At 63.7% G+C, this 56,289-nt stretch carries 56 protein-coding genes (1 of these 56 only partly in view); 24 read left to right on the top strand and 32 right to left on the bottom strand.

Annotated elements, in window-relative coordinates:
- A partial coding sequence (locus LB577_RS14040; RefSeq protein WP_224687135.1) for an integrase core domain-containing protein occupies nt 1-651 on the top strand: 651 nt, incomplete at its 5' end.
- 109 nt (nt 652-760) lie between these two features.
- Here LB577_RS14040 and groL read toward each other — a convergent pair.
- Nucleotides 761-2,374 carry a chaperonin GroEL gene (groL, locus tag LB577_RS14045; protein WP_224687136.1) on the bottom strand — a complete coding sequence of 538 codons (1,614 nt, stop codon included), beginning with the start codon at nt 2,372-2,374 and terminating at the stop codon, nt 761-763.
- Nucleotides 2,375-2,442: 68 nt separating this feature from the next.
- Complete coding sequence (gene groES, locus LB577_RS14050; RefSeq protein WP_023766174.1) at nt 2,443-2,802, bottom strand: co-chaperone GroES; 360 nt, start codon at nt 2,800-2,802, stop codon at nt 2,443-2,445.
- Between the two features lie 246 nt (nt 2,803-3,048).
- On the opposite strand from groES, the gene LB577_RS14055 reads away from it, so the two are divergent.
- Entirely contained in the window at nt 3,049-3,282 is a 234-nt protein-coding gene (locus tag LB577_RS14055; protein ID WP_013894241.1) for a hypothetical protein, read from the top strand.
- A gap of 66 nt (nt 3,283-3,348) precedes the next feature.
- Entirely contained in the window at nt 3,349-3,615 is a 267-nt protein-coding gene (locus LB577_RS14060) for a DUF1488 domain-containing protein (protein ID WP_023778943.1), read from the top strand.
- Nucleotides 3,616-3,791: 176 nt separating this feature from the next.
- Here LB577_RS14060 and LB577_RS14065 read toward each other — a convergent pair whose 3' ends face one another.
- The 3 genes from LB577_RS14065 to LB577_RS14075 form a co-directional block, all read right to left on the bottom strand.
- The gene (locus LB577_RS14065; RefSeq protein WP_023766176.1) at nt 3,792-3,983 is read right to left on the bottom strand and encodes a hypothetical protein; all 192 of its coding nucleotides are present in this window, start codon (nt 3,981-3,983) and stop codon (nt 3,792-3,794) included.
- A gap of 39 nt (nt 3,984-4,022) precedes the next feature.
- Nucleotides 4,023-4,229 carry a hypothetical protein gene (locus tag LB577_RS14070; RefSeq protein ID WP_224687137.1) on the bottom strand — a complete coding sequence of 69 codons (207 nt, stop codon included), beginning with the start codon at nt 4,227-4,229 and terminating at the stop codon, nt 4,023-4,025.
- Between the two features lie 151 nt (nt 4,230-4,380).
- Nucleotides 4,381-5,451 carry a diguanylate cyclase domain-containing protein gene (locus LB577_RS14075; protein WP_224687138.1) on the bottom strand — a complete coding sequence of 357 codons (1,071 nt, stop codon included), beginning with the start codon at nt 5,449-5,451 and terminating at the stop codon, nt 4,381-4,383.
- A gap of 561 nt (nt 5,452-6,012) precedes the next feature.
- Between LB577_RS14075 and LB577_RS14080 the strand changes: the two genes are divergently transcribed.
- The 5 genes from LB577_RS14080 to LB577_RS14100 all read left to right on the top strand — a co-directional run bounded on the left by LB577_RS14080 (nt 6,013) and on the right by LB577_RS14100 (nt 12,470).
- Nucleotides 6,013-7,056: a LacI family DNA-binding transcriptional regulator gene (locus tag LB577_RS14080; RefSeq protein ID WP_224687139.1), complete on the top strand. Its 1,044-nt coding sequence runs from the start codon at nt 6,013-6,015 to the stop codon at nt 7,054-7,056.
- A gap of 62 nt (nt 7,057-7,118) precedes the next feature.
- Nucleotides 7,119-8,366, top strand: coding sequence for an ABC transporter substrate-binding protein (locus tag LB577_RS14085; protein WP_013894235.1), 1,248 nt, complete (start codon nt 7,119-7,121; stop codon nt 8,364-8,366).
- A gap of 312 nt (nt 8,367-8,678) precedes the next feature.
- Nucleotides 8,679-9,608, top strand: coding sequence for a carbohydrate ABC transporter permease (locus LB577_RS14090; RefSeq protein ID WP_224687140.1), 930 nt, complete (start codon nt 8,679-8,681; stop codon nt 9,606-9,608).
- Entirely contained in the window at nt 9,608-10,465 is an 858-nt protein-coding gene (locus tag LB577_RS14095) for a carbohydrate ABC transporter permease (RefSeq protein ID WP_224687141.1), read from the top strand. The genes LB577_RS14090 and LB577_RS14095 overlap by 1 nt, the downstream gene beginning before the upstream one ends.
- 22 nt (nt 10,466-10,487) lie before the next feature.
- Nucleotides 10,488-12,470 (top strand): glycoside hydrolase family 127 protein, encoded by a 1,983-nt coding sequence (locus LB577_RS14100; RefSeq protein WP_224687142.1) that lies wholly within the window; start codon nt 10,488-10,490, stop codon nt 12,468-12,470.
- Between the two features lie 92 nt (nt 12,471-12,562).
- On the opposite strand, the gene LB577_RS14105 is transcribed toward LB577_RS14100, so the two are convergent.
- The 7 genes from LB577_RS14105 to LB577_RS14135 all read right to left on the bottom strand — a co-directional run bounded on the left by LB577_RS14105 (nt 12,563) and on the right by LB577_RS14135 (nt 15,810).
- The gene (locus tag LB577_RS14105; protein ID WP_023766183.1) at nt 12,563-12,967 is read right to left on the bottom strand and encodes a DUF1801 domain-containing protein; all 405 of its coding nucleotides are present in this window, start codon (nt 12,965-12,967) and stop codon (nt 12,563-12,565) included.
- A gap of 93 nt (nt 12,968-13,060) precedes the next feature.
- Complete coding sequence (locus LB577_RS14110) at nt 13,061-13,492, bottom strand: DUF1801 domain-containing protein (protein WP_224687143.1); 432 nt, start codon at nt 13,490-13,492, stop codon at nt 13,061-13,063.
- A gap of 11 nt (nt 13,493-13,503) precedes the next feature.
- Nucleotides 13,504-13,725: a hypothetical protein gene (locus tag LB577_RS14115; protein ID WP_224687144.1), complete on the bottom strand. Its 222-nt coding sequence runs from the start codon at nt 13,723-13,725 to the stop codon at nt 13,504-13,506.
- Between the two features lie 37 nt (nt 13,726-13,762).
- Nucleotides 13,763-14,155: a VOC family protein gene (locus LB577_RS14120; protein WP_013894228.1), complete on the bottom strand. Its 393-nt coding sequence runs from the start codon at nt 14,153-14,155 to the stop codon at nt 13,763-13,765.
- Nucleotides 14,156-14,232: 77 nt separating this feature from the next.
- Nucleotides 14,233-14,664 carry an SRPBCC domain-containing protein gene (locus tag LB577_RS14125; RefSeq protein ID WP_224687145.1) on the bottom strand — a complete coding sequence of 144 codons (432 nt, stop codon included), beginning with the start codon at nt 14,662-14,664 and terminating at the stop codon, nt 14,233-14,235.
- Entirely contained in the window at nt 14,661-14,984 is a 324-nt protein-coding gene (locus LB577_RS14130; protein WP_013894226.1) for an ArsR/SmtB family transcription factor, read from the bottom strand. Before LB577_RS14130 ends, LB577_RS14125 begins: the two co-directional genes overlap by 4 nt.
- Nucleotides 14,985-15,042: 58 nt before the next feature.
- Nucleotides 15,043-15,810 carry a gamma-glutamylcyclotransferase gene (locus tag LB577_RS14135; protein WP_224687146.1) on the bottom strand — a complete coding sequence of 256 codons (768 nt, stop codon included), beginning with the start codon at nt 15,808-15,810 and terminating at the stop codon, nt 15,043-15,045.
- 196 nt (nt 15,811-16,006) lie between these two features.
- On the opposite strand from LB577_RS14135, the gene LB577_RS14140 reads away from it, so the two are divergent.
- The 3 genes from LB577_RS14140 (at nt 16,007) to LB577_RS14150 (ending at nt 20,645) form a co-directional block, all read left to right on the top strand.
- The gene (locus LB577_RS14140; RefSeq protein ID WP_224687147.1) at nt 16,007-16,699 is read left to right on the top strand and encodes a DUF2270 domain-containing protein; all 693 of its coding nucleotides are present in this window, start codon (nt 16,007-16,009) and stop codon (nt 16,697-16,699) included.
- Nucleotides 16,700-16,860: 161 nt separating this feature from the next.
- The gene (locus LB577_RS14145) at nt 16,861-18,126 is read left to right on the top strand and encodes a DUF763 domain-containing protein (RefSeq protein ID WP_224687148.1); all 1,266 of its coding nucleotides are present in this window, start codon (nt 16,861-16,863) and stop codon (nt 18,124-18,126) included.
- Between the two features lie 311 nt (nt 18,127-18,437).
- Nucleotides 18,438-20,645: a cation:proton antiporter gene (locus LB577_RS14150; protein WP_224687259.1), complete on the top strand. Its 2,208-nt coding sequence runs from the start codon at nt 18,438-18,440 to the stop codon at nt 20,643-20,645.
- Nucleotides 20,646-20,669: 24 nt separating this feature from the next.
- Here the strand turns inward: LB577_RS14150 and LB577_RS14155 are convergent, their stop codons facing one another.
- On the bottom strand, nt 20,670-20,813 hold the full coding sequence (locus tag LB577_RS14155) for a hypothetical protein (RefSeq protein WP_013894220.1): 144 nt from the start codon (nt 20,811-20,813) through the stop codon (nt 20,670-20,672).
- A 359-nt stretch (nt 20,814-21,172) separates the two neighbouring features.
- Between LB577_RS14155 and LB577_RS14160 the strand changes: the two genes are divergently transcribed.
- Nucleotides 21,173-22,123: a helix-turn-helix domain-containing protein gene (locus LB577_RS14160; protein ID WP_224687149.1), complete on the top strand. Its 951-nt coding sequence runs from the start codon at nt 21,173-21,175 to the stop codon at nt 22,121-22,123.
- 192 nt (nt 22,124-22,315) lie between these two features.
- Here LB577_RS14160 and LB577_RS14165 read toward each other — a convergent pair whose 3' ends face one another.
- The gene (locus tag LB577_RS14165; protein ID WP_224687150.1) at nt 22,316-22,735 is read right to left on the bottom strand and encodes a DOPA 4,5-dioxygenase family protein; all 420 of its coding nucleotides are present in this window, start codon (nt 22,733-22,735) and stop codon (nt 22,316-22,318) included.
- 435 nt (nt 22,736-23,170) lie between these two features.
- Complete coding sequence (locus LB577_RS14170) at nt 23,171-26,506, bottom strand: AAA family ATPase (protein ID WP_224687151.1); 3,336 nt, start codon at nt 26,504-26,506, stop codon at nt 23,171-23,173.
- A 452-nt stretch (nt 26,507-26,958) separates the two neighbouring features.
- Here LB577_RS14170 and LB577_RS14175 point away from each other — a divergent pair, with 452 nt between their 5' ends.
- Together LB577_RS14175 and LB577_RS14180 are read left to right on the top strand one after the other, a co-directional pair.
- On the top strand, nt 26,959-27,549 hold the full coding sequence (locus LB577_RS14175) for an ankyrin repeat domain-containing protein (RefSeq protein WP_224687152.1): 591 nt from the start codon (nt 26,959-26,961) through the stop codon (nt 27,547-27,549).
- A gap of 6 nt (nt 27,550-27,555) precedes the next feature.
- Entirely contained in the window at nt 27,556-28,065 is a 510-nt protein-coding gene (locus tag LB577_RS14180; protein WP_411969266.1) for a YHS domain-containing (seleno)protein, read from the top strand.
- Between the two features lie 12 nt (nt 28,066-28,077).
- On the opposite strand, the gene LB577_RS14185 is transcribed toward LB577_RS14180, so the two are convergent.
- The 5 genes from LB577_RS14185 to LB577_RS14205 all read right to left on the bottom strand — a co-directional run bounded on the left by LB577_RS14185 (nt 28,078) and on the right by LB577_RS14205 (nt 34,583).
- The gene (locus tag LB577_RS14185; RefSeq protein ID WP_224687154.1) at nt 28,078-30,255 is read right to left on the bottom strand and encodes an adenylate/guanylate cyclase domain-containing protein; all 2,178 of its coding nucleotides are present in this window, start codon (nt 30,253-30,255) and stop codon (nt 28,078-28,080) included.
- Nucleotides 30,256-30,566: 311 nt separating this feature from the next.
- Nucleotides 30,567-30,812, bottom strand: coding sequence for a MoaD/ThiS family protein (locus tag LB577_RS14190; RefSeq protein WP_224687155.1), 246 nt, complete (start codon nt 30,810-30,812; stop codon nt 30,567-30,569).
- Nucleotides 30,813-30,979: 167 nt separating this feature from the next.
- On the bottom strand, nt 30,980-33,244 hold the full coding sequence (locus LB577_RS14195) for a xanthine dehydrogenase family protein molybdopterin-binding subunit (protein WP_224687156.1): 2,265 nt from the start codon (nt 33,242-33,244) through the stop codon (nt 30,980-30,982).
- Nucleotides 33,241-33,723 (bottom strand): (2Fe-2S)-binding protein, encoded by a 483-nt coding sequence (locus LB577_RS14200; RefSeq protein WP_013894213.1) that lies wholly within the window; start codon nt 33,721-33,723, stop codon nt 33,241-33,243. Before LB577_RS14200 ends, LB577_RS14195 begins: the two co-directional genes overlap by 4 nt.
- Nucleotides 33,723-34,583, bottom strand: coding sequence for an FAD binding domain-containing protein (locus LB577_RS14205; protein WP_224687157.1), 861 nt, complete (start codon nt 34,581-34,583; stop codon nt 33,723-33,725). Before LB577_RS14205 ends, LB577_RS14200 begins: the two co-directional genes overlap by 1 nt.
- Nucleotides 34,584-34,831: 248 nt before the next feature.
- On the opposite strand from LB577_RS14205, the gene LB577_RS14210 reads away from it, so the two are divergent.
- Both LB577_RS14210 and LB577_RS14215 read left to right on the top strand, forming a co-directional pair.
- Nucleotides 34,832-35,275 carry an SRPBCC family protein gene (locus LB577_RS14210; RefSeq protein ID WP_224687158.1) on the top strand — a complete coding sequence of 148 codons (444 nt, stop codon included), beginning with the start codon at nt 34,832-34,834 and terminating at the stop codon, nt 35,273-35,275.
- Between the two features lie 172 nt (nt 35,276-35,447).
- Nucleotides 35,448-36,596, top strand: a complete 1,149-nt coding sequence (locus LB577_RS14215) for an amidohydrolase (protein ID WP_224687159.1) — start codon at nt 35,448-35,450, stop codon at nt 36,594-36,596.
- A 32-nt stretch (nt 36,597-36,628) separates the two neighbouring features.
- Here the strand turns inward: LB577_RS14215 and LB577_RS14220 are convergent, their stop codons facing one another.
- The gene (locus LB577_RS14220; protein WP_224687160.1) at nt 36,629-37,708 is read right to left on the bottom strand and encodes a LacI family DNA-binding transcriptional regulator; all 1,080 of its coding nucleotides are present in this window, start codon (nt 37,706-37,708) and stop codon (nt 36,629-36,631) included.
- Nucleotides 37,709-37,931: 223 nt separating this feature from the next.
- Between LB577_RS14220 and LB577_RS14225 the strand changes: the two genes are divergently transcribed.
- From LB577_RS14225 to LB577_RS14240, 3 genes are all read left to right on the top strand, one after another.
- Complete coding sequence (locus LB577_RS14225) at nt 37,932-38,774, top strand: ABC transporter substrate-binding protein (RefSeq protein ID WP_031257791.1); 843 nt, start codon at nt 37,932-37,934, stop codon at nt 38,772-38,774.
- Between the two features lie 95 nt (nt 38,775-38,869).
- Complete coding sequence (locus LB577_RS33275) at nt 38,870-40,411, top strand: amino acid ABC transporter permease/ATP-binding protein (RefSeq protein WP_283257933.1); 1,542 nt, start codon at nt 38,870-38,872, stop codon at nt 40,409-40,411.
- Between the two features lie 50 nt (nt 40,412-40,461).
- Nucleotides 40,462-41,586 (top strand): NAD(P)/FAD-dependent oxidoreductase, encoded by a 1,125-nt coding sequence (locus LB577_RS14240; RefSeq protein ID WP_224687161.1) that lies wholly within the window; start codon nt 40,462-40,464, stop codon nt 41,584-41,586.
- A gap of 24 nt (nt 41,587-41,610) precedes the next feature.
- On the opposite strand, the gene LB577_RS14245 is transcribed toward LB577_RS14240, so the two are convergent.
- From LB577_RS14245 to LB577_RS14290, 10 genes are all read right to left on the bottom strand, one after another.
- The gene (locus LB577_RS14245) at nt 41,611-42,591 is read right to left on the bottom strand and encodes a branched-chain amino acid ABC transporter permease (protein WP_224687162.1); all 981 of its coding nucleotides are present in this window, start codon (nt 42,589-42,591) and stop codon (nt 41,611-41,613) included.
- A 5-nt stretch (nt 42,592-42,596) separates the two neighbouring features.
- Nucleotides 42,597-43,493 (bottom strand): branched-chain amino acid ABC transporter permease, encoded by an 897-nt coding sequence (locus LB577_RS14250; RefSeq protein WP_224687163.1) that lies wholly within the window; start codon nt 43,491-43,493, stop codon nt 42,597-42,599.
- A gap of 2 nt (nt 43,494-43,495) precedes the next feature.
- Nucleotides 43,496-44,206 (bottom strand): ABC transporter ATP-binding protein, encoded by a 711-nt coding sequence (locus tag LB577_RS14255; RefSeq protein ID WP_023778969.1) that lies wholly within the window; start codon nt 44,204-44,206, stop codon nt 43,496-43,498.
- Complete coding sequence (locus tag LB577_RS14260; protein WP_031250233.1) at nt 44,199-44,936, bottom strand: ABC transporter ATP-binding protein; 738 nt, start codon at nt 44,934-44,936, stop codon at nt 44,199-44,201. The genes LB577_RS14255 and LB577_RS14260 overlap by 8 nt, the downstream gene beginning before the upstream one ends.
- Nucleotides 44,937-45,014: 78 nt before the next feature.
- A complete protein-coding gene (locus LB577_RS14265; protein ID WP_013894202.1) occupies nt 45,015-46,241 on the bottom strand; it encodes an amino acid ABC transporter substrate-binding protein in 1,227 nt (408 codons plus the stop codon).
- A gap of 55 nt (nt 46,242-46,296) precedes the next feature.
- Complete coding sequence (locus tag LB577_RS14270; protein ID WP_023778972.1) at nt 46,297-46,686, bottom strand: nuclear transport factor 2 family protein; 390 nt, start codon at nt 46,684-46,686, stop codon at nt 46,297-46,299.
- 17 nt (nt 46,687-46,703) lie between these two features.
- A complete protein-coding gene (locus LB577_RS14275) occupies nt 46,704-47,498 on the bottom strand; it encodes a MoaF C-terminal domain-containing protein (protein ID WP_224687164.1) in 795 nt (264 codons plus the stop codon).
- Nucleotides 47,499-47,511: 13 nt separating this feature from the next.
- On the bottom strand, nt 47,512-48,300 hold the full coding sequence (locus tag LB577_RS14280; protein WP_224687165.1) for an SDR family NAD(P)-dependent oxidoreductase: 789 nt from the start codon (nt 48,298-48,300) through the stop codon (nt 47,512-47,514).
- Between the two features lie 176 nt (nt 48,301-48,476).
- Entirely contained in the window at nt 48,477-49,058 is a 582-nt protein-coding gene (locus tag LB577_RS14285; protein ID WP_224687166.1) for a YceI family protein, read from the bottom strand.
- A gap of 41 nt (nt 49,059-49,099) precedes the next feature.
- Complete coding sequence (locus LB577_RS14290) at nt 49,100-49,993, bottom strand: hypothetical protein (RefSeq protein WP_224687167.1); 894 nt, start codon at nt 49,991-49,993, stop codon at nt 49,100-49,102.
- 312 nt (nt 49,994-50,305) lie between these two features.
- On the opposite strand from LB577_RS14290, the gene LB577_RS14295 reads away from it, so the two are divergent.
- The 4 genes from LB577_RS14295 (at nt 50,306) to LB577_RS14310 (ending at nt 54,985) form a co-directional block, all read left to right on the top strand.
- Entirely contained in the window at nt 50,306-51,808 is a 1,503-nt protein-coding gene (locus LB577_RS14295) for an aldehyde dehydrogenase family protein (RefSeq protein ID WP_224687168.1), read from the top strand.
- Between the two features lies 1 nt (nt 51,809).
- Nucleotides 51,810-53,396, top strand: coding sequence for a GMC family oxidoreductase (locus tag LB577_RS14300; RefSeq protein ID WP_224687169.1), 1,587 nt, complete (start codon nt 51,810-51,812; stop codon nt 53,394-53,396).
- Nucleotides 53,397-53,642: 246 nt separating this feature from the next.
- The gene (locus LB577_RS14305; protein WP_224687170.1) at nt 53,643-53,783 is read left to right on the top strand and encodes a hypothetical protein; all 141 of its coding nucleotides are present in this window, start codon (nt 53,643-53,645) and stop codon (nt 53,781-53,783) included.
- Nucleotides 53,774-54,985 (top strand): alpha-D-ribose 1-methylphosphonate 5-triphosphate diphosphatase, encoded by a 1,212-nt coding sequence (locus LB577_RS14310; RefSeq protein WP_023778978.1) that lies wholly within the window; start codon nt 53,774-53,776, stop codon nt 54,983-54,985. The genes LB577_RS14305 and LB577_RS14310 overlap by 10 nt, the downstream gene beginning before the upstream one ends.
- Before the next feature lie 123 nt (nt 54,986-55,108).
- Here LB577_RS14310 and LB577_RS14315 read toward each other — a convergent pair whose 3' ends face one another.
- The gene (locus LB577_RS14315) at nt 55,109-55,309 is read right to left on the bottom strand and encodes a hypothetical protein (protein ID WP_224687171.1); all 201 of its coding nucleotides are present in this window, start codon (nt 55,307-55,309) and stop codon (nt 55,109-55,111) included.
- 291 nt (nt 55,310-55,600) lie between these two features.
- On the opposite strand from LB577_RS14315, the gene LB577_RS14320 reads away from it, so the two are divergent.
- Nucleotides 55,601-56,289, top strand: the 5' portion of a protein-coding gene (locus LB577_RS14320; RefSeq protein ID WP_224687172.1) for an amidase. 1,336 nt of this gene lie beyond the right edge of the window; 689 of the gene's 2,025 nt are visible here — the first part of the coding sequence; it begins with the start codon at nt 55,601-55,603; its stop codon lies beyond the right edge, outside the window.

Below are 56,289 nucleotides of genomic sequence, written 5' to 3' on the forward strand. Positions count from 1 at the left end.
GCAACGGGCTCGACGGCCGATGCCGAGGCCTGGCCGGTGTTCGAGCGGTTGTTTGAGGAGCATGGGCTGCCGGATCGCTTCAGAAGCGACAATGGCCCGCCGTTCGCGTCGGCCGGCGTCGCCGGGCTGACGCCACTTGCCGCGCGCTTCGTCAAACTTGGCATCGTGCTGGAGCGGATCGCGCCCGGCAAGCCGCAGCAGAACGGCCGCCATGAGCGCTTTCATCTGACCATGCTGCCGCTGGCCAAGCACCCGCAAGCCGACAGAACAGCTCAGGGTCGAGCCTTCGAGGCCTTTCGGCGCAGCTACAATGAGGAGCGACCGCATGAGGCGCTGGCCATGGACACTCCAGCCCAGCATTACCGTCGCTCACAGCGCCTCATGCCAAGAACGCCACCCGAGCCCGATTATCCGGCCGAGGCCGCGGTCCGCCACGTGCGCCACAATGGCGAGATCCGATGGAATGGCGGCTTCATCTATGTCTCGCAAACGCTGGCCGGTGAAGCGGTCGCGGCCACCGAAACCGAGGATGGCCAATGGGCGCTTTCCTTCTATGCCCATCCCCTCGGCATCATCGACACGAGGCGCATGAAGCTCGTCCGCCGCAGCGCCGCGCCAACCAAACCGCTTGGCGCTGCGGCGGACGAATAGAGGGGAGAAGTGTTACCTATGTATCCGGTTCAAAGTGTTACCTATCTATCGGCTGGACAGATGTTGTCGCCGCTTTCGCCAATCGTTGGCGTCGCAGGCCGTCTGAATCCTAGTAGCCGCCGCCCGCCGGTGCCGCATCCTTCGGCGGAACGTCGGTGATCATCGCCTCGGCGGTGATCAGCAGGGCCGCGATCGAGCCGGCGTCCTGCAGTGCGGTGCGTACGACCTTCGCCGGGTCGACGATGCCGGCCTTGATCATGTCCACATAGGTCTCGTTCTGGGCGTCGAAGCCCTGATTGTGGTCCTTGCTGTCGGCGAGCTTGCCGACCACGATCGAGCCTTCGACGCCGGAATTCTCGGCGATCTGGCGGATCGGCGCTTCGAGCGCCCGCAGAACGATCGAGATGCCGGCGGTGACATCGGCATTGGCGCCGTTCAGGCCTGATAGCGCCGATTTGGCGCGCAGCAGAGCCACGCCGCCGCCGGGCACGATGCCTTCCTCGACCGCCGCGCGCGTTGCGTTCAGCGCGTCGTCGATGCGATCCTTCTTTTCCTTCACTTCCGACTCGGTGACGCCGCCGACGCGGATGACGGCAACGCCGCCTGACAGCTTGGCCAGCCGCTCCTGCAGCTTTTCCTTGTCGTAGTCGGACGTCGTCTCCTCGATCTGGCCCTTGATCTGGGCAACGCGCGCCTGGATGGTCGCCTTGGTGCCGGCGCCGTCGACGATCGTGGTGGTGTCCTTCTCGATCAGCACGCGCTTGGCGCGGCCGAGCATCTCGATGGTGACGTTTTCAAGCTTGATGCCGAGATCCTCGGAGATCATCTGGCCTGCCGTCAGCACCGCTATGTCTTCCAGCATCGCCTTGCGGCGGTCGCCGAAGCCCGGCGCCTTGACCGCCGCGACCTTGAGGCCGCCACGCAGCTTGTTGACGACCAGCGTGGCCAGCGCCTCGCCTTCGACGTCCTCGGCGATGATAAGCAACGGCCGGCCGCTCTGCACCACGGCTTCGAGGATCGGCAGCATCGCCTGCAGATTGCCGAGCTTCTTCTCGTGGATGAGCACATAGGGCTCTTCCAGCTCGACACGCATCTTGTCGGCATTGGTGACGAAATAGGGTGAGAGATAGCCGCGATCGAACTGCATGCCCTCGACGACGTCGAGCTCGGTTTCGGCGGTCTTGGCTTCCTCGACGGTGATGACGCCGTCATTGCCGACCTTGTCCATCGCCTTGGCGATCATGGCGCCGACGCTGGCATCGCCATTGGCGGCGATGGTGCCGACCTGGGCGATCTCGGCCGACGACTTGACCTTCTTGGCCTTGGCCTTGATTTCCACGACGACAGCGGCGACGGCCTGGTCGATGCCGCGCTTCAAGTCCATCGGGTTCATGCCGGCGGCGACCAGCTTGGCGCCTTCGCGCAGGATCGAGGCGGCCAGCACGGTTGCCGTGGTGGTGCCGTCGCCGGCGAGGTCATTGGTCTTCGAGGCCACTTCGCGCACCATCTGCGCGCCCATGTTCTCGAACTTGTCGGCAAGCTCGATTTCCTTGGCGACGGTGACGCCGTCCTTGGTGATGCGCGGCGCGCCATAGGCCTTGCCGATGACGACATTGCGGCCCTTGGGACCGAGAGTCACCTTGACGGCGTTGTTGAGAAGCTCGACGCCGCGCAACATGCGGTCGCGCGCGTCGGTGGCGAATTTGATTTCCTTGGCAGACATTTTTTCAATCCCGTTCGTGTGAGTGGACCCGTTCGCCACCGAGCCGCCGAAGCTCGGTGTCTGCCGGGTCAGGCGGCCTTCTTGGCCGCAGGTTTGTCGGTGACGGCCGTCTCGCTCTTGTCGATGACGCCAGTCTCGCTCTTGTCGATGACGCCCATGATGTCGGCTTCCTTCATGATCAGAAGGTCCTCGCCGTCGATCTTGACCTCGGTGCCCGACCATTTGCCGAACAGGATGAGGTCGCCGGCCTTGACGTCGAGCGGCACAAGCGCGCCGTTTTCGTCGCGTGCGCCGGGGCCGACGGCGATGACTTCGCCTTCCTGCGGCTTTTCCTTGGCAGTGTCGGGGATGATGATGCCGCCCTTGGATTTGATATCGCCTTCGGCGCGCCGGATGACGACGCGATCGTGGAGTGGCCGAAACTTCATGAGAACTTCTTTCTGGGGCCGGCTTAGGCGGCCGCACCCATCCTATAGGCGCTTTGGCACTCGATAGATAGGAGTGCCAAAATTATTCGCGACCAAAATTAAATATTGAAAAGTATTATTTCGGCACCCGGTTTCGTGGTACCCCAAACCGGTCAAATAATTCAAAAAATTGAATTTTGCCGGTCGAGTGCCTATTTATCGGACAAGTTCACTTTCACGATTTCAGGGCACAAGGAGATTTCCACAATGGCCGACGGCAATCAGACGATCATGGAAAAAGCTGAAGCCCGCTTTGTCGACAAGCAGAAGAAGACGGCGGAGCGCAACAAGGCCACCGCCGAGTACATGTCCGAGGCAAGGGCCAGGGAGATCAAGACGGCAAGGCTGAGGCAATTGCGCCTGGCCAAGGAAGAGGCCGACCGCGTCGCGGAAGCCCTGAACCCGACGCCGAAGAAGAAGCGGGCTGTGAAGAAAGCCTAAGCAATTCCAGGAAAAGTGCGAAGCGCTTTCCCTTGGGAATGGCGCCAAAACAAAGGAGGCAAGAACATGAGCCTGACCTTTCCTAACCGCAGCCGCAGCTATGACGAAGCCGGCAAGCGGATCCGCTTCGTCGGCCATGACGGCATGTTCCAGATTTCCTTTTCCGTCGCCGCCGACGCGATGACCAAGATCCAGCCGCGAACCAGCGCCACCGAAGCCGGCTACCTCGCCACCTTCGACATCGAAAGCAGCGTCATTCGCGATGTGGCGTCGAAGGCCTACGACCGCACACGCAAGAGCATGTATGTGTTGACATCGGACGATTTCGGCTGAGACCTGCTTCCGAATGCGGTGAACCGGATCAGGGCTTGCGTTCTGCTCCCCGCATTGCAGTTGCACTGACGGCCAATGCATGTCGCCCAAAAGTACCTGGGGTTTGGGAAACGACATGAAAACAAAGACCTAAAGCAATTCGCATGAATCCGCTTCAGCACGACGCGATTTAGGAATCAGCCCTTTCGTTCCGCCCTCTCCCGGCGTTTGACGTCGCGGACATTCATCTGCACCACCATGTCCTCGGCATCGCGCGGGCTCATGCCCACCATCACTCTTTGCCGCACCACGGCGGGCTGGCCGGTGAAGACATCGATGATGGTCCAGCTCTGGGGAAGCTCCATGCGCAGTGCGTAGCGATTTGCCATCTGGCATCCCGTCTTTCGGCCCGGCCGCTCTGTCGAGCCTCAACCCTTGATCAAGAAAAATACGGCAGCCAGGATCATTACCGTCCAGGCGATGACCGACAGCTTCAACGCCATGCCGCCATGCGTGACCAGGATCTCGCGCAGTCGCGGCACGATACCCGCCGGCCGGGCTCGCACCGCCGCCCCGGCGGCGGGCGCCTTGACGCCCTGTTTCCCAAAGACCGGCAGCAGCGACGGTTCACGCACGAAGATGGCCTCGAATGTCAGGGAAAAATCGGCAGCAAGGATGCTCGCGTGACTTCCATAGCACTCTTTTCGCGAACGCCCGCATGCCAAATCGAAAATAGCGCTACAGAACCGATGGAACAATGATGCTAGCCGGAACCGCGGTTGACGCTCAAGCGGCGGCGCTGCGACCCTTCACGCCGGGCTCGGCCTTGAAGATGCGGAACGTGTTGCGGCCTGCCGCCTTGGCGGCATAGAGCGCGGTGTCGGCGTGCTGGAACAGGTCGCAGGGCGGACCCGCATCGGTGAAGGCGATGCCGATCGAAGCGCCGAGCCTGAGCGACTGGCCGCGGACGGCAAGCGGCTTGCCCATCACCTCGATGAGGCGGCGCGCCACGCTGGAGACGGCACTTCGATCGAGATGCGGCCCAAGCAGCACCGCGAACTCGTCGCCGCCGACGCGCGCCACCAGTTCCGCTTCTCCGCAGCCGCCGGCAAGACGCTCGGCCGCCGCCTTCAGGCATTCGTCGCCGACGACATGGCCGAACGTGTCGTTGACCGCCTTGAACCCGTCGAGATCGACCAGCAGCAACGCGCCGAGCGCACGGCTTTCGTCGGCATGGGCAAGCCGCGCCTGGAAGCGGCCGCGATTGGCGAGTCCGGGCATGGCGTCGAATTCGGCGAGATAGCGCATCCGGTCCGAGAGGATCTTTTCCTCGGTGATATCCTGTTTCATGCCGAAGATGCGCACCGGCACGCCTTCTTCGCACTCGACGGTGGCGGTGATACGGATCCAGCGGCTGCGGCCGGCGAAGGTAGTGATCTCGGCATCGAGGGTAAAACCACCGCGCTCTTCGATCGCACGGCCGCGCATCGTCTCCAGAACCTTGCGCGAACTCTGCGGATAGCATTCCAGCGCCGCCTTTCGATCGAGCACCGAGCCCCGCGGCAGGTCGAACAGATCATAGACGACATCGGTCCAGGTCAGTTGCTCGTCGGGCAGGCTGCACTCCCAAACGCCGATGCGCGCGGCCACCGAGGCGCGGTCGAAGATCTTGCGGCTGTGGGCCAGCGAAACATCCTGCCTGGCGATGAGTGCGGCCTGCGCCGCGACTTCGGCCTTGAGCCGGGCGATGGTCGCGGCGTCGCCGCGATCCTCTGAACTGTCCTGCCCTGCCCGGCCGCCACGCCGCGAGCCATCGGCCCCCGCCGGGCCTTTCGGGGTGTAGGACGTGTCGGGCATGGCAAAACTCCTGGCGAGCGGCCACCATGGCGCCGAAGCGATTAAAACTTCGCTCACAATCCGTGGGTTTCTCGCCCCCACGGGAGCGGCTACGGCACGCGCACATTTTTCAAGTCTTTGGCGATAGTGTCATGCATTGTCTAATGTAGCGCTGGTCGACCCCCACTCCGTCTCGGCTTCGCCGAGCCACCTCTCCCCCGATCGACGGGGTAGAGGAAAGGCGCCAAGCTTCTTGCCGTCAACGCGCGTCCAGCAACGCTCCCTTCCTTTCCCTCCGGAGGGGGGAAAGGTGGCGCTGCGAAGCAGCGACGGATTGGGGGAACCACGTGGCAATCAAGCCTCGGGCCGGGGCGAGGAATCAAAGTCTTGCTAGCCTCAGCCCTTTCTCTTCCCACCGACAGACCTTCGCCATTTTTCCCTCTTGAACGCTCACCCAATCTGGCCTAGCCTTGGCTTGAGAAAAGGTTTTTCCAAACATTTCCGATCAAGCTCGGCCATCGACCGGGCTTTGTTTCGACCTGTAAGAGAAAACCTTTTCTCAAGCTAAGGATTTTCGGCGCGATGCCATCGGACGATCAGCCTGTCCCGGTCTTTCCCAAGCCTGTCACCTTGCGTGACGTGGCCGCGCAGGCCGGCGTCAGCGTCGCCACCGCATCGAAGGCGCTTAACGACCAGGGGCGCATGACCGCCGAGACCCGCGAGCGCATCCGCGAGACGGCGCGCAGCCTCGGCTTCCGCCCCAACAGCCTGGCGCAGAGCCTGCTTCGGCGCCGAAGCTTCACCGTCGGCCTGCTCACCAACGATACCTATGGCCGCTTCTCGCTGCCGCTGATGTCGGGCATTTCGGACGCGCTGGTCGACAAGGGTGTCTCGGTGTTCCTGTGCAATGTCGAGGAGGATCCGCGGCTCGGCCAAATGCATGTGGACGCCATGCTCGACAAGCGCGTCGACGGCATCATCGCCACCGGCAAGCGCATCGACCGCCATCTGCCGATCGATCTCTCCAACCTGCGCGTTCCGGTGATCTATGCCTTTACCCAGCCCGATCCGGACGCCGTCGCCTTCGTCTCCGACGACGCCGGCGGCGCGCGGCTGGCCGTCGAGCATTTCTGCCGGCTCGGCCGCCGAAGCATCGTCCATGTCAGCGGACCGGCGAGCTTTGCCGTGGTCCACGCCCGCGCCCAGGCCTATCGCGACGTGCTCGCCGAAAACGGCCTGCCGGTCACCGAACCCCTGCTTGGCTCCTGGTCGGAAGCCTGGGGGCACCAAGCGGTGGCGCAGCTGTTCGACGGCAAAAGCGACAGGCCGGACGCCGTCTTTTGCGGCAACGACCAGATCGCGCGCGGCGTCATCGATGCGTTGCGCGAGCGCGGCCTCGACGTGCCCAAGGATGTCGGCGTGATCGGCTTCGACAATTGGGAGATCGTGGCGGAAGCGACGCGTCCGCCGCTGACTTCGGTCGACATGAACCTGACCGCGCTCGGCCGCGAGGCCGGGCTGACCCTGCTTTCACTGGTCGGCGGCACAGCCGCCGCGCCGGGTATTCGAAAACTGCCGTGCCGGTTGATGGTGCGGCATTCCTGCGGCCGTCCGATGGACGGCTGAAAACGAAGCGCCGCGCGAGCGGCGCCAAGCCGCGGACAGCGGCCAACCTGGAGGAGGAGAACATGAGGAACTTGATTGCCAAGCTGGCCCTGGCCGCTGCCGTTCTGGGCGGAGGCCTCGGCACTGCCGCCGCCGAAACGGCCAACATCTGGGTGCGCGCCGACGGCTCGAATTTCATGCCGAGGATCGTCGACGCCTTCAACAAGGCGCACAAGGACCAGGTCAAGCTCGACATCATTCCCAATGCCGAGATCATCCCGAAATACGGTGCGGCCGCCGCCGGCGGCACGGCCCCCGACGCGCTGTCGCTCGATCTGATCTATACGCCCTCCTTCGCTGCCGCCGGCCAGTTGGAGGACATCACCGACTGGGCCAAGTCCCTGCCCTATTTCTCCAGCCTGTCGCCGGCGCATGTGAAGACCGGCACCTACAAGGACCATATTTACGGCCTGCCGTTCTCGGCCGACGCCTCGGTGCTGATCTGGAACAAGAAGCTGTTCAAGCAGGCCGGGCTCGATCCTGAAAAGGGCCCGGCCAACTGGGCCGAGATCGCCGCCGACGCCGAAAAGGTCAACGCGCTCGGCGGCAACATCAAAGGCTTCTACTTCTCCGGCAATTGCGGCGGCTGCAACATCTTCACCTTCACGCCGCTGATCTGGGCCTCCGGCGGCGACATCCTCTCCGCCGACGGCTCGAAGGCGACACTCGACAGCCCGCAACTGCGCGGCGCCATCGATCTCTACCGCTCGATGGTCAAGAAGGATCTGGTGCCGGCCGGCGCGCAGACCGATACCGGCGCCAACTTCTTCGCGGCGTTTGCCGCTGGCAATATCGGCATCTCGCCGTCCGGGGCCTTCGCCATCGGCGCGCTCAACACCCAGTATCCCAATGTCGATTACGGCGTCACCTTCCTGCCGGGCAAGGATGGCGGCTGGTCGTCCTTTGCCGGCGGCGACAATTTCGTCGTCACCAAGGGCACCACGAAGCTCGCGGTGGTGAAGGAATTCCTGGACTTCGCCTATTCGCTGGAAGGCCAGACCATCCTGGCGAAATATGGCAGCTTGCCGGTACGCGGCGACATCGCCAAGGACGCGCTGAAGGATCTCGATCCCCGCTACCAGATCGCCGCCGAGGCCATGGCCAAGGGCAAGACACCCTATTCGGTGGTGTTCAACGATCTGATCAACTCCGCCAACGGCCCGTGGACGCAGATGATCAACGAGGTCTTCTTCGGCGACGACGTCGACGGCGCGATCGCCAACGCCCAGGAGACCATGCAGTCGATCATCGATCAGGCGCCGCAAAAATAAGCGGCCGCCTGCCGGCCGCCCGCCTGTCTCCCTGGGCGAGCGGCCGGCGCGTTTTTCGTTCAAATGGCAGAGTAAGGCGTTGAGAACACTTACTTGTATTGGCAGTTCGGGGCGTCGCAAGTTGCGCTCCCCCTTCTCCCCTTGCGGGAGAAGGTGGCCTCGCGCAGCGAGGTCGGATGAGGGGTGTTCCAGCTTGGCGACAGGTTCGAAATTGCCGTTGCCTCATTCCATGGCGCACCCCTCATCCGTCTCGGCGCTGCGCGCCGATCCACCTTCTCCCACAAGGGGAGAACGAAAAGTAGGCGCCCAGCCATGACAGCCATCGCAACCACGACCACCGCCCCGTCCCGCGCCCGAAAACTGGTCGGCGCCGGGCGCCGGCAATGGATTGGCCTCGTCTATGTCGCGCCGGCCGTGGCGTTGGTGATGGTGTTCTTCGTCATCCCGCTCGGCATGACGGCGTGGATGTCGCTACACAACTGGCCGCTGATGGGCGAGCACTCCTTCATCGGCCTCGACAACTATTTCGCGATCCTGCGCGACACCAGGTTTTGGAACGCGCTCAAATTCACCGGCTACTACACCGTCATCGTCACCATCGCGATCTTCGCCATTGCTTTTCCGCTGGCGATCTTCATCGAGAAACCGCGGCCGTTGACCAACCTCTACCGCACCGCCTTCTTCATGCCGGCGGTCGTCGGCTTCGCCTCGGCGAGCCTGCTCTGGTCGTGGCTGCTCAATGTCGATTCCGGCCTGTTCAGCCCCGCCGCCTACGATCTCGGCCTGATCGACAAGAAGTTCAACCTTCTGGCCACCTTCCAGCCGGCCTTCTGGTCGATCATCGCCATGGTCGTGTGGAAGGTCGCCGGCTTCACCATGATCATCCTGATGACCGGCCTGCAGTCGATCCCGCAGGATCTGCAGGAAGCGGCCGTCATCGATGGCGCCGGGCCGTTCGCCCGCTTTCGCGCGATCACCCTGCCGCTGATGCGCCGCACGCTGGCGCTGGCGCTGATCCTGTCGGTCGCCGGCTCGATCCTCGCCTTCGACCAGTTCTACATCATCCTGCGCGGCGGCCCGCGCAACCAGACGCTGACGGCGGTCTACTGGATCTTCAACCAGTCCTTCGTCTCGTTCAAGCTCGGCTATGGCGCGGCGCTGTCCATGGTGCTGCTGGTGATCCTGGTGGCGCTCAGCCTCATCCAGCTCTGGCTGCTGCGCAAGCCGGAAGGGCTCGACTGATGGCGCAGGCGATATCAGGCCGAGGCAAGCTCGCCGCCCGCTTGGCCAGGCACTCCACCGGCATCATAGCCTCGGTGCTGTTCGTGGCGCCGATCGTCTGGACCGTGCTGTCGGCCTTCAAGCCGGCCGCCGAAGCACGCCTGCCGCCGCTGCCGCCATGGCCGACCACGGGCTTCTCGCTCGAAAACTACGCCACGCTCAACTCCTTCGGCGACGGCCTATGGGCTTCGGCGCAAAACAGCATCTACGTCTCGGTGATGACCGTCCTGCTGTCGGTGATCGTCAGCGTCTTGGCCGGCTACGGCTTCTCGCGCTTCCGCTTTCCGTTCAAGGACCTGTTCTTCGTCCTCATCCTGTCGACGATCATGATCCCGTTCCAGTCGATCCTGACGCCGATCTTCCTGGTGCTGACCAAGCTTGGCCTGCACAACACGCTGACCGGGCTGGTCGGCGTCTATGTGACGCTGCAACTGCCGTTCTCGATCTTCATGATGCGCAATGCCTTCGACGCGGTGCCACGCGAGATCGAGGAGGCTGCGCGCATGGACGGGGCCGGCAACGCCACCATGCTGGTCAAGGTGATGCTGCCGCTGGTCTGGCCGGGCGTCGTCACCATCGCGCTGTTTGCCTTTCTCGGCGCCTGGAACGAGTTCCTCGCAGCCCTCGTGCTGATGACCGACCAGTCCAAATTCACGCTGCCGGTGATGATGACGGCGCTTCAGTCGGGCCGCTTCGGCGCCATCGACTGGGGCGCCGTGCAGGCGGGCGTCACCGTGATGATGGTGCCGTGCCTGATCCTGTTTCTCGCTTTGCAGCGCTTCTACATCCGCGGCCTGATGGCCGGGGCTGTCAAATAATCGACCAAATGGAGTCCAGTTCATGACCGCATCGCCATCCCCGCGGCCCGCCGCAACGAGAAAACCCAAGCTCGCCTTCCGTCCGCTGCCGGTGCCGCAGGTCGACGTGCACGGCTTCTGGGGCGATCGCGCCGACGCGGTGGCAAAGCGCACCGCCGAGATCCTCTACGAGCGCTGCGTCGAAGCTCGCATGCTGGAGCAGATCGACCCGGACCGCCCCTCGCCCGGCGTCGTCATTCCGTTCCACTCGCCCTCGCCCGACGAAGCGGACCGCCAGGGCGCCGAGTTCACCGGTTCGACGGTCACCACGCAGATGTTTTGGGATTCCGATCTCGGCAAGACGATCGAGACCGCTGCCTATTCGCTTTACCGGCGCAAGAACCCAGAGCTGGAGAAGAAGATCGACGCCGTCATCGATATGTATGGCAAGCTCCAGCAAGAGGACGGCTATCTCTCCAGCTGGTACCAACGCATCCAGCCCGGCAAGCGCTGGACAAACCTGCGCGACTGCCACGAACTCTATTGCGCCGGGCACCTGATCGAGGGTGCGGTTGCCTACTACCAGGCGACGGGCAAGCGCAAGCTGCTCGACATCATGTGCCGCTATGCCGACCACATCGCCTCGGTGCTCGGACCCGAGCCCGGCAAGAAAAAGGGCTATTGCGGCCATGAGGAGATCGAGCTGGCCCTGGTCAAGCTGGCGCGGGTGACGGGCGAGCAAAAATATATGGAGCTGGCGAAATACTTCATCGACCAGCGCGGCCAGCAGCCGCATTATTTCGACGAGGAAGCGCTCGCCCGCGGCGCCGACCCGAAAGCCTATCATTTCAAGACCTACGAGTACAATCAGTCGCACATTCCGGTGCGCGAGCAGGACAAGGTCGTCGGCCATGCGGTGCGGGCCATGTACCTCTATTCGGGCATGGCCGACATCGCCACCGAATATGGCGACGACACGCTGCGGGTGGCGCTCGACCGGTTGTGGGACGATCTCACCACGAAAAACCTCTACATCACCGGCGGGCTTGGACCGTCGGCGCACAATGAGGGTTTCACCAGCGACTACGACCTGCCCAACGAGAGCGCCTATGCCGAGACCTGCGCGGCGGTCGGCCTGGTGTTTTGGGCGAGCCGCATGCTCGGCATGGGACCGAACAGGCGCTATGCCGACATGATGGAGTGCGCGCTCTACAACGGTTCGATCTCGGGTCTGTCGCTCGACGGCTCGCTGTTCTTCTACGAAAATCCGCTGGAAAGCCGGGGCCGGCACAACAGATGGAAATGGCACCGCTGCCCGTGCTGTCCGCCCAATGTCGGGCGCATGGTGGCTTCCATTGGCAGCTATTTCTACAGCCTGGCGGACGACGCACTTGCCGTTCATCTCTACGGCGACTCGACCGCCCGCTTCGAGATTGCGGGCACGCCGGTCAGCCTGACGCAGGCGAGTCGCTATCCCTGGGACGGCGCCGTCGAGATCACGCTCGAACCGCAGGCGCCGGTGGAGTTCACCCTTCACCTGCGGGTGCCGGGTTGGAGTTCCAGCGCGACGCTTCAGATCAACGGCGAGACGGTCGAACTCGCCGGGATGACCAGCGACGGTTATGCCGCGATCCGGCGTGTTTGGAAGAAGGGCGACAGCGTCCGGCTCGATCTCGAAATGCCGATCGAGCGGCTCTACGCCAATCCCGAGGTCAGGCAGGATGCCGGCCGCGTCGCGCTGTCGCGCGGACCGCTGATCTACTGCGTAGAAGCGACGGACAATGAGACCCGGCTGCACCGCCTCGCTCTGCCGCGCACAGCAGATATAGAGGCGCATGATCAGCCCGGGCTTCTCGGCGGCGTGGTGGCGCTTTCAGCCACGGCACAAGCCGACGCCGGCTGGCAGGACGGGCTCTACCGCTCGAAGCCGCCAGCAAGCGTCGAGACGCGGTTGACCGCCATCCCCTATTTCGCCTGGGACAACCGCGAGCCCGGCGAGATGCTGGTGTGGCTGCGGGACGGATGACGCCTGCCCATACTCGCTTGGGCAGCGCGGAAAAGATCACGCCAAAGCAAGGGACTGGAGCCGGATTCTGATTCAGTTCGGCATTGAAATCTCTAGCGTTTGGCCGTGGCCTTGGACTTGTTCAAGGCGATCGCCGCGCGCACCAGTGCCTTGAATGCCTCCTCGTCCACTTCCTCGCCTTTCTGGAAATCGATGGCACGTCGTGTATTGCCTTCGAGGCTGGAGTTGAACAGGCGCGCCGGATCGGGGAGTGCAGCCCCCTTGGCGAAGGTCAGCTTGACGAGGCTCTTGTAGGTCTCGCCGGTGCAGATGATGCCGTCATGTTCCCACACCGGAACACCGCGCCATTTCCACGTCTCGACCACCTGGGGATCGGTTTGCCGGATCAGGGCGCGCAGCCGGCCGAGCATCTCGCCGCGCCAGTCGCCGAGTTCCTCGATCCTGCCGTCTATCAGCTGGGACGGAGATTTACCGTCCTGCGTCTCGGTGTCTGTCATGTCGTTTCTCCTCCGAGCTTCGATGGATAGAGCAATCCCGGCAAAGTGTGCAGCGGTTTTGCGTCCGCAATTGCGTAGAACACCTTGGAGTACTCACATGCGCTCGCCAGGCAATTGGCTGGCCTGCTTCACCCAGGCGCTGAATTGGGCCTCGTCGAACGCATCGTCCTGATGGATGTCGAGATAGCGCGTGTCCTTGCTCTTGGATTCGCCCGGCGGCACCGGATCGATCGACAGGCCGCGGAAGAAGGCCACCTTGATGTAACGGGTGAAGCAATGAAAGCTCAGGAACCAACCCTCGCCTTCGACGCCGTAGAACGGCGAGTTCCATTTGACGGCCTTGTGCACGCCGGGCACCGCGCGCTCGATGAGCGCATCGAGGCGCTCTCCCACCTCGCGCTTCCAGCCCGGCATGGCCGCGATATAGGCCTGCACCGGCGCGTCGCCATAACCCTTGGCGATCTGCGGGTTGCCGCCCGAAAGCAGCTTCGGCTCTGCCTTGGCGGATTTGGTCGACTTTGCCATGCCTTCCTGCCCTATCCGAGGGCACGCTGCACGCTGCGCGTCTTCGCAAGATAGTGCAGCACGAACAAATAGAGGCCGCTGAACAGCAAAAGGAAGAGCGGCGGGAGTGGCGAATAGACCACCCAGGCAGGCGGCTGCCCGAACGCCATGGTGACGAAGTTGGCGACGACGGTTGCCGTGAAGATGATCGACAACCAGCGGTGCGTTTGCCTGATCCATTTGCTCCAGTCCAAGATTACCTCCCTTGAAAAACGCGTGAAATAGGACGCTTTACCAGCGCGCCAACTGGGTGATCTGCACGAGATTGCCGCAGCCGTCGTTCAGCTTGGCGATGGTCGAGCCGGTCACCTCGGTCGGCGGCATGGTGAACGTGCCGCCGTTCGCCGCGATGCGCTCGTGGTCGCCCTTGATGTCGTCGGTGAAGAACATCACCGCCGGCTGGCCCTGCTCGAACATCGCCTGCTGGTAGGCCTTGGCCGCCGGCTGGTCGTTGAGCGCCAGTTGCAGCTCGGTGCCCTCGGGCTCGTCCGCCGAGGCGACCGTCAGCCAGCGGAACGGCCCGTTGCTGAAATCGGCCTTCTTGGTCAGGCCGAGCACACCGGTATAGAAGGCAAGCGCCTTTTCCTGGTCGTCCACGTAGATGCTGGTCAATTTGATCTTCATCGTCTTCCTCCATAGGTTTTGCTGGCGGCGAACCGCCCTGTGAAATCAGCTGTGGTTTTCAATTTGACCGGCGGACCTCAGTCCGTCCGGTCCAGAAGCTGTTCCAGCTTCTCGAAAAATTGTGGCCAACCCATCTTGGCGCCGCCATAGGCACGCCTCTGCTCGGGCCGGAAGCCGGCTTGCTCCATGCGCAAATGGGTTCCCGTCGGCGTCGGGGTGAGCGTGAAGGTCACCACGCTTCTGAGATCGAAGGCCGGGTCGTGATGGGCCAGGTTCCAGGTGTAGGACAGCGTCTTGTGCGGCTCGACGGCAAGCACCTCGCAATCCAGCACGCCACCCCAATCGGCGCTGATGTTGAAGCGATGGCCGACGATCGGATTGAAATTGTTCTTCATCAGCCACTCCTCGATCAGATGTGGTTGCGTCAGCGCGCGCCAGAGTTTCTCGGGCGGATGGGAAATCTGCCGCTCGACGACGACAGTGCGGGTCTCCTCGGCACGATCGTTCACTGGTCCATCCTTTTGAGCAAATCCTCCAGATCGTCGAACCGGCTTTCCCAAAACCCCGCCATCTGGCGTGTCCAGTCCATCAGCGGTGCCAGCGCGCCGAGCTGCGCGCTGTAATGCGTCTGGCGGCCTTGATGGCGGTCGCGCACCAGCCCTGCCTGTTTCAACACGCCAAGGTGCTTCGACACCGCCGGCTGCGAGACGCCGGACTGCGTCGTCAGCGCCCCCACGGTCTGCTCGCCCTGCCGGCACAGGCGTTCGAAGATCGCCCGCCTGGTCGGGTCGGCGAGCGTCCTGAAGAGCATGTCGTGAGCGTCCGGCATTCGCAATCGATAACCCATTGGCTATTGGTTGACGTATAACCGCAGGGATATATGTTCGTCAAGTAGGAGATTTGGAGAGGCCGGCGGGAAGCTGGACTGCGGCATGGACCCGCCCGATCTCGTCGGCCACCAGTTCCTGCAACTGCCACAGATTGCGGTCCCGGATGCCGCAGGCATCGAGATGGCGGATCGTCTCGAACAGATACTCGGCTCCCGAGCCCCAATGGCCGACGGCCCTGGCGAGCGTCGCCGCGATCTCAGACTTGTCGAGCTTGCCGGCATAGCGCGGATTGGCTGGATCGACGACGAAGCCGAGCGCCTGGCTCACTCCATCCCCGGTTATAACCTGCAGCCAGCGTGGCACGTTGACGGCGGGCAGGATGGTCATCTCGCGGCGCAGCAGCGCTTCGAGATTGGCGGCTACAGGCTCGGCGATCTCGAACACCATGCCCTGGCACTGGCCGCCACGATCGAGCGCCATCATCAGGCCGGGCTGCTCGAGCGTGCCGCGAAAGCGCTGCACCGTGAAGCAGAACGACCGGTGCCAGCCTCGCGCCACCGCCCGCTCACCGCCTCGCACCTCACCCGCCGGCTTCCACAGCAACGAGCCGTAGGCGAACAGTTTCAGCGGCCCGGCGGGTGCCGAGCCCAGGATCTCGTCGCGAAATCGCGCATAGTCGGCGTCGGTCATGTAGACCATGCCCGGCGTCGGCCCGGCATCCTCGACAACGCGCATTGTACGGGCCACCAGCGCCTCGGTCAGCGCCATCGGCGCCTTGCGCTGGGCCGATTTGCGTGACGATACAGACGAAATAGGATCGTTCATCTCAGCGCTCCCAACCTTGCCGCCATGTTGCCGAAGGTTGGGGGGACTCTCAAGGGCCTGTCGATGGGCGCGAATCCGGCGGCGAATCCATACGGTCGCCGCAGGATTACGCGCCTGCGAATCGCCCCGCGCGGACGCCGTGAGATTGCGGAACGAGATCGCCTTCAAGACGTTCTATCCAGGTCGGAGGAACCCCATGAACGACGCCCCGGCAACGCCTATCGGCAGGTCCCTGTCGCCGGGCGAGCTGGTTACCGTGATGTCCCATTTCCACCGTGCCGAAATTGCGCGCATGGCCGGTTGGCGTGACCGCATCGACCGGACCAGCAACTGGGCGATCACCGTTGTCGCGGCCATGTTGTCCGTGTCGCTGTCGACGGCCAGCGCACATCACGGCGTCCTGCTGTTCGCCATGCTGCTGGTCCTGCTGCTGCTGTGGATCGAGGCGCGGCGCTACCGTTTCTTCGATGTCTATCGTGCCCGCGTGCGCCAGTTCGAGCGACACTATTTCGCACAGATCTTCTCGCCCCAGCCCGACTTCGCGTCCGACTGGCTGCTGATCCTCGGCGAAAGCCTGCGGGCGCCCAAATTCCTGGTCTCGCAGCGTGTCGCGCTGGCGCGTCGTTTGCGCCGCAACTACATCCACATGATGCTCATCCTGCTGCTCGCCTGGATACTCAAGCTCTCGACGCCGAGCCTGATCGACCAAGGCGTTCCGGCCGGTTTCGTTGGCACTCTGCGCCAAACGGTCAGCGCTGCGGCCCTGGGCCCGATTCCGGGATATGTCATCGTAGTGGCGATCGCGGTCCTCTATGCCGGACTGTTCGCCGCAGCCTTCCTGACACCCGGGGATGATGGCGAACTGTCCTTCGGCGACGTGCATGTCTAGCCCGAAGCAGGGCGCAAAAATTATTGCCGAACAGCTGGATGGGCAGAAATCCTGAATCAGTATCCGAACGGCATGTTCGGTTCCGCTTGTAAAATGCAGCGCCGATGCCATCTAGTTCGATGGATGCCGGCGCGACTCGTCGGTCGGGAGACGTAAACGAAGTGACACAGCGAAGCGGCAGCGCCGACCTGCCGCTGCATGGCGGACGGGTTCCGAAATGGCTGGGCGATCGCATGACGCGCCTGGGTGCGGTGCTGTGCGAGGCGATCATCCATCATTATGGCCGCGACGAATTGCTGCGCCGGCTGGCGCATCCTTTCTGGTTCCAGTCCTTCGGCGCGGTGATGGGCATGGACTGGCACTCCTCCGGCATCACAACCAGCGTCATCGGTGCGCTGAAGCGCGGGCTGACGCCGCTGTCGGGCGAACTCGGCGTCCATGTCTGTGGCGGCCGCGGCACCCATTCGCGCAAGACCCCGCATGAGCTCGAGATGATCGGCGAGCGCGTCGGCATCGACGGCACGGCACTCGCCACCGCCAGCCGGCTGGTCGCCAAGGTCGACAGCGCCGCCGTCCAGGATGGTTTCGACCTCTATCTGCACGGCTTCATCGTCACCGACGACAGCCGCTGGGTGGTCGTCCAGCAAGGCATGAATGGCGACAGCAAGCTGGCGCGCCGCTACCACTGGCTCTCGGAGGGCCTGAAGAGCTTCGTCGACGAGCCGCATGCGGCGATCGAAGGCAGGCGCCAGGGTGAGATCGTCAACCTGACCGACCGCCGCGCCGAGGCTTCGCGCAGCGGCCAGCTCGACCTGTTGCGCCAGCTCGGCCCCGACAGGATTGTGCGTGAATTCGCCGCCATCGAACCGCCGGCGGCTCCAGTCACCGCCCAGCCGATGCTGCCCAACCTGATCATGCCCGCCCACCATGATGTGCGTGAAAGCGATATCGTCATGCGCCGGCTGCACGGCAATATTTCCGCGGCGATCGAGAGCGGCCCGGCGGATTTTCCCGAACTGCTGCTGGTGCCCGGCGTCGGCGCGCGCACCGTGCGGGCACTGGCCATGGTGGCGGAGGTCGTGCACGGCGCGCCGTGCCGCTTCTCCGATCCGGCGCGGTTCTCGCTGGCGCATGGCGGCAAGGACCGGCACCCCTTCCCGGTGCCGCTGAAAGTCTATGACGAGACCATCGCGGTGATGAAGTCCGCGGTGCGCAAGGCCAAGCTCGGCAACGAGGAAGAGCTGGGCGCCCTGCAGCGGCTCGACGGACAGGCGCGGCGGCTGGAGCGCTACGTCACCGGACCAAGCCTGAAGGAAATCGTCGCCGGCGAGTTCGACCAGTCGCACCAGCTCGGCGGCCGCAGCGTCTTCGGCTGGGAGCCGCCTCCAGGCGAGGCTTTGCCGGACGGCGCCAAAAAGTCGGGCTAGCCGCTTGGTCGCGGCCTACGGTCGACAATTGGCGAAACAATCCGCGATAGCGTCTTTCTCCCCATATTGTGACGGGCGAACGCAGCTTGCCGCCTTTGTCGGCATTTGCCCAAACAGATTGGCCCGACCCCGTCGCAACTTTGCGCTACATCGCACGTTTATCGGGCGTGCGGACTTGATCCGCGTTGAGGGGTTGGATGACCAGGCACTGCCCGCAAGCGAGATTTCTCCCTGCCATTCTCATCCCCTTCGCCGTCTTTGCCTTTGCGAGCACGGCCTGGGCCGCGCAGCCGGTGGGTCACGCCTCCGGCATGGGCGGCTCGGCGGAAGGATTGTTCGTCGCCGAGATCGTACTTCTGCTGCTGGTCGGGCGTGGACTGGGTGAAATCTTCCAGCGTTACGGCCAGCCGGCGATCATGGGCCAGCTGATCGGCGGCATCCTGCTTGGCCCTTCGCTGTTCGGCTTGATATGGCCAAGCGCGCAGCATCTGATCTTCTCCACCGACCCGGCTCAGAAGAGCATGATCGACGCCGTCTCGCAGCTCGGCATCCTGCTCCTCCTGCTGCTGACCGGCATGGAGACGGATTTGCGCCTCGTGCGCCGCGTCGGTGCCGCCTGCTTCTCGATCTCGATGTCAGGCGTCGTCGTGCCCTTCGCCTGCGGCTTCGCGCTGGCGCAGGTCCTGCCGGGCTCGCTGCTGCCCGACCCGACGCAGCGCGTCGTCGCCGGGCTGTTCCTCGGCACCGCGCTGTCGATCTCATCGGTCAAGATCGTCGCCATGGTGGTGCGCGAGATGAACTTCATGCGCCGCAATCTTGGCCAGATCATCATCTCCTCGGCCATCATCGAGGACACGATCGGCTGGCTGATCATCGCCGTCACCTTCGGCATCGCCACCAATGGCAGCCTGCAGGTGCTGCCGCTCGTCACCACCGTGGCCGAAGTGGCGCTGTTCATGGTGTTCTCCTTCACCATCGGCCGCCGCCTGGTGTTCACCCTGATCCGCTGGAGCAATGACAGTTTCCGCAGCGAATACGCCGTCATCACCGTCATCCTTATCATCATGGGCGTGATGGCGCTGATCACCAACCTGATCGGCGTGCATACCGTGCTCGGCGCCTTCGTCGCCGGCATACTGGTCGGGGAATCGCCGATCCTGTCGAACCACATCGAGAGCCAATTGCGCGGCGTCATCACCGCGCTGTTCATGCCGATCTTCTTCGGCATGGCGGGCCTGTCCGCCGACCTCACCGTGCTTGCCGATCCGACGCTGGCGCTGCTGACGTTGGCTCTGGTGATGATCGCCAGCGTCGGCAAGTTCGGCGGCGCCTTCATCGGCGGCCGCTTCGCCGGCATGTCATTGAAGGAGGCGACGGCCGTAGGCAGCGCCATGAACGCGCGCGGCTCGACCGAGGTCATCGTCGCCAGCATCGGCCTGTCGATGAACATCCTGTCCCACAATCTGTTCACGATGATCGTCACCATGGCGGTCATCACCACGCTTGCCATGCCGCCCATGCTGCGCTGGGCGCTTGGCCGGCTGCCTGTCGGCAATGCCGAAAAGCAGCGTGTCGACCGCGAGCTGCTCGACGAGCGCGGCTTCGTCTCCAGGCTGGAACGTCTGCTGCTTTTGGTCGATGACAGCCCGGCCGGCAAGTTCACCGCCTATCTCGCCGGCCTTGTCGGCGGCGGCAGCGGCATGCCGACCACGCTTCTCCACCTCGAGGGCGGGCAACTGCCCGGCGCTGTCCGCGACAAGGGTCCGGAACGGGCCTCGAGGGAGGTCAAGAAGGGTGCGGCCAGAAGCGCCAGGGCCGTCAGAAAGGCCGAAGACACGCCCGTCGACAAGGTCCACCTCACGGCACGCACCGAGCTCGAAGCCACCGCCGAGACGATCGCGACGGAAGCCCGCAAGGGCTACGGCCTCCTGCTGGTCGGGCTGGAGAACGCACTGACCGACAAAGCCACCTTCAGCGGCGCCCTGAACGACATCACCAGCGGCTTCGACGGCCCGCTCTGCCTGGTGCTGAATGGCGCCAAATCCACCGGCAAGATGCCGATGCTGCGCGCCGGCACCACGATACTGGTCCCCGTCAACGGCACCGAGGTCGCACGGCGCGCCGCCGATTTCGCCCTTGCCTTGGCGCGGCCGCATCGCGCCCGCGTCAAGGTTCTTTATGTCTCACAGGTCCGCAAGGGCAGTCGGCCGGGCTCGGTTTCGCATCGCCGCGAGGAAGCCGTGCTGAAGGACGTCGTCGATCTCGCCGACCGCTACGGCGTCGCCGTCGACACCGCGATCCGCACCCGCGCCACGCCGGACAAGGCGATCGCCAGGGAAGTGACCAAGGGCGCGGCGATGGTGGTGATGGGCGTCACCCAGCGGCCCGGCGAAGAGCTGTTCTTCGGCGACACCGCCACGGCGGTGCTGGCCGCGGTCGCCTGCCCGGTCGTGCTCCTGGCCAGCGAGCGCGTCAGGCGAGCGGAAGCCGAGGAGGCGGCAACCGAGACCGGCGCCTGATGCCCTCGCCCAGGGTTTTGCGGCCTAGATGCCGAAGAACTGCCGCCCGATCATGTACCCTAGCGCCGCCACGATGAGCGGAAACAGCGCCGGCGCCGCCTTGCTGAGGAAGGAAGCTTTCGTGTCCTTGGGCGGCACATAGCGTGCGTTGCCGAGATTCTTGGTCATTGCGTACCCCGCGCCAAACCAATCAGTTTTGCGCATGTCCTTATCCCGAAACCGCTGCGCGGTTCCGGTCGACATGCATTAGAAAGAACTTATTAACAGCACGGCCAAATTAACGGCTTGCAAAGAAATTAGATCGAATAGCCGACCATTTGCGGGACTGGCTGGCATGCATCAGTGCCGTTGCGGTCGAGATAATTATCATGTTAAGTTGTTGGTCGTTGCATCCGGGCATGACCGCCCCCACAATCCGCATCAAGAAGGCCCGCACCAGGAAAGCCGCAGCAAGAAGGTCCGCACCCAGAAGGCCCGCATCAAGACGGGCCGGCGAAAAGACAGGAACTGTTTGGAGGAGGAACAAGATGCACGCCACCCATCACGTCAGCGTCGCCGACGGCGAGGCTTTCCTGTCGACATCGCGCCTTTTGTTCGGCCCGATCACCCAGCGTTTCCCGCGCGGCACGGTGCCGTCGATCCCGCAGCTCGTCTCGGTCAATCTCGGCGCCTGCCGGCTGTCCGAGATCAAGGCCAATTCGCATCTTGTGGTCAACGACCGGCTGTTCTGGCGCAGCTTCGATCCCGACGCGATCAAGATCCTGGTGCAGCGCCGCGGCCGCAGCCGCTTCGAGCAGCAGCAGGTCGCCGTCGACCTCGGCCCGCAATCGGCTGTTATCTACGACCCGGTGCGCAGCTATTCCCTGCAGAACCTCTCGGATGTCGACCAGCTCATCCTGCAGGTGCCGCGCTCGACCTTCGGCGACGACACGCTCGCCCGCCTCTCAGCCCCGCTGCCGCTGCCCGGCAATGGCGACAGCCTGACCCACATCGTCTCCGGCCTGATGCAGATGGCGATCGGCGAGGCGCACAAGCTGGACGAGGCCGGCAGCCGGCGCGTCGGCGACAGCCTGGTCCAGCTCGTCAACGGCCTGATCCAGGCCAAGCCGATGGCGCCCGAATTCCGCCGCTCGCCGCTCGAAGCCCTGCGCGAGCGCATCGTCGCCTATATCGACGCCAACCTGGCGCGCAGCAGCCTGTCGGCGCAGGATATCGCCCGCCACATGGGCTGCTCCCGGCGCTATCTGCACCGCGCCTTCGAAGGCGAAGGGGCCACACTGGAGCGTTTCGTCTGGGACCGCCGGCTCGAACGCAGCAAGGAAGAGTTGCTGTCGCCCGCCCGCGCCTCGGTCTCCATCTCCGAAATCGCCTTTGCCTGCGGCTTCAATTCGAGCGCGCATTTTTCCCGCGCCTTCAAGAGCCGGTACGACGTGGCGCCGCGGGAGCTGCGCGAGCGGTTGCGGGCGGTGGTGCACTAGAGCAATTCCAGGAAAAGTGTGAAACGGTTTTCCGTCCGGAATTGCGTTAAAACAAAGAGTTAGAGCAGTTCTCCGGTTCTGTTTAACGGTGAACTGCTCTAGAAGCAATTCCAGGAAAGTGTGAGCGGTTTTCCCGGGAAAACCGCGTAGCGCTTTCCCAAGAGAATTGCGTCAGAGCAAAGAGCGAAAACGCTACGCCGGCAGCGACGGCTCGGTATTAGGCTCCAGCGCCTCTTCCGCCTCATGCTCGTCCGGCAGGACATCGCCATGCACCCCCAGCGGCCGGCCTATCCAGACCGGATCGACCAGATGGTCGCGCTTGGGGTTGGTGGTGTTCGGGTGGATGAGGATGCTCAGGCCGCAATGGTTCAGCATCAGCCACGGCACGAGCGAAGCAAAGACCTCGTTGGCGAACGAGACCTGGAACATCGCCTGCTCATGCGGCCCAACCTTCTGGTCATGCCAGGCCCCCAGGCGCACGCGAAACCGCTCGCCAATGCGAAGACGCAGCCATTCGGCCCGCTGCCGCTCGGCCTGCCCGCCGTAGTAGATGTGGGCGTGATAGCTGGCGATCTCGGCGAGTGGTCTTGGGGCGGCGGCGGCGTCATTCACCTCGATGGTCTCCTGGGCGCTTTCGGCGGAACTCTACCCGAAGCACGGATGCCTTGTCTGCCCCCGCTGCCTGGCATCCCGGTTGTCACGACCGCAATGCGTGAGACGGCGCCCCCGAAGGCCAGATCCGTCATTAGCCGGTGCCGGAGAACGACTAGAGCGAGAGCTGATCCTGAATGACTGCTTTGCGCCCAATGGCGGCCGCAGCCGAGGATTTCGCGTCCGCCCGAAAGCAGACATCGCAGCTGACCATACTGAAGGTCGCGCTTGCGCCATGTTCGGACCTACGCGGGAACAAGCGTGAACGTCTCATCTCAACCATTCCGTTACATTCCAGTCCAAACGAACGAACACGAGTCTCGGGCGCGCAACGAGCCAAGCTTGCATCAAATCGATGCAAACTACGTTGTCGCAACCGACTCAGATGGTTCGACCTCAATGGCCCAGGGCGTCCAGCGCCCTTTGTGCGGCGATGAGGTCGACGAATGGATACCTGGTGTTGAATGTGTGGACCACCGCTTGCAGACGCGTCGCGGCCTCATGGACACGACCTTGACGTGCCAGAACTGGTGCGAGTTGGGTTGTGGCACGAAGCTCGAAGAGCCTCGCTTGCTGCCGACGAGCAGCAGTAATTGCCTTTTCGAATAGATGTGTGGCTTCCATCAGTTCGCCTCTGCACGCGGCGATTTGGCCACGAAGGCGAACACATTCTGCCAGGTAGCTCGCTTCATCCGTATCGAAAACGAGCGCATCGACGTTATCAAGCATCTGAGATGCCTCTTCGAGGCGACCAGCTCTTAGGAGTAGATCACAAAGTGCGCATATTTTCTCAGGGGTATGAAATACGACGCCCTGCCCACGCCAAAGACCAATGCTCTCCCCGATATCATCGATGCCAGCGTCCAGTTCGCCCAGATGCGCGCGGGCATGGCCACGCCACCTAAGGCCGCTGCCTCGACGTGCCGTGTAGCCATGGAGTTCAGAAATCTCGACTATCTCGTTAGCATTTTTCAGCAGTTGTTCGTATTGACCGAGTAGCGCTTCCAATTCGCACCGCTCCAGGAGGAACCAAGCGAGGTCGAAGGGCTTCTCGAGCTGAGCAAAGTGTTGAAAAATGAGCTCCTTCGTTTCGACTGAGGCGTCAAAGAAACCTAATATCAGCAATGACTCGCTAAAATAACCCAGGGCCGCAAGACGCTGATCCACGCCGGCGAACAAAATACGACGGTCTTCGTCGACACCATCAATCAAACCCAGCGCATTCCGCAAGGCGTCCGCGGCCATCGACTGCTCTCCCCGGTTGTAGTGAGCCATCCCTTCGGCAGCCAAAAGGCCGCTCAGATAGGTCTTGGGAAGGAAATTAGAAGAGCTTGCGAGCTGCTCTTCCACCATGACTAGGTAATCGTAGTTGCGGCCGGATGCAAAATAGAATGGCGCGAGTGAGAGCGCGGCTTCACATCGCAATTCGACCGATGCAGTGCTCGCGGCGGCAAGACGTGCATCGTCAAGTGTTTTACCAAGGCGCTCGGAACGATACCCTTCGGCCTGCATCAAGGCATTGGCCATCGCAAGGTGGAGACGTGTCAGCCGCTCGCCGCCGCCGGACACATCGCCAAGTCTCCTGCTGCAGCCAATAGCACTGGAAAAGTGCGACACGGCTTCTCGGGTGGCAGCTCTGGCCAGGGCTGCCTCTCCCGCCTTTTGCCAGCGATCGACCGCGCCCGCCCACTCCCCCGCTTCCTGAAAGTGGTGCGCGAGGAGCTCGGGTTGCGCTTCCGTGATCTCGATCCACTTTTCCTCCAACACGTCTGCGACTCTCTTATGTAGCTCTTGGCGCTTAGCGCGCAGCAGCGTGCCATAGGCTGCGTCCTGAACGAGCGCATGCTTGAAAAGGTAAGTGGCCAGTGGCCGTGTCCCGCGGCAGAACACCAGGCCAGCGCCGGCGAGTTGATCCAGTGCGCCATCCAGCTCGGCGGCATTTCGCCGTGCGACCGCTGCCAGTAATTCGTAGGAGAACTCCCGACCTAGAACCGCGCCGACCTGTGCGACCTCCTTAACGGCTGAGCCGAGGCGATCGAGCCGCGCCATCAACGAAGCATGCAGCGTGGCGGGAACGTTCAACGCCGTCGCGGCAGCTCTTGAGAGCACCGTCCTGGCGTTGCCGCTTTCCAACACCGCCTTGGTCAGCTCCTCGACGAACAGTGGCACCCCATCAGTGCGCTCGATGATCTCCGCGACAACGTCGCTCGGCAGCTCCCCGCTGCCAACGACCCGCTGGACCAGCGCGGCGCCTTCACGACGGTCGAGTCGATTGAGGACCAGAACGGTGACGTGCGCCTGCCCGGTCCACGGCGGTTGAAACTCGGGGCGGAACGTGAGGAGAAGCAACACCGGCAGGCGCGGCACCCGCTCGATGACCAGGTCGAGCAGCTCGCGCGAGCTCGGGTCAATCCAGTGGACGTCCTCGAAGAGCATCAGCACCGGACCTTGTCGCGCGAGGTCTTCGAGCTGCCGGAGCAGCGCATCGAAGGTTTTCTCTTTCTTACGCTGGGGCGTCAGTTGGAGAGGCGGGAAGCGGCCTTCGGTCGGCAAGGACAGTAGGTCGGCCAGCAGTGCCGCGTCCTCCGGCGAGGCCGGGGCAATAAGGGCCGCAAGCTTATCCAGCTTGCTATCAGGCGGATCGTCGCGCTCCAACCCGGCGGCACGTTCTAGCTGCGCAATGGTCGGGTGGAGCGCGCTGTCTTGATGGTGCGGCGAACAGAAATAGCGCAATCGGGTGTGTGGCTCATTCTTGATCCGTTCCTGCAAGGTGACGGTGAGGCGCGACTTTCCGATGCCGGGCTCGCCTGAGAGCAGCACCACTCGACCCTCACCACTTTTGGCGCGATGCCAGTGTCGCTGCAGCAGATCGACCTCCTCCTCACGCCCGACCAGCGGCGTCGGCGTCGTCCCATGCAGCGCCTCGAACCGGCTTTCGACGGCGCTCTCACGAACCACTTGATAAGGATGGATCGGCTCCGGAAAGCCTTTCACCTCGACGGCGCCAAGATCACGATATTCGAAAAGATCGCCGACCAGCTGCCGCGTTTGCGGCCCGATCACGACCGCGTCGGGTTCAGCAAGAGCTTGCAGCCGGGCGGCGAGGTTCGGCGTCTCGCCCACGACGCCGCGCTCTTGCCCATCGCCGGCGGTGATCAGATCGCCAACGACGACCTGTCCGGTGCCGATGCCGATACGAACCCGCAATGGCTCAGGCTCTGGGAGTCGCCTAACTGCATTGACGAGAGCAAGGCCAGCGCGCACCGCCTGCTCGGCGGCGTTCTCGCGCGCCTGCGGGTAGCCGAAATACACCAGAACGCCGTCGCCCATATACTTGGCGACGAAGCCGCCGAAGTGAGGGACGATATCGGCGACACAACGGTGATACGCTCCGATGGTCTCGCGCAGGTCCTCTGGATCCAGACGCGTCGCCAAGGCCGTCGAGGCGACGAGATCGATGAACATAACAGTCAGCTGTCGACGTTCCGCGCTTAGCTCCCGGGTGCCGCTCTGAACCGCGATGTCATCGGTGCTCGCGCCGGGATGACTTGGCCACGTCCCCAACCCCACTACCGCCTTGCGGAATCGCTTGCGATGACCGAGGAGCATACCGAGCTTCTCAAGGTCGGCATCGGTCAGCTCCGGCAGGACTTCCGCGTCGATCGCGTTGTCGCGGAATGCCTGCTCGTATTGCTGGAGGCCGAGGCCTCGCAACCAAGCGGCGACGTCCACACAGCTCTCCCAAGGCTCAATTCGGGTCCCTCAGCCGCAATATTAACTCAGATGCCAGGGAAATGCTGTAGTCCAACATGTTACCGCGGCGGTGACAGCTGTGAACAAAGCGGACTATACGCCCCTAGGGATTAAGCGCCGCAACTCGGCCATTGAGCAGATCATAGCAGCATCCCAAAAGCGGACATCCCTGGAACGGCCACGTTTGCGGTTGCCGGCTATCCCAATCGGAGCAGCAGGCGATTATGCGGGAGGCCGCCCAGCGCCCAGGTAATCGGCGCTCTTCAAAGGTCAAAACAGGATCTGCGTCCCTACTAACGAAGCCAGTAGCCCTAACGCCTTTTCCCGCCTTGGGCCGAGTTCGCTATGTCCCGCCGCGCCGACCGCCAGCATCTGCCCCGATGAGCCCAACGCAGCTTGTATGACTCCAAGCTAATATGCTACCTTGAGTGATGCGCGGACTGCTGGCACTTATGATGCTGGTATTGGTGGCTACAAGGGCAGCCGCAGGTGAACTGTTGTTCGATTCCATCGCTGCCGGCGACAAGGCTGCCGTAGAGCAAGCATTGGCAGGCGGCGCCGACGTCGACAGTCGGGCGCGCGACCAGGCAACCCTCCTTATCGCTGCGGCGCTCGACAACCAGGCGGAAATCGCCAAATTCCTGCTGAGCAAGGGTGCCGATGTCATGGCGCGGAACTCGGGCGGCTTCACCCCGCTTCATGCGGCGGCCTTCTCGGGCAGCCTGCCGATCGCCAAGCTGCTCTTGGAAAAAGGCGCGGTGCTCGACGATGCCGCCAACAAGGCGGGTGCTACGCCGCTGTTGGTGGCCGGCGAGGAAAACCACATTGAACTGGCCGAATTCCTTATTGCGAAAGGTGCCGATGTGAACCATCCCGAGGGACATGGCTACATGCCGACAACGCGCGCATTCTGGAAGGGCAACACGGATATCATACGACTGTTCAAACGCCATGGTGGTACCTGCCAGGCCGAAATCCTTCGCGAGGCGAACGCGGCGAAGTGCGCAGAAATCCACGATTAACGGAGGATGCAGATGAGCACCATGATCAAGTCACGGCTGGTACGGAATTTGGGGGCGGCTGCCCTCGTCGCGGTAGCTGCGGTCGCCGGCGCGGGGTCGGCTTGGGCCGACGGTTCGGTAAACACCGGCTATTTCGGCGGTGTAGCGATCATGGGCTACGACACGGTCGCTTACTTCACTGACGGCAAGGCCGTGAAGGGCTCCGAAGAGTTCACTTATGACTGGCTCGGGACACCTTGGCATTTCGCCAGCAAGAAACACCGGGAAATGTTCATGAGCGAACCGGTCAAGTACGCTCCTCAATATGGCGGGTACTGCGCTGGCGAAGTCGTGGGCGGAGGGGTCACGGTCAATGTCGATCCGGAAGCATTCAAGATTATCGACGGTAAGCTCTACCTGATCTACGACGTCGGCAATGCGGACAATTTCGCCGCGCATGCGGGTGAAGAAATACCGAAAGCCGACGCCAACTGGCCGAAGGTCGTGGCCAACCTGAAGCTCGATCATTATCACTGAGACCAAGTCCGCCTATTGGACGACGGTGAAGTGAAACACCTTGCTTGAGTTGACGAAGGAATAGCCGCCGCCTCTATCGTCGCGGCGTTTGTAGACGGGTCCGCAGTCGGGGCGCCCGAACATATTCTCGCTCAGCTCGCACAAAAGGTCGCCATCGAGACGGATGGTCTCGGTGACCAACCGCGTCGTGGAGCGGAAGGCTGCTTTGCCGTCGCCCCCGATCTGGAGGAAGGCTGGCTGGAGGCCGGGTTCAAGCTGGCCCTGCAGCGTATGGCCCAGCACCAGCGAGGCTATCTCCTCGCCCTTCAAGCGGTTGTGCTCGTCGCCGGTGAAGCCGAACGGCCATTCGGGCAAGCCCGCCTGCTGTAACGCGCCGATGATGAGAGCCAAATCCTGCGGGTTACGATACTGGGCACCGTTGAGCCGATATGCGGACAATGAATCGGACCCCGGTGTAGACATGGCACTCAGTCCTTCGGCGACTGCTGCCCTCGCATCCTGCAGGCGGCCGGCGCGGGCGTAGGCGGCACCAAGCGTCATCGTGAAATCTCCGACTGACGGCGCGTCGGCGCGGGTGCGTTCGAGCGCCTCGATCGCCTTTTCGTTACTACCTTGAATGAGAAAGACCAGACCGGCAATTTGCCGGTTGATGGGTGAAAGGTTGGGATCGAGCCTGAGCGCTGTCTCGACCGCTGCGGCTGCCTCGGCATGATTGCCGGCGAACAGTTGCACATATCCCAGAGCTATTTGCGTCTCCGCATCGCCGGGGGCGAGAGCGACGGCTCGCTCGGCCGAAGCAATGGCTTCCTCGTAGCGGCGATCCACGACCTGCATGATACCAAGAATCGCATAAGGCGACGACAGGTCCGGGTCGAGTTGCAGCGCACGGCTAGCCTTCTCATAGGCGCGCTTGCGCGCCGGCGCGCTCTGTATGATGTCGTCGAAAGATTCGCGCCAGATATAGACTGTCATGCTTGCATCCGCCGCGAAGGCTTCGGCAAAAGTCGGGTCGAGCTCCTCCACCTTGTCGTAGAGCGCGAGCGCCTCCCGCAGACCGTTGCGCCGGCCGGTCCGTGCTGTCTGCTCGGCCCGAAGGTAGAAGTCGTAGGCTTCGAGGTTTTCGGTCGGTGGGCGCGCCATGCGCTCGCTTTCCGCTGCCGAAGGTTGCATGCCGAGTGCCTTGGCGATCTCCCCGCTCATCTCATCCTGGACGGCAAACACGCCGGCCATGCCACGGTCGAATCGGTTGGCCCACAAATTGTCGCCCGTTGCCGTATCGATAAGCTGGGCATTGAGGCGGATTTGCTCGCCGGTGCGGCGGACGCTCCCCTCGACGACGAAGCGGACCCCAAGGTCGCGCGCGACGTCCGCCAGCGCCGCTGGCTTGTCCTTGTAGGCAAACACCGAGTTGCGTGCGATGACGTCCAGACCGGAAAGCTTGGTGAGGTCGGTGATCAGATCTTCAGTGATGCCGTCAGCGAAATAGTCCTGGCCTGGATCGCCGCCAAGGTTTGCAAAAGGCAGCACGGCAACCGATGGCCGCGATGACACAGAGAACTTCTGCCACGCAAAAATGCCGGCAATCACGGCAAAAACCAGAACCGCGACACTCGCCAGGATCATGACGCGCGGACCCGGCCGGTGTGGCGCGGCCACGACCTTGCCCGAGGCTGCGGGATCCAGCAGCAGCCGATACGCGCGAACCGGATCGGCGATGTTCTTGAGGCGCTGCTCGCCAAGACTGGCAAAGCCGACATCAACTTTGTGCAGCGCGTGATCGAACGCCGTGCCCGAGATGCAGATACCTCCGGGCTCCGCCATTGCCTCCAGCCGCGCGGCAATGTTCACGCCATCGCCGTAGATGTCGTTTTCCTCGACGATGACATCGCCAAGATTGACGCCGATGCGAAACCGGATGCGGTGGGGGTCGGAGGTACCTTGGTCTCGGACGGCCATCCGGCGCTGAATCGCAGCAGCGCACTGGACGGCATCGACGACACTCGCGAATTCGACCAGCGCCCCGTCGCCCATGAGTTTGACCATGCGGCCGCGGAATTCCCTGATCGCAGGGTCGATCAATTCGCGACGGTAACTTTTCAACCGCTCGAGCGTGCCGACCTCGTCCTCGCCCATGAGCGTGCTGTATCCGACCACGTCGGCAGCAAGGATTGCAGTGAGCCGTCGCTCCATGTGCTGGTGTCCTGCCTCCCTGGGTCAAAGCTTCGCCGACGAGCGTAATCTAGTACTACTTTGATTGCGAGCATGCTCGGCATCCTTGGGGTAACGGTCAATGCGACCACGTCGTTTTTGCGGCCGTTGCACAGATGGGACAGCTTGTGAGCGAAAAACGGATGCTGCCGCATGGCCGGCATGGTCAAGTCACGACATCGGACCTTGGAAAGTTGAGGTCCGCTGTCGTTCTTCCCCGCCACTAGCGGACCTACTGCACTCAGCCCCTATCAAGACGTTCGATGTTAAACGATCGCGCGCCGCCTGCCTCCTCACCCCCCCGCCAACCTCGGCAACAAAAAAATCTCCGCCCCCTCCGGCAGCGTCTTCGACCACGTATCGCGATAGATCACCCCGTCGATCGCCACGGCAATCCCGCGGTCGATCCACGGTTCAAACCCGGGATACTGTTCAGCCAATTTCCTGAACAGCTCCCTGATGTCCTTGGCCTCGACCTCGACCTTGCTCTTGCCGCCGGCGAGCTGGCCGAGGGCGCCCCAGAGGGTGACTTCGACCATCGGCGCTACGGTGTGCTGATATTCAGGTGAGGCCGGCCTGCAAATGGCAGGTTCCTGCGCTTCCGGTGCTCACGTACCCCAAGTACGCTCCGCTCCGGTTCTCGGAACCCGCCACTTTCGGCTCGACCTGACCTGAATCTCAACACACCTTATCCCTAGCTTTCGCCCTAGCCTTCCCGTTCGGCCTCGATCGCCGCCAGGATGCGTGGCGGCGACATCGGGATGTGGGTCATGCGCACGCCGGCCGCGTTCGAGACCGCGTTGGCGATCGCCGCCAGCGGCGGCACGATCGAGGTTTCGCCGACGCCGCGCACGCCATAGGGGTGGTTGGGGTTGGGGATTTCCAGGATCTGCGTGTCGATCATCGGCAGGTCGGAACAGACCGGGATGCGGTAGTCGAGGAAGCCGGCGTTCTGCAGCCGCCCGTCCTTGCCGTAAATATACTCCTCGTTCAGCGCCCAGCCGATGCCTTGCGCGGCACCGCCCTGGTACTGGCCCTCGACATAGGTCGGGTGCACCGCCTTGCCGGCATCCTGCACCACGGTGTAGCGGATGACCCTGGTCGAGCCGGTCTCGGGGTCGACCTCGATGTCGCAGATATGGGTGGCGAAGGAGACGCCGGCGCCGTCGGCGACCAGCTCGCTGTGGCCGGCGATCGGCCCGCCGGTCTTGCCGGACTCAAGCGCGATCTCCTTCAGCGACAGCTTACCGAGATTGCCGTGCTTCTCGCCCTTGGCGACCGCATTGCCCTGTTCCCAGACCACGTCGTCTACGGCAATGTCCCACATCTGCGCGGCGCGCTCGCGCAGGATCTTTATCGCGTTGCGGGCGGCCGAGATCGTCGCCATGGAGGACGAGAAGGTGCCGCGGCTGCCGTCGGTCATGTCGTTGTAACCGAGGCTCGACGTGTCGGCGACGATCGCCTTAACCTGGGAATAATCGATACCGAGCTCCTCCGCCGCCACCAGCGACAGCGAGGCGCGCGACCCGCCCACGTCCACTGTGCCGACGGCAAGCGAGACCGAGCCGTCCATGCCGATGTTCAGGTCGGTGCAGGTCTGGCCGCCGAAATTGAACCAGAAGCCGCAGGCCATGCCCCTGCCCTGGTTCTTGGCCAGAGGTGCCTTCATGTGCGGATGGTTCTTCACTGCTTCCAGCGTCGGGCCGATGCCGATCGGGCCGTAGACCGGCCCGTAGGACGACCTCGTGCCCTCCTGCGCGGCGTTCCTGATGCGGAAGTCGACCGGGTCCATGCCGATCTCCTTGGCAAGCTCATCTACCGCACTTTCCACCGCGAAAGCCGCCATCGGTGCCGACGGCGCGCGATAGGCGGCGGTCTTCGGCCTGTTGACCAGCACCTCGTAGCCGACCGTCTTGACGTTCTCGAGCTTGTAGCAGGCGAACGCCGTCATGGCGCCGATCTCGGCCCAGGAGCCGGCATACGGCCCGCAGGAATAGCGCAGCGTCGCTTCGGCGGCGGTGATGGTGCCGTCCTTGCGGGCGCCGATCTTCACGTCGATCGAGGTGGCGCTGGTCGGACCCGAGGCGCGGAACACCTCGTCGCGGGTCATGACGAGCTTCACCGGCCGCCCTGCCTTCCGTGACAAGGCGAGCGCCACCGGCTCGGCCCAGACATGGGTCTTGCCGCCGAAACCGCCACCGATCTCGGACGAGGTGACGCGCAGCTTCGAGGCTTCCATGCCGAGCAGTTGCGCGCAATGCTGGCGGTAGACGAAATGGCCCTGCGTGCAGACCCAGAGGTCCGCGGTGCCGTCGGACGAGACGCTCGCCACGCAGGCATGCGGCTCGATATAGCCCTGGTGCGTCTGCTCGGTCTTGAAGGAGCGCTCGACGATGAAATCGGCGTGGCCGAAACCCTGGTGGACGTCGCCATGGCCGAACTGGCTGCGCTTGGTGACGTTGGAGGGTTTTACCGGCTTTTCCTCGAGGCCCTCGGTAAAGATGGCGTCGTTGATCAGGGGGGCGTGGTGCTTCATCGCCTCGTCGACGTCGGTGACGTGCGGCAGCACCTCGTAGTCGATCTCGATAAGCTTCAGCGCCTGCCTGGCCGTGCGGGCATCGACCGCGGCGACCGCTGCCACCGCATGGCCGTCATAGAGCGCCTTGGTGCGCGCCATGCAATTGTCGAGGATGTCGTACATGGCGGCATCGCCGTCGGTAAGGTCGGGCAGGTCTTTCGCCGTGATCACCGCCTTGACGCCGGCAAGCTTCTCCGCCTTCGAGGTGTCGATCTTGCGGATTTTCGCATGCGCGTGCGGGCTGCGCAGGATGCGCCCGACCAATTGCCCGGCCATGTTGAAGTCGGCGCCGTAGCGGGCGCGGCCGGTCACCTTGTCGACGCCGTCGGGACGGATCGGGCGCGTGCCGACGGATGCGAATTTACGCCCGGAAAAACGCGGATCGAAGTTCATGCGTGCGCTCCCTTCATCACGTTCGCCGCGTCCTGGACTGCGCGTACGATCTTGTCGTAGCCGGTACAGCGGCAAAGGTTGCCGGCCAGGCCGAAGCGGATTTCCTCCTCGGTCGGATCGGGGTTCTTGGCCAGAAGATCTTTTGCGGCGATCAGAAAACCGGGCGTGCAGATGCCGCATTGCAGCGCTGCGTGTTCGAGGAACTTCTGCTGGAGCGGATGCAATTTGTCGCCATGCGCCATGCCCTCCACGGTCTCGATGCGCCGGCCCTCGGCTTCCGCGCCGAGCACCAGGCACGAGCACACCAGCCGGTCGTCGACGATGACGCTGCAAGCGCCGCAGTCGCCGGTGCCGCAGCCTTCCTTGGCGCCGGTCAGCCCGAGCCGGTCGCGCAGCACGTCGAGCAGCGTTTCGTCAGGTTGGCAAAGGTACTCGACGCTGTCGCCGTTGATTGTGGTTGAGACTGCTACGCCGGCCATCATTTGCCTCCTGCACGTGTATAGGCCGAAGTGGCGGCACGCCTGGCCAGCACACCCGCGACCTTCCTACGGAAATCGATTGTACCCCGCTTGTCGTCGATCGGGCGGCAGGCGCCCGCGCAGACCTTGGCGAGCCGCTCCAGTGCCGCTTCGTCGAGCTTCCTGCCGATAAGCGCCTCGGCGGCCTCCTCGACCAGAAGCACAGTCGGTGCTGCTGCACCCAACGCCACGCGGGCCGCCTTGATGACGCCGTGTTCGTCGATCGTCAGGTTCACCCCGGCGCTGACCACGGCGATATCCATCTCGGTGCGCGGAATGAACCGGAGATACGCATCGCCCGAGCGCGGCGCCTGGCTGTCGAGCAGGATCGCCTCGATGATCTCGCCCTTGGCCAACGACGTCTTGCCCGGAGCGGTCGGCACCGCCTCGACGGGAACCGTGCGCTTGCCCGAGGGGCCGACGATCATGGCCTTGGCGCCGGCCGCGACCAGTGCCGGCACGCTATCCGCCGCCGGCGAGGCGTTGCAGAGATTGCCCACGATGGTGCAGCGCCCCTGCACCTGCTTCGAGCCGATCAGCTTGGCGGCTTCGACGACGCCCGGCCAGGCCTTCTTCAGGGCCTTGTTTTCGCCGAGCACCGCGCAGGGCACGGCCGCGCCTATGCTGAAGCCTTCGGCCGTTTCCCTGATCTCGCCCAGCGACGCGATCGCCTTGATGTCGACGATCAGGTCGGGTTCGACAAACCCGCCCTTCATCCTGACCAGGAGGTCGCTGCCTCCCGCGAGAATGGCCGATGTGCCGGCCGATCCGGCCAACTGGCCAACGGCATCTTCTATTGAAAGCGGACGTATGTAACGCATCGTCTCCCCTTGGTCATCTCGATCTCAGCGACCGTTATAAACACTCTCCTCATAATGGCTATCCGGTTCCTGGTTTTCGGCGATTGGGCCAGGCGTCATAAAATCGAGTCCCAAATCGGCCTGAGCCGCCGCGGGCCATGGCCAGACAGGCCGGTAGCCGAGCCCCGAAAAATCTGACAGCCTGTGTCGGGCTGGCCAGGCCCCGTTCGTCCTAGGGGCGTCGAACAGGCATCATGAAAGGATAGGATATGCCCGGTACCGTACGTTTGCACCGCGTTCTCACCACCAGTCCGGAAAAGGTCTATCGCGCCTTTGTCGAAGGCGACGCGCTGGCCAAGTGGCTTCCGCCGAACGGCTTCACCTGCACGGTCCATCAGTTCGAAGCCAAGGTCGGCGGCACGTTCAAGATGTCCTTCCGCAACTTCACCACCGGCGGCAGCCATTCCTTCGGCGGCGAGTATCTCGAACTCGTCCCCGGCGAGCGCCTGCGCTACACCGACAGGTTCGACGACCCCAATCTGCCCGGCGAGATCCAGGTGACGGTGACCTTGAAAAAAGTGTCGGTCGGCACCGAAATCGACATCACCCAGGCCGGCATCCCGGACGTCATTCCGGTCGAGGCCTGCTATCTCGGCTGGCAGGAGTCGCTCAGGAACCTGGCAAAGCTGGTCGAACCCGAGATCAATCAGTAAGGCAATCCCGAGCCCCGTTCGCGGCGGCGTCGGCTGCTGCGAACGGTCTGCAGACCGTTCGCGGGACATCGCCACGCTTCTGGCCCGCTGAAGCCCGGCACTTGGACCGTGGCAGGCAGGGTCATTTGTCGCTAGCAATTCATCATCGGTTTTTGATGCAGAGGCGCAAAGCATGACCTTGACCAATCGCGACATCGCCGAGCTGACCGAGTGGCGGCGCATGCTGCACCAGCAGCCGGAAATCTCGAACGAAGAAGAGAAGACGGCACAAGAGGTCGTCTCCTTCCTCGCCGATACGGGACCGGACAAAGTGTTGACCGGATTGGGCGGCCACGGCGTCGCGGCCATATACGACAGCGGCAAAAACGGACCGACCGTCCTGTTTCGTTCGGAACTCGACGCGCTGCCGATCGAGGAGCTGTCGGGCGTGCCGCACTCCTCACGCGTGCCGGGCAAGTCGCATATGTGCGGCCATGACGGGCACACGGCTATCCTCGCCTCGCTCGGCCGCCAGCTCGGGCGCGAGCGGCCTGCCAGCGGCCGCGTCGTGCTGATGTTCCAGCCGGCTGAGGAAACCGGCAATGGCGCGGCCGGCGTCGTCGCCGATCCCCGTTTCGGCGAGATCGCGCCGGATTTCGCGTTCTCGCTGCACAACCTGCCCGGCGTGCCGTTCGGCGAGGTGCGGCTCAAGCCCGGCGTGGTCAACTGCGCCTCGCGCGGCATGCGCATCGTGCTGGAGGGCAAGACCGCGCATTCTTCCATGCCCGAAACCGGCATCTCGCCGATGCTGGCGATCAGCGAGCTGATGCCGGCTCTGCCCGCGCTCGGCCGCGCGACCTTCGCCGACGATGATTTCTCGATGGTCACCATCACCCATGCCGCGATAGGCGAAGCCGTGTTCGGCATCGCGCCCGCGCACGGAGAGGTCTGGGCGACGCTGCGCACCCGCCGCGACGAGCGCATGGCGGATCTGTGCGCCGCCGCCGAAGCGCTGGTCACCGAGATCGCCGGCCGGCATCGCCTTTCCGCGCGCTCCGACTACCACGAGATCTTCGTCGCCAGCGTCAACGCACCGGACGCCGTGGAGCATCTCAAGCGTGCGCTCGACGAAGAGGGTGTGACGCACGGACAAGAAGCCCTGCCGATGCGCGCCTCGGAGGATTTCGGCCTGTTCGGCCACAGCGCCAAGTCGGCCATGTTCTTCCTCGGCGCCGGCGAGCGGCACCCTGCCCTGCACAATCCCGACTATGATTTTCCCGACGACCTGATCCCGATCGGCTCGAGGATTTTCATGCGCACGGCGCGCAATCTGCTGGGCTGAGCTGCGGCCGCGTCACCAAGAACGACTGGCGTCTACGGCCTTCTGTCCGGGGGCGGGCCGACGGATCCGCGTTCAATGATCGTGGTCGGCAGGATAAGCCTTTCGGGCGGTTGTGTGTCGCCCTTCAACCGCCGGATGAGCAATTCCGCGACACCCTTGCCAAGCGCGTAGACGGGCTGGTCGATGACGGTGATGGGCGGGGTTGTCACGCTCGTCCAATCCGCATCATGGAAGGTGATCAGCGAAATGTCCTGCGGAACCCGCAACCCGCGCTCGCGGATCACCTTGAATATCTCCAGCGCTATGACGCTGTCGGAAGCAAGGATCGCCGTCGGACGATCTGGTCCGGACAGCAGCTTCTCGGCAATCCTTCGGGTTTCGACAGGGCTTGTTGCGCCAAGGCAAACGTGACGCTCTGGCCGGTCCATCCCAGCCTCTCGGCACACGGTGAGGAAACCGTCGATACGCTCGCGGACCGACGACGTGTAGATTTGCCCGAGATCGCGGTATTCCTGCCCTTCTGCGTCGACCGCGGTCACATAGGCGATGTTGCGGTGGCCGGCATCCGCAAGGATGCTGGTTGCCCGCATGGCGATGCCGCGATCGTCAACGGTGACGGTGTCGACATCCAGGTCGGGCAACGCCCTGTCGAGCAGCGCAAGCGGCCGGCCAGAACGATGGATGTCGCGCAGGTGTGATATGTCGCGCGATTCCGACGGCGTGACGATCAGCCCGTCGACACGCTTGCCGATCAAAAGCCGCACGGCTGCCTTTTCGGCTTCGATCCTCTCGCCCGAGTTGGACAGGATTACGTTGAATCCGGCTGCCCTTGCCGCGTCACTGATGCCGCGCACCGCCAGGCTGAAGAACGGGTTCTCGATGTCGCCGACCACCACCCCAATGATGCCGGACCGGCCGGTCGTCATGCTGCGGGCCAGTTCGTTGGGACGATAATCCAGCGCCTTGGCCGCGGCCATGACGTCCGCGCGGATCGTATCGCTGACAACACCGTATCCGCCGAGCACGCGCGCGGCTGTCGCTTTCGACACGTTTGCCGCGCGTGCAACGTCGCTGACCGTTATCGACTGGGTTTTGGGCGCGGTTCTTTTCATCGGACGAACGACTACAAGAGTTGTTGACGGAAGGTCAATCTGGCGATAACGATTTACCAAAGAGACCGGTCTCGCGCAATAAGAGACCGATCTCTTTTACAGCGACCGGCAGAATAAGGGCCTGTCGGCAAGCCGCGATCCCTGGCGCTGGAAGATGTGAGCCGTGGAACGACGTCTCAACGCAAATACCAAGAAAAACAGACCTTCAGAGTGGAGAGAAGACATGAGCAGGATTGGAATTCTCAAGTCGTTGATGTCACCGGTCCGGGCCGGCGCAATGGCACTTATGGTTCTATGCATCGGATCGGGTCTGGTTTCGCGGGCTGCCGCGGCGGATGACAATCCCTATGGCCTCATCGATGCGAAGACCATCAGCGTCGGGACCATGGGGGACGCCAAACCGTACGTTTTCACACTGGCGGATGGCACGTTCACCGGATTCGACATTGAACTGTTTCGGAACGTCGCGAGCCGCATTGGTTTCAAGCCTGACCAGGTGATCTTCACCGGCCAGGAATTCTCGGCGCTGATGCCTTCGGTTGCCAATGGACGCTTCGATGTCGCGGTCGCCGCGATCGGCACGACGGATGCGCGCAAGAAGACTGTCGACTTTTCCGACGGCTATCTCGCAGGCTACCTGTCGGTGCTTACCGCGGATAAGGCGATTACTTCGGCGGACGGGCTCAAGGGCAAGCGCCTCGGCGTCGTCCAGGGTACGTTGCAGGAAATTTACGCGACAAAGAATTTTGTCGGAACCGATCTGGTCAAATTTCCCGACAACAACTCGGCCATTTCCGCGCTCAACAACGGAACAGTCGACGCGCATTTCCTCGATTATGAGGCCGCCAAGCAATTTGGCGAGCGCTATCCGGACTTGAAGATCGCGGTGAACATCCCCTCCTTCGACGCACCCGCGGGCTTCGTCCTGCGCAAGGGCAACGACAAGTTTCGCGAGGCATTGAACACCGCCCTGCATGCGGCGATGCAGGACGGCACCTGGAAGACGCTCTACGAGAAGTGGTTCCCCGGTTCCCCGATGCCTGACCAGTACCTCCCCAAGAAGTAACCGCGCACCCAGCCGCCGGCCGTGATGGCCGGCGGCTGGGACATGTTTTCGCCCGGTTTTTTGGCTGCGCGAACGGAGCAATGGAAAGGGGTCGAATGAATTGGCTTGAAAACCTGCGGCGCAGTTTCCTCGACTGGCAGGCCATGGCGGACGTGCTGCCGAGCATGATCACCATCGGGCTGAAGAACACCTTGATCCTCGCCGCTGCGTCCACGGTGATCGGTGTTGTCCTCGGCATGATCCTTGCTGTCATGGGCATTTCGCAATCACGCTGGCTGCGCATTCCGGCCCGGGTCTATACCGACATTTTCCGGGGCCTTCCGGCGATCGTCACGATTCTTCTGATCGGCCAGGGTTTCGCCCGCATCGGCCGCGAAATCTTTGGGCCTTCGCCCTATCCGCTCGGCATCCTTGCCCTCAGTCTGATCGCCGGCGCCTATATCGGGGAAATCTTCCGCTCGGGCATCCAGAGCGTCGAGCGTGGACAGATGGAAGCCTGCAGGGCTCTGAGCATGAGCTACGGACAGGGCATGCGGCTGATCGTGGTCCCGCAAGGCATCCGCCGCGTCCTGCCGGCTCTGGTCAACCAGTTCATCGGCAACGTCAAGGATTCGAGCCTGGTCTACTTCCTCGGCCTGCTCGCGTCGGAGCGCGAGATTTTTCGTGTCGGCCAGGACCAGGCGGTGGTCACGGGAAACCTGTCGCCATTGCTCCTGGCTGGCGTGTTCTATCTCGTCATCACCGTGCCGTTGACCCACGTTGTCAACTACATCGACAACTCGCTGCGGGTCGGAAAGCAAAAGGCAGGCCTCGTCACCAGCGGCCTCGCCGAGGTGAGCGAACTGGAAAGCGCGATCGGCGGTCCATCTTCGCAGACCAGCCCCGACGGCAGTCCGGCGCTTCCCCGGTTCAAGGGCGGCAGTCTCGCCATCACCGATCTCGACATGGCCTATGGCGATCTCGATGTCCTCAAGGGCGTCAGCCTGACGGTCAAGCCGGGCACGGTCACATGCGTCATTGGTCCGTCGGGGTCGGGCAAGTCGACGCTGTTGCGCTGCCTCAACCGCCTGGTCGAGCCCAAAGGCGGCGACGTGCTGCTCGACGGCGCGAGCATCCTGGCGATGAAGCCCGAAAAATTGCGCCGGCGTGTCGGCATGGTGTTCCAGCAATTCAACCTGTTTCCCGACCACACAGCCCTGGAGAACGTCATGCTGTCCCTGACCACGGTCAAGGGCATTCCAGTGCCGGAGGCCGAGCGCATCGCCGAGGCGCGCCTGGCCGATGTTGGCCTTGCCGCCCGCAAACACCATCGTCCCGGGAGCCTTTCCGGCGGCCAGCAGCAGCGCGTGGCAATCGCCCGTGCGCTTGCCATGGACCCCGAGGTCATCCTGTTCGACGAAGTGACCAGCGCTCTCGATCCCGAACTGGTGAAAGGCGTCCTCAACCTGATGGCGGACCTCGGCCGGCGTGGCATGACAATGGTCGTGGTGACCCATGAAATGGGCTTTGCCCGCAAGGTCGCCGATCAGGTCATCTTCATGGATGAGGGCCGTGTCATCGAGGCCGGCGCGCCCGCCGCGATCTTCGACACTCCGAAAAGCGCGCGTCTGAAGCACTTCCTTGCCGAAGTGCTTTGATCGCACCACCGCATGGCCCAATCCACCTCCACAAAACGAAAGAACATCCCATGGCTACATCACATTCGGTCGCGAAGGTCGTTGTTGTCGGGGGCGGTATCTTCGGCGTCTCTTCGGCCGTTCATCTTGCACGGCTCGGCATCGAAACCGTCCTGGTCAATGACGGGCCGCTTGCCAAGGGAGCCTCAGGCCGCTCGCTCGCCTGGCTCAATTCCGCCCGCAAGCGGTCAGCTGAATACCATCGCCTGCGCATGATCGGCATCGATCGCTATCGGACGCTGTCGGCGAGATATCCGGATGCTGCCTGGCTGCGTTTCGACGGCGGCCTGACATGGGATGCGGACAGCGCCTCAAATGAGATCGCGGATGTCTTCGCTCATGAGAAAATTCTTGGCTATGACGCGCAGCATCTGTCCGCGGGCGCCATAGCGTCGGTCACCCCGGGTATCGCTGCAGATGCTGTCACGCCCCAGGGCGCGATCTTCAATCCGGGCGAAGGTTGGGTCGACCTGCCGTCGCTGATCGACCTACTGGTTGCGGAATTCACGGAGCGCGGCGGACAGCTGGTCACCGATGCCGGAAGCGCGGCGGTCACGGTCGTCGACGGCCGCGCCACCGGCGTCACCACGACAAGCGGCATCAGCTTCGCCGCCGACGCGGTGCTGTTGGCGACCGGCGGTGCTGTGCCGCGAATGGTCGCGGACTCCGACCGACATATTGCCGACGGGACGCCGATCGCGCTGCTGGTCAGGACCAAGCCGCTGCACTTGCCCCTTCGGGCCGTGCTCAACACGCCGCGTGTCGCCATCCGCCCGACGCCGGACGGAGCCCTTGCGCTCGATTCCGCCTGGTCGGAAGAAGAAGTGGTCGTCAATTCGGACGGTACTTATGGCGTGAAGGATTCGACCCTTCAGGGGCTTCTCGACGAAGCCTCGAAAGTTCTCGAGGGCCATCCGAAGCTGGAGCTGGAAAACTATGGCGTCGGCCCCAAGCCGATCCCCGCGGACGGCGATCCGGTATTCGGCCAATTGAAGGACATCAAGGGATATTACGTAGCCTTCAGCCACAGCGGCGCAACGCTTGGCCTGATCGCCGGCGAGCTGCTTGCCGGCGAGATCGCCACCGGAAAGGAGCACCCGCTCCTTGCAAACTTTCGGCCGGCTCGGTTTTCTTGAGGGTCGTTGCAAATCTGAACCGCGTCACGCCACCCTCCCCGCAAAACTTCGCATCAGCCCCTTCGGCAGGAACAGCATCGCCAGGATGATCGTCAGGCCCGAGATCACCGGGTGGTAGTCCGGCACCACGATCCGCGCGAGGTCGAACACCGCGTACATCACGAAAGCACCGAGGATCGGGCCGAGCAGCGTGCCGGTGCCGCCGACCACGGTCATCATCAGCGGCAGCAGCATCCAGTCGAGGGCGAACACTGAGTCCGGGCCGACATGGAAGATGTAGTAGGTGTAGAGGCTGCCCGCGATGCCGGCGATGAAGGCGCTGCCGGCGAAGGCGGCGACCTTGACCCTGAGCGTGTCGATGCCGTTGGCCGACGCCGCCATCTCGTCGTCGCGCACGGCAATCAGCGCCAGCCCGTAACGCGAGCGCATCAAAAGGCGGATGGCAAGTGCCGTGCCGACCATCAGGCCGAGCCCGACCAGATAGTGCGGCAAGAGCGTGTCGAAGGTGCTGGCAGGCGCCACGACGCCAAAGGCGCCGCCGGTGAAATCGCCGCCATTGATGAACATCACCTTGACGATCTCGCCGAAGCCGAGCGTGCCCAGCGCGAAATAGTCGCCGCGCAATTTGGACAAAAGCGGCAGGCCGATGATGATGGCGGCAACCGCCGCCACCAGTCCGCCCAGCACCATCGTCACCGGGTCGAAATAATAGATGCGCGGATAGGCGTCATTGAGCGAACCCCAGAGATAGTTGCCGCTCCACAAGATCGCGGTGGTGTAGGCGCCGAGCCCGAAAAAGGCATGGTTGCCCAGGCTGATCTGGCCGCCGAAGCCGGCAACCAGGTTCCAGCCCTGCGCCATGATGGCGTAGATGAAGACGAAGAACAGGAACGAGAAGGCGTAACTATCGATCGCGCCGGGCAGCAGCGGCACCAGGGCGAGTGCCACGACGACGGCAATGCCAATCCCCGCCTTGGCTTGGTTGTTCCAGGTCTGCTTCAGCATGGTGCTCAAGCCTTCTTGTAGGGCCGGCTGAACAGGCCTTCCGGCTTGAACATCAGCACCGCCAGGAACACGCCGTAGGCAATCGCGTTGGTCCAGCCGCCCGAGATGAAATACTGCACATAGGCCTCGATGAGGCCGAGCAGGATGCCGCCGGCAAGCGCACCGGCGACATTGCCGATGCCGCCCAGCGCCAGCGCCACCAGCGCCTTCAGGCTGAAGATGAAACCGGCGAACGGGTTGAACGGGAAGGTGGTCGCCACCGCGACGCCCGCCGCTCCCGCCAGCGCAATGCCGATGGCAAAGGCAATCGCATTGACGCGATGCGGGCTGATGCCCATCAGCGTCGCCGCCTCCATGTCCTCGGACGCCGCGCGCACCGCCTTGCCAACCAGCGTCTTGCGCAGGAACAGCACCACCAGCCCGGTGCCGGCGAGCGCGATCAGGAAGCCCATGGAGCGGGTGAAGGAGGTGCGCACGCCCAATATCTCGATGCCGCTCGCCGTGTAGGAGGTGACGATTGCGGCGGTATTGCCGCCCCACACCACCGTCATCAGGTTCTGGATCAGGAACATCAGGCCGACCGCGATCAGGAGCGAGATGTTGCGGTCCTCCGCGGCGGCTGCCTTGCGGAACAGGCCTTGGTAGATCGGCCAGCCGACGACGAGCCCGACCGGCACGACGATCAGCAGCGACAGGAACGGGTCGATGCCCAGCCCGTAGAACAGCGCCCGCACGAAATAGGCGGCCAGGATGATCATCGCGCCCTGCGCCAGGAAGATCAGCCGCATGGTGCCGAAGATGAGGCTCAAGCCAACGGCGGCGACGCCATACATGGCGCCGCCCAGCGCGCCGTTGAGCGACAGTTGCAGCAGGATGTCGGGAGGCGGAATGTTGAACGTCATCACTACTCCAACACGCCCATATAGGCCTTCTGGATTTCGGGATCGGCAAGCAGCTCGGTGCCCGTGCCTTGCATGGCGAGCTCGCCGGTCTTCAGCACGAAGGCATAGTCGGCCACCTTCAGCGCCTGGTGGATGTTCTGCTCGACGAGCAGGACGGTGACGCCTTGGCTGTGCAAGGTCCCGATCAGCGCAAACATCTGCTGCACCACGATCGGGCTGAGACCCAGCGACGGCTCGTCGAGGATGAGCAGCGATGGGTCCGACATGGTGGCGCGAGCGATCGCCAGCATCTGCTGCTCGCCGCCCGAGAGCGAGCCGGCCTTCTGCCCTGCCCGCTCCTTCAAACGTGGAAACAGCGCATAGGCCTTTTCCAGAGATTGCTTGAAGCGCTTCCGGACCTTGGGCTGGAAGGCGCCAAGTTCGAGGTTCTCCAGCACCGTCATCTGCCGGAACAGGCCGCGCCCTTCCGGCACATGCGCGATGCCCATGCCGGCGATCTCCTCCGGCGCCTTGCCGGCCAGCGGCGCGCCGGCGAGGAAGATCTCGCCGCGCTTCGGCTTGAGCAGGCCGGAGATGGTCTTCAGCAGCGTCGTCTTGCCGGCGCCATTGGCGCCGACAATGGCCACGATCGTACCGGGGTCGACATGGATCGACACGCCCCACAGCGCGCCGACGTCGCCATAGGCGACTTCCAGATTGTTCACGTCAAGCAGCCGGTTCGCCAAGATAGGCCTCTATCACTTTGCGGTTGGCGACGATCTCGCGAGGCGTGCCGTCGGCGATTTTCTCGCCATGGTCGAGCACGATCACCCGGCTGCACACTTTCATGATGGCGTCGACCTTGTGCTCTACCCACAGGATCGACACGCCACGCTCGTTGCGCACGCGGCGGATGACATCGACCATGCGCTGGATCTCGGTCGGGTTCAGCCCCGCCATCGGCTCGTCGAGCAAGAGCAGCGCCGGGCTGGACGCGACTGCCCGCGCGATCTCCAGCAGCCGCCGGTCGGACAGCGTCATATGTGCGGTGCGGACATCGCGTTTCGCGGTCAGGCCGACCAGTTCCAGCGCTTCCTCGGCCGCGGCAGTGGCGTGCCTGACGCGCCCGCCACCGCCATAGACCGCGCCGACCATGATGTTCTCGAATGCCGTCATGGTCAGGAAGGTGCGCACCAGCTGGAAGGTACGCGCGATGCCGAGCCTGCAGATGCGATGTGGTGCGGTGCCGGTGATGTCGCGCCCACGAAACCGGATACGCCCTTGTGTCGGCGTGTAGAGCGCGGTGATGAGGTTGAACAGCGTCGACTTGCCGGCGCCATTGGGACCGATTAGCCCGATCAGCTCGTTGGCGCCGACGGCGATGTCGATGTTGTTGAGCACGACGAGCCCGCCGAACCGCTTCTGTACCGCCTCGAGGCGAAGCAAGGTTTCGTCGGGCTGCATCGTGTTTTCCGTTTCTGTCGTCAAGGATGTTGGGGCGGACACAGAAGCCGCGCCCGCCCCATTCGCCGCACCAATTGCTCAGCGCTTGTCCCAGGCCGGTGCCGGCTTGTAGGTCCAGTTGCCGTCCGGGTAGATCAGCTGGTGCTTGCCTTGCCACCATTGCGTGGCGACGCTGGGGATCAGGGCAAAGCCGGTCTGGTCGAATTTGAGATCGCCAACGACGGTGTCCTTGAATTCCTGGTTGAAGATCGCCTCATGCAGCGCGTCGGCGTCGGTGGAACCCGCCTTCTCGATCGCCTGCGCCAGCACCTGCGCGTTGGCATAGAAGGCGCCGACGGTGACGGAGTCCTTTTTGAACTCGGCCTCGTAGCGGTCGCCGAGCTCCTTGGCGCCCTTGTAAGGGTAGCTCGCCGACCAGAAGCCGTCGGTCAGGATGTAATCGGAATCCGGCCCGAGCGCCTCGTGGAACTCACCCGTCCAGGTGCCCTTCCAGCCGTGCAGATAAGGCACGGAGAAGCCGAGTTCCTTCATCTGGCGCAGCAGCGTCACCGTGTCGGCCGGCGAGCCGAACACCAGCATGGCGTCGACGTCTGCCGCCTTGAGCTTGGTGATCAGCGCCGAATAGTCGGTGGCGCCGATCGCCCAGGGGTCGTCGACGGCGAAAGTGTAGCCATACTTCTTGGCCGCCGCCTCGAAGGCGCCGCCAAAGCCCTTGCCGTCCGGCGAATCCTCAGTGACCAGCGCCGGGTTCTTCGGCTTCTCATTGGCCGGCAGCTTGTTCCAGATCTCGAACGGCACTTCGGCGCCCGGACCCGGGTGGAAGAAGAACAGCGCCGAATATTTGAGCTTCAACGGCTGCCATTCGAAAGGAAAGGCCGTCGTGATCATGTAGAACTTCTTGTATTTTTCCGCGACGATGGCGCCCGCGATGTTCATCGGCCCGGAATGGGTCGAGAGCAGCGCGTCGACCTTCTGCACCTTGATCAGGTTCTCCAGCGCCGATGCGACCTTGCCTTCCGAGCTTTCGTCGTCGGCGATGACGAGGCGCACCGGCAGCTTCTTGCCGGCCGACTTGACCATGATGCCACCGGCCTTGTTGATGTCGGCCACCGCTTGCTCATAGGCCCATTTCTGCTCCTTTCCGTCGCCGGCCAGCGGCCCAGTCAAGGAGATCGGCGCACCGATGACGATCTCGGTGTCGCCGGCATTCGCCATACTGGTGCCGCCGGCCGCGAACACGGCCGACAGGGCCAAGCCCGCCAGCATTCTCTTCCCCGCCAGCATTGCCTTCAGACTGTTTCCCATTTCATCCTCCCAGGTTTTCATCGGGCGGACGCGTCAGCGCGCCCGGCCGCATGTCTCAAGCTGTCGCTGCCGCGACCAGCCTGGTGTCGGTGAACTGCTCGAAACTCAGCACTTTGCCGTCCTCCATCTCCCAGACATGGACGACGCGCGCCGACATCGGCTTGCCGGTCTTTTTGTAGACACCCGAATAGGTGCCGATGCCGACGATGGTGGTGCCGCCGTCGACCAGCTTTTCGAGCTTCAGATTGTAGCCGTCCCACTCCTCGCCGATGCGCTTGAAGACGCCCGCTATGATGGCGTCGGGGCCGACATAGGTGCCGGCATAGGGAAAGCCAGCCATTTCGGTCCAGGCGGTGCGGCTGGTAATCGGCGCCATCATCGCGGCCAAATCCATCGCGTCGGACCCGGCGTAATGCGCCTTGATCGCTTCGTAGTTCTTGTTCATGGCATTCTCCCGCGCGGTCAGACCGGCGCCTTGCCTTCGTCGTAGACGGTTCTGGATTTCTTCTCGATGTGAGCGCCGGCCGGCTTGTTCTCGACCTTGCCCTGGCTGGTCACACCAAGGAATTTGCCGGTCGAGCGCATCGTGTCCCAATTGTAGAAGAACAGCGACGCGACCGGGATGATGAACTCGCGGAAACCAAACACATACTGGTTCTCGGCGAACTTCCAGGTCGTGGCCAGATCGACGTCGCCATGGCCGCGCTGCACGCCGACGAGGTTCTGCCAGGCATAGCGCTCGGAGCTGAGATAGATGTGCTCGTAGACGTGGTTGGGACTGTATGTGTAGTGCGCGGTGAGCCCGATCAGGTCCCGGGTCGGTGCCGGCACGATGCCGGTCGGCGCCACGCTGGGGTCGCCGAGCACACCGGCCGACCAGGTCTGCGCCACGCGCGGCTCGCCGGGCGCCTCGCCTGCTTCGCGCACCCGTTCGCGCACCGACAGCACGCGGCGCGTACTGGTGTTGACGATGAGCGCCTCGTCCTCCGTCGGCCGGGCGGCGAAACTCATGTTGATGAAGAACACGCTGGAGGCGACTTCGAGCGCCTCGTACCAGTCCGCGCCAGCTTCCGTGCCCTCACTCCAGGCCACCGTGTCGGCGGACGTGAAGGCCAGGTCGATGGTGCGGCCGGTATCGAGCGTGATCTTGAAGGTCTGACCGCGCAACGCTGATGTCGTCGGCAGCCGGTTGGTGGCGATGCCGGCGGCGAAATCGTCGAAATGCTTCCAGTCGGCCGGCCTGTTCTGGTCGTTCATGGTGCTCTCCACATCAATCGACAAAAGCTAACGTGGGCAGGTCGACGACGGTGGCGCCGCCATCGACCGTCAGGATCGAACCGTTCATCATCGCCGCCTCGTCGGAGGCGACGAAGCAGATGACATTGGACACTTCCTGCGGCGTTGCCGGCCGGCCGAGCGGCACGTCCTTGGTCACCAGCCGATAGGCCTCTTCGATCGAGCCAAGCCCGTGCTTTTCGACGATCATCTCCATCTGCTCGTCGGCCATGTCGGTCGACACCCAGCCCGGGCAGATGATGTTGGTGCGCACGCCCTTGCGGCCGTAGTCGCGCGCCAGCGATTTGCCGAAGCCGATGCAGGCATGTTTCATGGTGACGTAGCCGGCCGCGTCCGGGCCAGCGAACAGGCCGGCGATCGAGGCGACGACGACGATGTTGCCTCTGCGCTCGATCAGGTCGGGCAAGCATTCGCGGGCGCAGACAAAAGCGGTGTCGAGATTGGTGCGTGTCGCCAGGCTCCAGGTTTCGTCACTCATCGAGATCGTCGGCCCGACGCCATGGCCGCCGGCATTGGCGACGAGGATGTCAACGGGCCCGATCTTATCATGCACTTCGGCCAGGGCCGCGCGCACCGCTTTCGGATCGGCGGCGTCGCCCTGAACCACCAGCCCGCCAATGTCCTTCATGACGGCCTCCAGCGGCTCGCGCCGCCGGCCCATCAGCACCACCTTCGCCCCGTCGGCTGCCATACGCCTGGCAACCGCCGCGCCGATGCCGGTGCCGCCGCCGGTAATGAAAGCCGTCTTTCCCGAAAATCGCATTGTTCCATCCCGATCGATGCTGTGCCGGCTGTGCGCCGATCTTCGCCAAGGATAGTGCGGCATCCGCCATTTCGCGTCTTGTCCGAGCGGGAACTTTGTTTTGACTGAGCGCGCACTTCGTCTGCCGGCAAAGCACCGCGCGGCCCGTTGCGAGCCGCGCGGCGCCCGTTCGCCAGCTATTTCTTGACCGCCTCGATGTCGATGACGATGTCGACATCCGGACCGAGACCGAAGCCGGCGGCTGCCTTGGCCATCGGGAAGTCGGCGGTGCTGACTTTCCCGGTGGCGGTGAACGCGGCCTTGGTCAGCGTCGCGTCCCACGGCGCCGGCGCCTCGTTGACCAGCGTCACGTCGAGCGTGATCTCCTTGGAGACGCCGCTGATGCTGAGATTGCCTGATACCTTGTCGGTCTTGTCGCCGACCTTCTCGACCTTGGTGCTTTCGAAGGAGATCGCCGGGAATTCGGCGGCGTTGAAGAAGTCGGGGCCTTTCAGATCGCTGTCGCGCTGATCATAGGCGGTGTGCACCGAGCCGACATCGATTTCGGCCTTGACGCTGCTTTTGGATGGATCGGCCTTGTCCAGGACGATGGCGCCCTTTACGGCGTCGAACTGGCCATGCGCGATGCCATAGATGCCGTGTTTGATGGTGAAGGTGACCCAGGCGTGCTGGCCGTCGATCTCATAAGTGTCGGCACGTGCTGCAGACGCGAATGCGCAGCAGGCAAAAGCCATGGCCGTCAGTTTTCTTATCGTCACGTATCTCTCCCCATTGTTGGTTGTCGTTCTTTGAATCCGGCTCAGGAAAAGCCGAGGGCGGCTCCATGCGGCGCCCACAGGACCGCCGTCAGGATGGCCAGCATCGCCGGCATGGCGATCAGCAGACCGGCAATAAGCGGCCGCAAGGGCCGGACGCCGGGAAGAAGACCGCGCAGCGCGCCGGGCATCAGGGCGGCCAGGATCAGCGGCAAGGGCGAAAGCATGAGCGCCGCCGGGTTCGCCTTTGGCGCCAGCAGCGCCACCTGGATCAGCACCGTGGCGGCGGCGAAGATGAGGAGCAGCCCGTTGCCTTTGCTCCAGGCGACGGCCGTGCCGCCCCGCAACACCGCGATATACTGGACAAGGCACCAGCCGCCGGCGAGCGCGGCGACCGATCCCAGCAATTGCCCGGTGACGATCGAGGCGCCGAGCACCGAGATGATGGCCCCGGCCAGGCACAAAGCGAGCATCGCCGCTGGCACCAGGAACGGCTCCTCGACGGCAGGCGATGGCGAGACCTTCAGGGACATCAGCATCGCACTGCCGACGATGGCCAGCAGGCCGGCGACGAGGGCGGCGACCATTTGCGGATCGAGCGAACCGCCGGCAATGCGGCGCCAGCCAAGCCACAGCAGGGCGGCCGCAAGGGCGATGGCGATCAGCACGCTCGTCATGGGGGCACGCAGCAGACGTTCGGGCAACAGGCCGATGACGATGCCGGCAAAGGCGAGATAGATCAGCTTCTGGCTGGCCGCGACAGGCGGCACCACCGGCGGGCCAAGCGTGTCCCAGTAGAAGAACAGCAGCAAGCCGGCCCACAGCAGCGAAAGCACCTGCGCCGGCAGTGCGACCCTAGCCAACAGCGCCATCACCACGCCGAGCACAAGCGGCAGCGCCGCCGTGGTAACCATCGGATTGCCCAGCAATGCGCTCAACCACTCTCCTCCGAGCCAGCCCCTCACCCAGCCATCGCTTCGCCCAACTCTCCTCTCCCCGAGATGAGAGGAGAGTTGCGACGTCGCCGCCTTCTCCCCAGCGGGGAAGAAGGCGGGATGAGGGAGCGGAGCGGCAAGACCGGGTTGGCGATGATCCGTTCTTCAATCTTGCCCGGCGAAGGACCGGGCGTCTTGTCCGAGCGGGAACTTTGTTTTGACTGAGAGCGCACTCGTGCTTTGGGAGGCTTGAAGCCGGCCGATGCGCTCCATAACCCTCGGCGCGGATGTTCATCAGCAATCGAGGAGGATGGCGTGAACGAGAGAACCGTGCCGCCGATCAGCCCTGCCGCCGCCGCTTTCCTGGCGCGTCCGCACCGCCCCTTCATCAATGGCCGCTTCGTCGATGGCCTCGCTGGAGACGGCCTCGCCGTCGACGATTCCGCCTCGGGCGAGATCGTCGCGCACGTGCCGGAAAGTGGCCCCGAACTGGTCGACCAGGCGGTGCGCGCGGCGCGGGCCGCGCTCGAGGGACCATGGGCATCGATGCGGCCGGTCGACCGCCAGAATTTGATGCTGAGGCTTGCCGACGCCGTCGAGGCCGATGCCGACCTCCTGGCCGAAATCGAGAGCATCGAGAACGGCAAATCGCTCGGCGTCGCCCGCATGCTGAGTGCCGGCGGCACCGTCGACTGGCTGCGCTATTATGCCGGCTGGGCCACCAAGATCGAAGGCTCGACCTTCCAGGTCTCCATTCCCGTGCCGCCCGGCGCCAAACACCAGGCGATGACAGTGATGGAGCCGGTCGGCGTCGTCGGCGCCATCGTGCCGTGGAATTTCCCGCTGCTGATCGGCATGTGGAAGATCGCGCCGGCGCTCGCCTGCGGCTGCACCGTGGTGCTGAAGCCGCCGCAGGAAACCCCGCTCGGCCTGCTGCGGCTCGCCGAGCTGATCGAGGCATCGGGTTTTCCACCCGGTGTCGTCAACATCGTCACCGGCAGCGGCTCCGTCACCGGCGAAGCGCTGATCCGCCATCCCGGCATCGACAAGCTGACCTTCACCGGCTCGACGGAAGTGGGAAAACGCGTCGGCCACGCCGCCGTCGACCGCGTCGCCCGCTTCACGCTGGAGCTCGGTTCGAAATCGCCGATGATCCTGCTTGCCGACATGGAGGAAGGTATCGAGCCTTTGGTCGCGGGCCTCGGAATGTTCTTCAACCAGGGCCAGGTCTGCACGTCGGCCTCACGGCTCTTGATCGAGAAGTCGATTTACGACCGCACGCTGGCGCGGTTGGCCGAGATCGCCGACGGCATGATGCTGGGCGCCGGCCGCGACGCGGAAGCGCAGATCAACCCGCTGGTCTCGGCCAAGCACAAAAGAAGCGTCGAGGGGTTTGTCGAGCGTGGCCTGGCGGCCGGCGTCGAACGGGTCAGCGGCGCGCGGCCGGTGCCGGCGAAAGGCCATTACGTGGCGCCGACCATCCTGCACAATGTGCGGCCCGATATGGAGATCGTGCGCGAGGAAGTGTTTGGGCCGGTGGTGGCGGCGATGCCGATCGCCGATCTCGACGACGCGATCCGCATTGCCAACGACACGCGCTACGGCCTTTCGGCCTCGATCTGGACCCGCGACATGGGCAAGGCGATGACCGCCATCCATGGCCTCAAGGCCGGCACGGTGTGGGTCAATTCGCACAACACGCTCGACCCCAACGCACCCTTCGGCGGCTTCAAGCAGTCTGGCATTGGCCGCGAGCATGGCCGCGCTGCCATCGACGGCTATCTCGAGACCAAGACCGTCATCATGCGCTACGCCTGACATGAGCGGAGAGTACGACTACATCATCGCCGGCGCCGGCTCTGCCGGCTGCACGCTGGCCAACCGGCTGGTCAATGCCGGCAAGCGCGTGCTGATCGTCGAGGCCGGGCCTGCCGACAACACGCGGCTCATCGACATGCCCGCCACCTTCGCCAAGGTGATCGGCACGGCGCGCAGCTGGATCTACGAATCCGAGCCCGAGCCGAGCGTCGGCGGACGCCGGCTGCCGGTGCCGCAGGGCCGCACGCTGGGCGGCGGCTCTTCCATCAACGCCATGCTCTACATCAGGGGCCAGCCGCAGGATTACGATGGCTGGCGCGAACTCGGCTGCACCGGCTGGGGCTGGGACGAGGTGTTGCCGGTGTTCCGGCGGCTGGAGCGCAATGAGCGGCTGGCCGGCAAGCACCACGGCATCGAGGGCCCACTGCCCGTCTCCGATCCACGCCACCGCCATCCGCTGTCATTGGCCTATGTGCAAGCCGCGCAACAGGCCGGTTATCGCTACAATGACGACTTCAACGGCGCGCGGCAGGAAGGCGTCGGCTTCTACCAGACGACGACTGCGAACGGCGAGCGCCAATCAGCGGCAAAAGTATTCCTGAGGCCGTTGGCCGGCAACGCCAACCTGACCGTGGTCACCGATGCGCTGGTCACCGGCGTGACACTGGAAAACGGGGCGGCAAGCGGCCTCGCCTACACCACTTCGGACGGCCGCAACCATACAGCGACGGCAAGGGCCGAGGTGATCCTCACCGCCGGTGCGTTGGCGACGCCGAAGCTGATGATGCTGTCGGGACTGGGGCCAGCCGAGCATCTGGCCGGGCTCGGTATTCCCGTCATCCGCGACATGCCATCGGTCGGCCGCGACCTGCAGGATCATGTCGCGGCGCCCGTCTATGCATTGACACGCCAACCGATCTCGCTGCTCGGGCAGGACAGCGGCCTGAAGGCACTGCGTCACGGCATCCAGTACCTGATGTTTCGCAGCGGTCTGCTCACCTCCAACGTGGTCGAGAGCGGCGGCTTCTTCGACACCGACGGCGATGGCCGGCCCGATGTCCAGTTCCACGTCCTGCCGGTGATGATCGAAAGCGCCGAGCATGGTTCGATCGAGCGCCACGGCATGGAGCTCAACCCTTGTGTTCTTCGGCCAAGGTCGCGCGGCACGGTCGGCCTGCGCTCGCGTGACGCCGCCGACCCGATCCGCTTCACCACCGGCTTCCTGTCCGATCCACATGATCTCGCTCTGCTGCTCGCCGGCATGAAGATTGCCCGCAATATCCTGCGCCAGCCTGCCCTGCAGGCCGTGGTCGCCGAGGAACTGTCGCCGGGTAACGATGCGGATCTTTCCGACCAGACGATTACAGACCACATCCTCGAACACGCCAAGACCGTCTATCACCCCTGCGGCACCTGCCGGATGGGCATCGACGACGGCGCGGTGGTCGATCCGCAATTGCGCGTGCGCGGCGTACCGCGCCTGCGCATCTGCGACGCCTCGATCATGCCGCGCCTGGTCAGCGGCAACACCAACGCGCCCGTGATCATGATCGCCGACCGCTGCGCCGATTTCATCCTGGGCGCGTAAGCAGCCGTTCACCTTGGCTTTGGCCGCATGCAGCAGCACGCTCGAAAGCTGCACGCGCTCGCTGATCCGTTGATGGCCGCCAGCCTGCTGTCCGCGGTGCCGGTCCTGCTATTCCTGGCCGCGCAAGTGAAAAGTTAGCTCCGGGCGCGCGCATCACCTATTCTGGCTTCATGTAAATGTCATAAAAATCAAATGGAAACCGGCATTCGGGTGAACTAGAAAACATAGGGTTGTCCTGGAGAGATCGTGATCGAAGCGGCGGCAACCGTCGCCATGATCGGCGTCTTCCATCACCCGAAAATGTCGCCGAGCTTGTCGCCAGCGAAATCCACCTTGAAACCATTTCCCACCCTGAAACCACTTGCAAGAGACATGACATGTGGCTGAGTGACTTCGAAATTGTCCTGCGTGACCGTGTCGTTGCCAATGGCGCTGTCAGGATCGAAAACGGCCGGATTGCCGAAATCCGAGACCAACCTGTCGAGAATGCCGACATCGAGGGCGGCGGCCGCCTGCTCCTGCCGGGCTTCATCGACATGCATGGCGACATGGTGGAGAAGGAAGTCGAGCCGCGCACCGGCGTCCATGTGCCGATGCAAATCGGCATTGCCGAACTCGACAAGAAGCTCGCCTCCTGCGGCGTGACGACGGCCTATGCCGCGCTCTCCTTCATCGGCGCCAGCGTCACCAGCGGCGTGCTGCGCTCGGAAGATCATACGTCCGATATCATCGAGACCATTGCCGGGATGAAGGACGATCTGCTTGTCGACCACCGCATCCATGCCCGGTTCGAGGTCACCTTCACGCCCGCGATCGCTATGCTGCAGAGGTTGATGGATGCAGGCAAGCTGCACCTCATCTCCTTGATGGACCACACGCCTGGACAGGGGCAATACCGCGACGTCGAACTCTACATCGCCCGCATCGCCAAGGAGCGTGGCATGTCCGTTGCCATGGCCTCCGAGATCGTCGGACAGCGGATGGCCGGCCGCGAGGGCCAGGGCGATGTACTCAACGCACTGCAGGATCTGTCGGCCCGCGCCCGCGCCTGCGGCATCGTGCTTGCCTCGCATGACGACGACACGCTGGAAAAAGTGGAACTGGTCCATGGCCTGGGCGCCGTGCTCAGCGAATTCCCGGTGACGCTCGAAGCGGCGCAGGAAGCCCGCCGGCTCGGCATGCACACCGCAATGGGCGCGCCCAACGCACTGCGCGGAGTTTCCTATTCCGGCAATCTTTCCGCCCGGCGGGCCTATGAGGCGGGATTGCTCGACATGCTGGCCAGCGACTACCATCCAGCCTCGATCCTGCCGGCCGTGCTTGGCCTGGCACAGGTGCGCGACGGCGGCCTGGCAGCGGCGGCCGCGCTGACAAGCGCCAACCCGGCCGCGGCGCTCGGGCTCACCGATCGCGGCGCCATCGAGCCGGGGCTTCTGGCCGACCTGGTGGTTGCCGACCGCCAGCCGGTGGCACGTGTCCGCGCCACCTTCCGCGCCGGCCGCATGATCTACGGCGACGGCACGCTTGCGCCAGCCCTCAAGGCAGAACGTTTCGAAGAGGCCGCGGCTGGCCGATACCGGCTGGCCTGAGGCGCTTTTCCTGGAATTGCCTCAGAGCAGTTCACCGTTTAACGGAAACGGTGAACTGCTCTAACTCTTTGTTTTGACGCAATTCCGGACGGAAAACCGTTTCACACTTTTCCTGGAATTGCTCTAGAGATCGAGCACCACCATCATGCCGCGCACCTCTGCCATTTCCAGCAGCAGATCCTGCAGGCTCTCAACGGTCAGCGCGACACCGGTTATCGCCAGCAACTCCGCGATACTCTCCTTCATCGAAATGACGGCAACCCCGGTTTTTTTGGAAAGCATCCGTCCGATGGCTGCGCGGATATGGGCATTCTGTTCAGGCATGATCTCCTCTCATGCTGTGAGATCGGCACGGTTCCCCCGACAATATGCTTTTGACGCAACTTCCGCGAGCTTTTGCTTACGTCTGCAAGCCATCTTGTTGATGATCGTCCAAAATCATCTCGTCGACCGTCATCTGGGCCAGAATTGGCATCGTCATGGGCTCGACAGCCGCTCAGCGCGGGCAGGTCGGCCGCAGGAACAACACCTTCCGACAAAGACTGCGGATTGGCTCTTGCCGAAGCCGGCGGCCTCGCTCATCCATGGCGTGGAAACGACCGCCAGGGACCAGTGATGACCGATACCAGCTTTCACATTGTCGAAGCGACGATCGAACAATTGCGCCGTGCGCTCGACGACGGCCTCGTCACCAGCGTCGAGGTGGTCGCGGCGTATCTGCGCCGCATCGCGCATTTCGACCGCCACGGCATCGGCCTCAACGCCGTCCCCGTGCTCAACCCCGACATGTTCGAGGAAGCCGCCGCTTCCGACCAGCGGCGGCGCGGCAAGGCCTTGCTCGGGCCGCTCGACGGCATCCCCTACACCGCCAAGGACAGCTACAAGGTCAAAGGCCTGACGGTCGCCGCCGGCTCGCCGGCCTTCGAGCATCTCGTCGCCAATGAGGACGCCTTCACCATCGCGAGGCTCAGGGCCGGCGGCGCGGTGCTGATCGGCCTGACCAACATGCCGCCAATGGCCAATGGCGGCATGCAGCGCGGCGTCTATGGCCGCGCCGAGAGCCCCTACAATGCCGACTATCTGACCGCCGCCTTCGCGTCGGGCTCATCCAACGGTTCGGGCACGGCGACAGCAGCCAGTTTCTGTGCCTTCGGGCTCGGCGAGGAAACCTGGTCGTCCGGCCGCGCGCCGGCCACCAACAACGCGTTGGTCGCCTACACGCCCTCGCGCGGCGTCATCTCCGTGCGCGGTAACTGGCCGCTGGTGCCGACCATGGATGTCGTCGTGCCGCACACGCGGACCGT

It is taken from the genome of Mesorhizobium sp. B283B1A (genome assembly GCF_020165735.1).
GTDB classification, from domain to species: domain Bacteria; phylum Pseudomonadota; class Alphaproteobacteria; order Rhizobiales; family Rhizobiaceae; genus Mesorhizobium; species Mesorhizobium opportunistum.

What these genes read in the sequence shown, in the direction of transcription:
- groL (WP_224687136.1), bottom strand. Translation starts at nt 2,374, where the DNA reads ATGTCTGCCAAGGAAATCAAATTCGCCACCGACGCGCGCGACCGCATG.
- groES (WP_023766174.1), bottom strand. Translation starts at nt 2,802, where the DNA reads ATGAAGTTTCGGCCACTCCACGATCGCGTCGTCATCCGGCGCGCCGAA.
- LB577_RS14055 (WP_013894241.1), top strand. Translation starts at nt 3,049, where the DNA reads ATGGCCGACGGCAATCAGACGATCATGGAAAAAGCTGAAGCCCGCTTT.
- LB577_RS14060 (WP_023778943.1), top strand. Translation starts at nt 3,349, where the DNA reads ATGAGCCTGACCTTTCCTAACCGCAGCCGCAGCTATGACGAAGCCGGC.
- LB577_RS14065 (WP_023766176.1), bottom strand. Translation starts at nt 3,983, where the DNA reads ATGGCAAATCGCTACGCACTGCGCATGGAGCTTCCCCAGAGCTGGACC.
- LB577_RS14075 (WP_224687138.1), bottom strand. Translation starts at nt 5,451, where the DNA reads ATGCCCGACACGTCCTACACCCCGAAAGGCCCGGCGGGGGCCGATGGC.
- LB577_RS14080 (WP_224687139.1), top strand. Translation starts at nt 6,013, where the DNA reads ATGCCATCGGACGATCAGCCTGTCCCGGTCTTTCCCAAGCCTGTCACC.
- LB577_RS14085 (WP_013894235.1), top strand. Translation starts at nt 7,119, where the DNA reads ATGAGGAACTTGATTGCCAAGCTGGCCCTGGCCGCTGCCGTTCTGGGC.
- LB577_RS14090 (WP_224687140.1), top strand. Translation starts at nt 8,679, where the DNA reads ATGACAGCCATCGCAACCACGACCACCGCCCCGTCCCGCGCCCGAAAA.
- LB577_RS14095 (WP_224687141.1), top strand. Translation starts at nt 9,608, where the DNA reads ATGGCGCAGGCGATATCAGGCCGAGGCAAGCTCGCCGCCCGCTTGGCC.
- LB577_RS14100 (WP_224687142.1), top strand. Translation starts at nt 10,488, where the DNA reads ATGACCGCATCGCCATCCCCGCGGCCCGCCGCAACGAGAAAACCCAAG.
- LB577_RS14105 (WP_023766183.1), bottom strand. Translation starts at nt 12,967, where the DNA reads ATGACAGACACCGAGACGCAGGACGGTAAATCTCCGTCCCAGCTGATA.
- LB577_RS14110 (WP_224687143.1), bottom strand. Translation starts at nt 13,492, where the DNA reads ATGGCAAAGTCGACCAAATCCGCCAAGGCAGAGCCGAAGCTGCTTTCG.
- LB577_RS14120 (WP_013894228.1), bottom strand. Translation starts at nt 14,155, where the DNA reads ATGAAGATCAAATTGACCAGCATCTACGTGGACGACCAGGAAAAGGCG.
- LB577_RS14130 (WP_013894226.1), bottom strand. Translation starts at nt 14,984, where the DNA reads ATGCCGGACGCTCACGACATGCTCTTCAGGACGCTCGCCGACCCGACC.
- LB577_RS14135 (WP_224687146.1), bottom strand. Translation starts at nt 15,810, where the DNA reads ATGAACGATCCTATTTCGTCTGTATCGTCACGCAAATCGGCCCAGCGC.
- LB577_RS14140 (WP_224687147.1), top strand. Translation starts at nt 16,007, where the DNA reads ATGAACGACGCCCCGGCAACGCCTATCGGCAGGTCCCTGTCGCCGGGC.
- LB577_RS14150 (WP_224687259.1), top strand. Translation starts at nt 18,438, where the DNA reads ATGGGCGGCTCGGCGGAAGGATTGTTCGTCGCCGAGATCGTACTTCTG.
- LB577_RS14155 (WP_013894220.1), bottom strand. Translation starts at nt 20,813, where the DNA reads ATGACCAAGAATCTCGGCAACGCACGCTATGTGCCGCCCAAGGACACG.
- LB577_RS14160 (WP_224687149.1), top strand. Translation starts at nt 21,173, where the DNA reads ATGCACGCCACCCATCACGTCAGCGTCGCCGACGGCGAGGCTTTCCTG.
- LB577_RS14175 (WP_224687152.1), top strand. Translation starts at nt 26,959, where the DNA reads ATGCGCGGACTGCTGGCACTTATGATGCTGGTATTGGTGGCTACAAGG.
- LB577_RS14180 (WP_411969266.1), top strand. Translation starts at nt 27,556, where the DNA reads ATGCAGATGAGCACCATGATCAAGTCACGGCTGGTACGGAATTTGGGG.
- LB577_RS14185 (WP_224687154.1), bottom strand. Translation starts at nt 30,255, where the DNA reads ATGGAGCGACGGCTCACTGCAATCCTTGCTGCCGACGTGGTCGGATAC.
- LB577_RS14190 (WP_224687155.1), bottom strand. Translation starts at nt 30,812, where the DNA reads ATGGTCGAAGTCACCCTCTGGGGCGCCCTCGGCCAGCTCGCCGGCGGC.
- LB577_RS14195 (WP_224687156.1), bottom strand. Translation starts at nt 33,244, where the DNA reads ATGAACTTCGATCCGCGTTTTTCCGGGCGTAAATTCGCATCCGTCGGC.
- LB577_RS14200 (WP_013894213.1), bottom strand. Translation starts at nt 33,723, where the DNA reads ATGGCCGGCGTAGCAGTCTCAACCACAATCAACGGCGACAGCGTCGAG.
- LB577_RS14205 (WP_224687157.1), bottom strand. Translation starts at nt 34,583, where the DNA reads ATGCGTTACATACGTCCGCTTTCAATAGAAGATGCCGTTGGCCAGTTG.
- LB577_RS14210 (WP_224687158.1), top strand. Translation starts at nt 34,832, where the DNA reads ATGCCCGGTACCGTACGTTTGCACCGCGTTCTCACCACCAGTCCGGAA.
- LB577_RS14215 (WP_224687159.1), top strand. Translation starts at nt 35,448, where the DNA reads ATGACCTTGACCAATCGCGACATCGCCGAGCTGACCGAGTGGCGGCGC.
- LB577_RS14220 (WP_224687160.1), bottom strand. Translation starts at nt 37,708, where the DNA reads ATGAAAAGAACCGCGCCCAAAACCCAGTCGATAACGGTCAGCGACGTT.
- LB577_RS14225 (WP_031257791.1), top strand. Translation starts at nt 37,932, where the DNA reads ATGAGCAGGATTGGAATTCTCAAGTCGTTGATGTCACCGGTCCGGGCC.
- LB577_RS33275 (WP_283257933.1), top strand. Translation starts at nt 38,870, where the DNA reads ATGAATTGGCTTGAAAACCTGCGGCGCAGTTTCCTCGACTGGCAGGCC.
- LB577_RS14240 (WP_224687161.1), top strand. Translation starts at nt 40,462, where the DNA reads ATGGCTACATCACATTCGGTCGCGAAGGTCGTTGTTGTCGGGGGCGGT.
- LB577_RS14245 (WP_224687162.1), bottom strand. Translation starts at nt 42,591, where the DNA reads ATGCTGAAGCAGACCTGGAACAACCAAGCCAAGGCGGGGATTGGCATT.
- LB577_RS14250 (WP_224687163.1), bottom strand. Translation starts at nt 43,493, where the DNA reads ATGACGTTCAACATTCCGCCTCCCGACATCCTGCTGCAACTGTCGCTC.
- LB577_RS14260 (WP_031250233.1), bottom strand. Translation starts at nt 44,936, where the DNA reads ATGCAGCCCGACGAAACCTTGCTTCGCCTCGAGGCGGTACAGAAGCGG.
- LB577_RS14265 (WP_013894202.1), bottom strand. Translation starts at nt 46,241, where the DNA reads ATGGGAAACAGTCTGAAGGCAATGCTGGCGGGGAAGAGAATGCTGGCG.
- LB577_RS14270 (WP_023778972.1), bottom strand. Translation starts at nt 46,686, where the DNA reads ATGAACAAGAACTACGAAGCGATCAAGGCGCATTACGCCGGGTCCGAC.
- LB577_RS14275 (WP_224687164.1), bottom strand. Translation starts at nt 47,498, where the DNA reads ATGAACGACCAGAACAGGCCGGCCGACTGGAAGCATTTCGACGATTTC.
- LB577_RS14280 (WP_224687165.1), bottom strand. Translation starts at nt 48,300, where the DNA reads ATGCGATTTTCGGGAAAGACGGCTTTCATTACCGGCGGCGGCACCGGC.
- LB577_RS14300 (WP_224687169.1), top strand. Translation starts at nt 51,810, where the DNA reads ATGAGCGGAGAGTACGACTACATCATCGCCGGCGCCGGCTCTGCCGGC.
- LB577_RS14310 (WP_023778978.1), top strand. Translation starts at nt 53,774, where the DNA reads ATGTGGCTGAGTGACTTCGAAATTGTCCTGCGTGACCGTGTCGTTGCC.
- LB577_RS14315 (WP_224687171.1), bottom strand. Translation starts at nt 55,309, where the DNA reads ATGCCTGAACAGAATGCCCATATCCGCGCAGCCATCGGACGGATGCTT.